At 69.4% G+C, this 57411-nt stretch carries 55 protein-coding genes and 1 tRNA gene (2 of these 56 cut by a window edge); 25 read left to right on the top strand and 31 right to left on the bottom strand.

Annotation, left to right across the window (positions count from 1 at the left end):
• The 4 genes from IPK24_04405 to IPK24_04390 form a co-directional block, all read right to left on the bottom strand.
• On the bottom strand, window positions 1-652 hold the 5' portion of the coding sequence (locus tag IPK24_04405) for a hypothetical protein (protein ID MBK8074812.1). The gene continues 344 nt to the left of window position 1, outside the view; the window shows 652 of its 996 coding nt (coding positions 1-652); its start codon is at window positions 650-652; its stop codon lies beyond the left edge, outside the window.
• A gap of 88 nt (window positions 653-740) precedes the next feature.
• On the bottom strand, window positions 741-1316 hold the full coding sequence (locus IPK24_04400; protein ID MBK8074811.1) for a GNAT family N-acetyltransferase: 576 nt from the start codon (window positions 1314-1316) through the stop codon (window positions 741-743).
• Window positions 1317-1336: 20 nt separating this feature from the next.
• Window positions 1337-1645 (bottom strand): hypothetical protein, encoded by a 309-nt coding sequence (locus tag IPK24_04395; GenBank protein MBK8074810.1) that lies wholly within the window; start codon window positions 1643-1645, stop codon window positions 1337-1339.
• A gap of 31 nt (window positions 1646-1676) precedes the next feature.
• Complete coding sequence (locus IPK24_04390) at window positions 1677-2726, bottom strand: glycoside hydrolase family 3 protein (GenBank protein MBK8074809.1); 1050 nt, start codon at window positions 2724-2726, stop codon at window positions 1677-1679.
• A 578-nt stretch (window positions 2727-3304) separates the two neighbouring features.
• Here IPK24_04390 and IPK24_04385 point away from each other — a divergent pair.
• Both IPK24_04385 and IPK24_04380 read left to right on the top strand, forming a co-directional pair.
• On the top strand, window positions 3305-6073 hold the full coding sequence (locus tag IPK24_04385) for a hypothetical protein (protein MBK8074808.1): 2769 nt from the start codon (window positions 3305-3307) through the stop codon (window positions 6071-6073).
• A 90-nt stretch (window positions 6074-6163) separates the two neighbouring features.
• A tRNA-Lys gene (locus IPK24_04380) sits at window positions 6164-6235 on the top strand.
• A 96-nt stretch (window positions 6236-6331) separates the two neighbouring features.
• On the opposite strand, the gene IPK24_04375 is transcribed toward IPK24_04380, so the two are convergent.
• Together IPK24_04375 and IPK24_04370 are read right to left on the bottom strand one after the other, a co-directional pair.
• Window positions 6332-6916: a fasciclin domain-containing protein gene (locus IPK24_04375; protein ID MBK8074807.1), complete on the bottom strand. Its 585-nt coding sequence runs from the start codon at window positions 6914-6916 to the stop codon at window positions 6332-6334.
• A gap of 110 nt (window positions 6917-7026) precedes the next feature.
• The gene (locus IPK24_04370) at window positions 7027-7695 is read right to left on the bottom strand and encodes a hemolysin III family protein (protein MBK8074806.1); all 669 of its coding nucleotides are present in this window, start codon (window positions 7693-7695) and stop codon (window positions 7027-7029) included.
• 125 nt (window positions 7696-7820) lie between these two features.
• On the opposite strand from IPK24_04370, the gene IPK24_04365 reads away from it, so the two are divergent.
• Both IPK24_04365 and IPK24_04360 read left to right on the top strand, forming a co-directional pair.
• Window positions 7821-10382, top strand: coding sequence for an AAA family ATPase (locus tag IPK24_04365; protein MBK8074805.1), 2562 nt, complete (start codon window positions 7821-7823; stop codon window positions 10380-10382).
• A gap of 57 nt (window positions 10383-10439) precedes the next feature.
• Window positions 10440-10901, top strand: a complete 462-nt coding sequence (locus IPK24_04360) for a hypothetical protein (GenBank protein MBK8074804.1) — start codon at window positions 10440-10442, stop codon at window positions 10899-10901.
• 6 nt (window positions 10902-10907) lie between these two features.
• Here IPK24_04360 and IPK24_04355 read toward each other — a convergent pair whose 3' ends face one another.
• Window positions 10908-13358 carry an FAD-dependent oxidoreductase gene (locus IPK24_04355; protein MBK8074803.1) on the bottom strand — a complete coding sequence of 817 codons (2451 nt, stop codon included), beginning with the start codon at window positions 13356-13358 and terminating at the stop codon, window positions 10908-10910.
• Window positions 13359-13593: 235 nt separating this feature from the next.
• Here IPK24_04355 and IPK24_04350 point away from each other — a divergent pair, with 235 nt between their 5' ends.
• The 3 genes from IPK24_04350 to IPK24_04340 all read left to right on the top strand — a co-directional run bounded on the left by IPK24_04350 (window position 13594) and on the right by IPK24_04340 (window position 17268).
• The gene (locus IPK24_04350) at window positions 13594-14367 is read left to right on the top strand and encodes a hypothetical protein (GenBank protein MBK8074802.1); all 774 of its coding nucleotides are present in this window, start codon (window positions 13594-13596) and stop codon (window positions 14365-14367) included.
• Window positions 14368-14403: 36 nt separating this feature from the next.
• Complete coding sequence (locus tag IPK24_04345; GenBank protein ID MBK8074801.1) at window positions 14404-14877, top strand: nitroreductase family deazaflavin-dependent oxidoreductase; 474 nt, start codon at window positions 14404-14406, stop codon at window positions 14875-14877.
• Window positions 14878-15426: 549 nt separating this feature from the next.
• Window positions 15427-17268 carry a DUF222 domain-containing protein gene (locus IPK24_04340; protein MBK8074800.1) on the top strand — a complete coding sequence of 614 codons (1842 nt, stop codon included), beginning with the start codon at window positions 15427-15429 and terminating at the stop codon, window positions 17266-17268.
• 22 nt (window positions 17269-17290) lie between these two features.
• On the opposite strand, the gene IPK24_04335 is transcribed toward IPK24_04340, so the two are convergent.
• Genes IPK24_04335 through IPK24_04325 form a run of 3 tightly spaced genes read right to left on the bottom strand, consistent with a single transcriptional unit; the run spans window position 17291 to window position 19535 of the window.
• Complete coding sequence (locus IPK24_04335; GenBank protein MBK8074799.1) at window positions 17291-18112, bottom strand: ABC transporter permease; 822 nt, start codon at window positions 18110-18112, stop codon at window positions 17291-17293.
• Complete coding sequence (locus IPK24_04330) at window positions 18109-19122, bottom strand: ATP-binding cassette domain-containing protein (GenBank protein MBK8074798.1); 1014 nt, start codon at window positions 19120-19122, stop codon at window positions 18109-18111. The genes IPK24_04335 and IPK24_04330 overlap by 4 nt, the downstream gene beginning before the upstream one ends.
• A 47-nt stretch (window positions 19123-19169) precedes the next feature.
• Window positions 19170-19535, bottom strand: coding sequence for an HNH endonuclease (locus IPK24_04325; protein ID MBK8074797.1), 366 nt, complete (start codon window positions 19533-19535; stop codon window positions 19170-19172).
• 88 nt (window positions 19536-19623) lie between these two features.
• Here IPK24_04325 and IPK24_04320 point away from each other — a divergent pair, with 88 nt between their 5' ends.
• A complete protein-coding gene (locus tag IPK24_04320) occupies window positions 19624-19977 on the top strand; it encodes a VOC family protein (protein ID MBK8074796.1) in 354 nt (117 codons plus the stop codon).
• Between the two features lie 204 nt (window positions 19978-20181).
• The gene (locus IPK24_04315) at window positions 20182-21006 is read left to right on the top strand and encodes a hypothetical protein (protein ID MBK8074795.1); all 825 of its coding nucleotides are present in this window, start codon (window positions 20182-20184) and stop codon (window positions 21004-21006) included.
• Window positions 21007-21058: 52 nt separating this feature from the next.
• On the opposite strand, the gene IPK24_04310 is transcribed toward IPK24_04315, so the two are convergent.
• Both IPK24_04310 and IPK24_04305 read right to left on the bottom strand, forming a co-directional pair.
• The gene (locus IPK24_04310; GenBank protein ID MBK8074794.1) at window positions 21059-22192 is read right to left on the bottom strand and encodes a hypothetical protein; all 1134 of its coding nucleotides are present in this window, start codon (window positions 22190-22192) and stop codon (window positions 21059-21061) included.
• A gap of 11 nt (window positions 22193-22203) precedes the next feature.
• Window positions 22204-23115 (bottom strand): site-specific DNA-methyltransferase, encoded by a 912-nt coding sequence (locus IPK24_04305; GenBank protein ID MBK8074793.1) that lies wholly within the window; start codon window positions 23113-23115, stop codon window positions 22204-22206.
• A 223-nt stretch (window positions 23116-23338) separates the two neighbouring features.
• Here IPK24_04305 and IPK24_04300 point away from each other — a divergent pair, with 223 nt between their 5' ends.
• Complete coding sequence (locus tag IPK24_04300) at window positions 23339-23749, top strand: FMN-binding protein (protein ID MBK8074792.1); 411 nt, start codon at window positions 23339-23341, stop codon at window positions 23747-23749.
• On the opposite strand, the gene IPK24_04295 is transcribed toward IPK24_04300, so the two are convergent.
• The 6 genes from IPK24_04295 to IPK24_04270 form a co-directional block, all read right to left on the bottom strand.
• The gene (locus IPK24_04295) at window positions 23691-25850 is read right to left on the bottom strand and encodes a copper-translocating P-type ATPase (protein MBK8074791.1); all 2160 of its coding nucleotides are present in this window, start codon (window positions 25848-25850) and stop codon (window positions 23691-23693) included. The two genes, IPK24_04300 and IPK24_04295, sit on opposite strands and share 59 nt — an antisense overlap.
• A gap of 408 nt (window positions 25851-26258) precedes the next feature.
• Window positions 26259-27062: a matrixin family metalloprotease gene (locus IPK24_04290; GenBank protein MBK8074790.1), complete on the bottom strand. Its 804-nt coding sequence runs from the start codon at window positions 27060-27062 to the stop codon at window positions 26259-26261.
• A 78-nt stretch (window positions 27063-27140) separates the two neighbouring features.
• Window positions 27141-27815 carry an LUD domain-containing protein gene (locus IPK24_04285; protein MBK8074789.1) on the bottom strand — a complete coding sequence of 225 codons (675 nt, stop codon included), beginning with the start codon at window positions 27813-27815 and terminating at the stop codon, window positions 27141-27143.
• Entirely contained in the window at window positions 27812-29254 is a 1443-nt protein-coding gene (locus IPK24_04280) for a lactate utilization protein (protein MBK8074788.1), read from the bottom strand. The genes IPK24_04285 and IPK24_04280 overlap by 4 nt, the downstream gene beginning before the upstream one ends.
• The gene (locus tag IPK24_04275; protein MBK8074787.1) at window positions 29251-29991 is read right to left on the bottom strand and encodes a (Fe-S)-binding protein; all 741 of its coding nucleotides are present in this window, start codon (window positions 29989-29991) and stop codon (window positions 29251-29253) included. The genes IPK24_04280 and IPK24_04275 overlap by 4 nt, the downstream gene beginning before the upstream one ends.
• A gap of 31 nt (window positions 29992-30022) precedes the next feature.
• Entirely contained in the window at window positions 30023-31735 is a 1713-nt protein-coding gene (locus IPK24_04270) for an L-lactate permease (GenBank protein ID MBK8074786.1), read from the bottom strand.
• Between the two features lie 149 nt (window positions 31736-31884).
• On the opposite strand from IPK24_04270, the gene IPK24_04265 reads away from it, so the two are divergent.
• Window positions 31885-32661, top strand: coding sequence for a FadR family transcriptional regulator (locus IPK24_04265; GenBank protein ID MBK8074785.1), 777 nt, complete (start codon window positions 31885-31887; stop codon window positions 32659-32661).
• Between the two features lie 36 nt (window positions 32662-32697).
• Here IPK24_04265 and IPK24_04260 read toward each other — a convergent pair whose 3' ends face one another.
• Window positions 32698-35388 carry a hypothetical protein gene (locus tag IPK24_04260; protein MBK8074784.1) on the bottom strand — a complete coding sequence of 897 codons (2691 nt, stop codon included), beginning with the start codon at window positions 35386-35388 and terminating at the stop codon, window positions 32698-32700.
• 337 nt (window positions 35389-35725) lie between these two features.
• Between IPK24_04260 and IPK24_04255 the strand changes: the two genes are divergently transcribed.
• Window positions 35726-36049, top strand: coding sequence for a 2Fe-2S iron-sulfur cluster binding domain-containing protein (locus IPK24_04255; protein ID MBK8074783.1), 324 nt, complete (start codon window positions 35726-35728; stop codon window positions 36047-36049).
• 49 nt (window positions 36050-36098) lie between these two features.
• Window positions 36099-37019 carry a catechol 2,3-dioxygenase gene (locus tag IPK24_04250; protein MBK8074782.1) on the top strand — a complete coding sequence of 307 codons (921 nt, stop codon included), beginning with the start codon at window positions 36099-36101 and terminating at the stop codon, window positions 37017-37019.
• A 107-nt stretch (window positions 37020-37126) separates the two neighbouring features.
• Here the strand turns inward: IPK24_04250 and IPK24_04245 are convergent, their stop codons facing one another.
• The 10 genes from IPK24_04245 to IPK24_04200 form a co-directional block, all read right to left on the bottom strand.
• Entirely contained in the window at window positions 37127-38020 is an 894-nt protein-coding gene (locus IPK24_04245; protein MBK8074781.1) for a glycoside hydrolase family 16 protein, read from the bottom strand.
• A gap of 112 nt (window positions 38021-38132) precedes the next feature.
• Window positions 38133-38573, bottom strand: a complete 441-nt coding sequence (locus IPK24_04240; protein MBK8074780.1) for a heme-binding protein — start codon at window positions 38571-38573, stop codon at window positions 38133-38135.
• A 28-nt stretch (window positions 38574-38601) separates the two neighbouring features.
• Window positions 38602-39714 (bottom strand): 2Fe-2S iron-sulfur cluster binding domain-containing protein, encoded by a 1113-nt coding sequence (locus IPK24_04235; GenBank protein MBK8074779.1) that lies wholly within the window; start codon window positions 39712-39714, stop codon window positions 38602-38604.
• Between the two features lie 135 nt (window positions 39715-39849).
• A complete protein-coding gene (locus IPK24_04230; protein ID MBK8074778.1) occupies window positions 39850-40773 on the bottom strand; it encodes a catechol 2,3-dioxygenase in 924 nt (307 codons plus the stop codon).
• Window positions 40774-40891: 118 nt separating this feature from the next.
• Complete coding sequence (locus IPK24_04225) at window positions 40892-41218, bottom strand: phenol hydroxylase (GenBank protein MBK8074777.1); 327 nt, start codon at window positions 41216-41218, stop codon at window positions 40892-40894.
• 18 nt (window positions 41219-41236) lie between these two features.
• Window positions 41237-42778 (bottom strand): YHS domain-containing protein, encoded by a 1542-nt coding sequence (locus IPK24_04220; GenBank protein ID MBK8074776.1) that lies wholly within the window; start codon window positions 42776-42778, stop codon window positions 41237-41239.
• 16 nt (window positions 42779-42794) lie between these two features.
• Window positions 42795-43094, bottom strand: coding sequence for an MmoB/DmpM family protein (locus IPK24_04215; protein MBK8074775.1), 300 nt, complete (start codon window positions 43092-43094; stop codon window positions 42795-42797).
• A 6-nt stretch (window positions 43095-43100) separates the two neighbouring features.
• On the bottom strand, window positions 43101-44102 hold the full coding sequence (locus IPK24_04210) for a phenol 2-monooxygenase (GenBank protein ID MBK8074774.1): 1002 nt from the start codon (window positions 44100-44102) through the stop codon (window positions 43101-43103).
• Window positions 44103-44211: 109 nt separating this feature from the next.
• Window positions 44212-44643 carry a hypothetical protein gene (locus tag IPK24_04205; GenBank protein ID MBK8074773.1) on the bottom strand — a complete coding sequence of 144 codons (432 nt, stop codon included), beginning with the start codon at window positions 44641-44643 and terminating at the stop codon, window positions 44212-44214.
• Between the two features lie 219 nt (window positions 44644-44862).
• On the bottom strand, window positions 44863-45654 hold the full coding sequence (locus tag IPK24_04200; GenBank protein MBK8074772.1) for an IclR family transcriptional regulator: 792 nt from the start codon (window positions 45652-45654) through the stop codon (window positions 44863-44865).
• Between the two features lie 106 nt (window positions 45655-45760).
• Here IPK24_04200 and IPK24_04195 point away from each other — a divergent pair, with 106 nt between their 5' ends.
• The 8 genes from IPK24_04195 (at window position 45761) to IPK24_04160 (ending at window position 53468) form a co-directional block, all read left to right on the top strand.
• Window positions 45761-46615, top strand: a complete 855-nt coding sequence (locus IPK24_04195) for an IclR family transcriptional regulator (GenBank protein ID MBK8074771.1) — start codon at window positions 45761-45763, stop codon at window positions 46613-46615.
• 132 nt (window positions 46616-46747) lie between these two features.
• On the top strand, window positions 46748-47551 hold the full coding sequence (locus IPK24_04190; GenBank protein ID MBK8074770.1) for a 2-keto-4-pentenoate hydratase: 804 nt from the start codon (window positions 46748-46750) through the stop codon (window positions 47549-47551).
• A 1-nt stretch (window position 47552) separates the two neighbouring features.
• The gene (locus tag IPK24_04185; protein ID MBK8074769.1) at window positions 47553-48542 is read left to right on the top strand and encodes an acetaldehyde dehydrogenase (acetylating); all 990 of its coding nucleotides are present in this window, start codon (window positions 47553-47555) and stop codon (window positions 48540-48542) included.
• Window positions 48543-48548: 6 nt separating this feature from the next.
• Window positions 48549-49685, top strand: coding sequence for a 4-hydroxy-2-oxovalerate aldolase (gene dmpG / locus IPK24_04180; protein MBK8074768.1), 1137 nt, complete (start codon window positions 48549-48551; stop codon window positions 49683-49685).
• Window positions 49685-50506, top strand: a complete 822-nt coding sequence (locus tag IPK24_04175) for a 4-oxalocrotonate decarboxylase (GenBank protein ID MBK8074767.1) — start codon at window positions 49685-49687, stop codon at window positions 50504-50506. Before dmpG ends, IPK24_04175 begins: the two co-directional genes overlap by 1 nt.
• A complete protein-coding gene (locus IPK24_04170; GenBank protein ID MBK8074766.1) occupies window positions 50506-50745 on the top strand; it encodes a tautomerase family protein in 240 nt (79 codons plus the stop codon). Before IPK24_04175 ends, IPK24_04170 begins: the two co-directional genes overlap by 1 nt.
• A gap of 1 nt (window position 50746) precedes the next feature.
• Window positions 50747-52180 carry an aldehyde dehydrogenase gene (locus tag IPK24_04165; GenBank protein MBK8074765.1) on the top strand — a complete coding sequence of 478 codons (1434 nt, stop codon included), beginning with the start codon at window positions 50747-50749 and terminating at the stop codon, window positions 52178-52180.
• Window positions 52181-52418: 238 nt separating this feature from the next.
• On the top strand, window positions 52419-53468 hold the full coding sequence (locus IPK24_04160) for a hypothetical protein (protein MBK8074764.1): 1050 nt from the start codon (window positions 52419-52421) through the stop codon (window positions 53466-53468).
• 31 nt (window positions 53469-53499) lie between these two features.
• Here the strand turns inward: IPK24_04160 and IPK24_04155 are convergent, their stop codons facing one another.
• Window positions 53500-54147, bottom strand: coding sequence for a VTT domain-containing protein (locus tag IPK24_04155; GenBank protein ID MBK8074763.1), 648 nt, complete (start codon window positions 54145-54147; stop codon window positions 53500-53502).
• Window position 54148: 1 nt separating this feature from the next.
• Between IPK24_04155 and IPK24_04150 the strand changes: the two genes are divergently transcribed.
• Window positions 54149-54781, top strand: coding sequence for an rRNA methyltransferase (locus IPK24_04150; GenBank protein MBK8074762.1), 633 nt, complete (start codon window positions 54149-54151; stop codon window positions 54779-54781).
• Here IPK24_04150 and IPK24_04145 read toward each other — a convergent pair.
• Window positions 54774-55778: a DMT family transporter gene (locus tag IPK24_04145; GenBank protein MBK8074761.1), complete on the bottom strand. Its 1005-nt coding sequence runs from the start codon at window positions 55776-55778 to the stop codon at window positions 54774-54776. The two genes, IPK24_04150 and IPK24_04145, sit on opposite strands and share 8 nt — an antisense overlap.
• Before the next feature lie 39 nt (window positions 55779-55817).
• Between IPK24_04145 and IPK24_04140 the strand changes: the two genes are divergently transcribed.
• From IPK24_04140 to IPK24_04130, 3 genes are all read left to right on the top strand, one after another.
• A complete protein-coding gene (locus IPK24_04140) occupies window positions 55818-56276 on the top strand; it encodes an Lrp/AsnC family transcriptional regulator (GenBank protein MBK8074760.1) in 459 nt (152 codons plus the stop codon).
• Between the two features lie 81 nt (window positions 56277-56357).
• A complete protein-coding gene (locus IPK24_04135) occupies window positions 56358-56852 on the top strand; it encodes a hypothetical protein (protein MBK8074759.1) in 495 nt (164 codons plus the stop codon).
• Between the two features lie 79 nt (window positions 56853-56931).
• Window positions 56932-57411: the 5' portion of a SigE family RNA polymerase sigma factor gene (locus IPK24_04130; protein MBK8074758.1), read on the top strand. Its footprint extends 63 nt past the window's final position; the window shows 480 of its 543 coding nt (coding positions 1-480); the start codon lies at window positions 56932-56934; its stop codon lies beyond the right edge, outside the window.

Here is a 57411-nt window from a genome sequence, read left to right as displayed (position 1 = left end):
TCTTCAGGAACAGCGGGCGCTCGGCCAGGGTCACCCCGGCCAGCAGCCGGATGATCTGGTCGTTCACGAACGGCCCGATGTCGGCCGGGGCGAGGTCGACCGGCGCGTTCGGGTTGAACACCTCGAGGAAGTGCCGCATACCGACGTCGTGTGCCTCCTCGCGGAACTCGGCATAAGCCTCGAGCGTGGCGAGGTCACGATCGAGGTCGTTGTTGAAGGTCACCGAGTAGAGCACCAGGCTGCAGTACTCGCGCACCCGTTCGAGGCTCACCGTGCGGAACGGTCGCGAGGGATGGGTCGGATAGGTGCCGCCGCGCGGGTTCCAGATGTCGGAGGAGTCGTTGCCCCGCACGGCGAGGGTGACGTCACTGCCCTTGAACAGATTGTCGTTGGCCAGCCGCTCGCCGTTGGAGGCCGAGGTCAACATGATGTCGACGGCGCCGGCGTGTACCTCCTCGGCCATGTGCTCGAGGTACTGGGCACGGGTGCGATAGCGCGGCCGGGTACCTTCGGCCGAGACGTCACCGGGGGCGGGCGCAGGGGCCTGGACGCCGAACGCCATGTCGGCATCCTTGGCGTCGGCGATGATGAAGTCGTCCGGCGTGTAGGTGCCGTGCGTGATGGAGTGGAGTTTGCGCTCGAGGGCCTTCATGGCCACACCCTAGAGCGCGGTCGAGCAGATGACCGTGAAGGCTGCGCCGGGGAGCTCGTGCCTGCCCGCTCTGTGCTGGATCGTCGCGCTAGGCCTCGGTCGGGACGTCGTGGGTCGACCAGACGAACTGCCGCGTGGTGAGGCCGAACCACCGGTCGGTCAGGCCCTCGTCGACCATGCCCAACCGCCGGGTGACGGCCTGTGAGGCCACATTGTCGGGGTCGGTCACCGCGATCACACGGGTGATCCCGGCGACCGCCGCTCGCCGGAGCAGTTCACGAGCCGCCTCGGTGACCAGTCCTCGCCCTTGGTGCGCGGGGTGCAGGTGCCACCCGATCTCGAGGTGTGTCGTCGGTCCTTCGGCATCGTCCAGCGGCAGCAACAGCACGGTGCCCACCGGTGCCACGGTCTGGCTGCCGTCGACCACGAGCGCCCACAGGCCGAGGGGCGCGGCCAGGCCGATCTCGCGATCGTGCCATCGCTGCAAGCGATCGCGGGCCTCGGCGAGGTCGACGACGACCCGGCGAGGTGGGGCGCCGAGCCAGCGCATGACGTCCCAGCGGGAGTAGATCTCGAGGAACGCGACCGCATCCTGAGGCGTCCACCGGCGCAGGAGCAGGCGCGGGGTGCGCAGCAGTTCGGCATCGGAAAGCTCCCTCGGCATGTCGATGCCGCGGTCGGGCGTCACGGCGCCCGCGGTGCGTCGAAACCGTCCCTGGCATCGCCCGCGGGTCGGCGGGCGGGGGTTCGGTGATGTAGCGCCCGCACCAAGGCCACCGCTCCGATCACGCCCCAGATGGCGTTGAGGGCCACCGACGACCAGACGCCCCCGGCCACGGCGGCCAGGCCCAGCCCGATCGAGCCGGCGATGTTGAGCAGCTGGTACACGGGGCTGTGGCCGGTGACCCGCTCCGTCGAGACCAGCCAATAGGCCAGCAAGAGCATGCCGGTGCCGATCCAGCCCACCACGGCGGCGAAGGCGTCAAAGGTCATCGCGGGCGGCCTCTCGGCTCGAGCCGGCGGGTCAGTCCGTGGCGCCGGCGAGTTGTGCGGGGGTACAGCTGACCAGACCGGCGGCGACCTTGCTCGCGACCACGCGGCCGGCAGCCTGATCGAGTCGACGCGTGAAGGAGGCCGAGCGGGCTGCCTGCGCCAGCAGGGCCTTGCGCATGGCCGGGGCCTGGTCGGCGCGCACGGTGAGCACCAGGTCACCACCGGCCCCGATGAAGGCGGCAGCGCGGGTGCCGACCGGGACGGCGGCGAGCGCCTTGGCCGCGCCCAGGTCATCCGAGATGGCCACGCCCGGGAACTTCATCGTGCCGCGCAACAGCGTCGTGACGATCGCCGGGCTGAAGGCCGCGATGCGCTGGGAGTCGAGTCGGGGGTACCTGGCGGACGCGATCATCACCATCGGCGTCCCCGCGGTGACCGCAGCGGCGAAGGGTGCCAGGTTGGGGTCCTTCGCCGTGGTGACGGCATCGACCGCCGAGGACGAGTAGTCGGTGTTGGCCCGCACCCGTCCCAGACCGGGGAAGTGCTTGGCCGCCGTCCCCAGACCGGCAGCGCGGCTGGCGGCGACCACGGTGGTCACGTCGGCAGCGACGGCGGACGGCGTGTGGCCGTATTCGCGGGCGACCTTGCCGATGGGCGGATTGCGCGGGATGTCGGCCACCGCCACCGTGTCGGCCACCGGCGCCAGATTGACCGTGATCCCTGCAGCCCGAAGCGCTTTGGCCGAGGCAGTGATGCGGGCGCGCAACGCCGAGGTGGTCCAGCTGCCCTGGGTGCGGGCGGTGGGCAGGGCCACGAACCCCTTGCCCGACAGGGTCTGGACCTTGCCGCCTTCCTGGTCGACCGCGACATGCAGCGCCACCCCCGTGGTCCGGCGCGAGGCGGCTTGGACGGCGGCGAGCTGCTGCCGCAGCGATGACGCGCTGATCGTGCTGCGCCCCCGCAGGAAGATGCCCCCCACGGCGTACCCGGTGACGGTCTTGGTGACGCTGGTGGCCGATCCCGCCGGAACGCCGACCATGAGCACCTGACCGGCGCGCTCGGTCGGGCTGAGCGAGGCCATGACGACCGCGGTGCATCGCGCTTGGGCAGGCGTCAGGGGGGCCGGTGTGCTCGGGGTCGTCGGTATGGGCGTGGTCGGAGTGCTCGCGCCCGGGCCGACGGTGAAGGTTCCCGGAGTGGCCGAACCCAGCGCCAGCGAGGTGCTGCCGGGCGTCGCGACCGTGGTGAGCGAGGCCGTCGTCGTGGTCGTGGGCGGGGTCTCGTTGTCCCGAGGGCCGGACGACGAGCAGCCGGCCACGGCGATCGTCACCGTCAGCACGACCGCGGTGACCGCCAACTGGGCCGAGCGCGGCCCGCGACGCGTCGTCCGTCGTCCGGTGGGCACCCGCCCAGCCTGCCATGCGCGAGCCCGGGCGAAGGTCCCCGGAGCATCGCGAACGTTGCGGTTCCCCATGATCACGGTGATGTCTTCCTTAAGTCGACCCGCACTGTCGGACCCTGTCGACACAATCGGCTCCGGATCGCGGGCAACGGTGTCCGGGCCGAAAACGGGGGAGTGACCACATGTCGAGTCGACAGCGCGCTGAGCGTTCCGGACGGCGAACAGGGCGGGCAGCGCCGCCTTCGCGGTGGTGGTCCGTGCTCCTTACCCCGGTCCTGCTGCTCCTGCCGTTCCTGCTGCCGACATCGGCCCAGGCCGTGAGCGTCGACGGCGGTGCCCTCACGCCCGGCACCGCGGCCACGGCGACCTTCGCCGCAGCAGGCGACCAGGTCACCTACACGATCGCCGTGCCGGCGAACCAGACCGTCACGCTGACCGCCGCGACCAGCACCGACCCGGTGCAGGTCTCGGTGTCGGCGACCGCCCCTGCCGGTGCAGCCTTCCCGCACAACCGCGCCGCCAGCCCGACCTCCTTCGGCAATGTGACCGGCGTCCCCCGGGTGCTGCAGCTGCTGCCCTACCCGATGGACGAGACGGTGACGATCACGCTGACCGCGACCGCCGCCGGATCGCTGCCCCTGACCCCGGCGCTGTTCGCCGACGCACCCGTCACCGCGATCACCGCGAACGCGACCACCCGAGCGACGCTGGCCGTCGCCGGGCAGTTCGTTCCCTTCACGCTTCCGCTCTCGGCGCCGCTGATGGCCGTGCGGATCAACGCGACGGCCCTCGCCCCGAGCTACGGCACCACCCGGCCCTGGGCACTGTCGGCGGCCGTCGGACCCAACGCCGTCTCGGTGCAGCCCACGGCCGACCCGAACACGTTCCAGCTCAGGCCGTCGAGCTACTCCCCCGGCAACCCACAGACCCTGACGCTGAAGTTCGTCGGGGTCAACGGCGCGGTGGGCACGATCGACTTCACCGCCTTCGCGGTCGCCGACACCACGACGCAACTCACCGTGGGCACTCCGCTCACGGTCACCTTGGGCACGCCGCTGGCCACCGCGACCTTGAACTACACGCCCGATCCGATGCGGCGCGCCCGCTGGCAGATCAGCAATGTCAACCTGCACCACGCCGACGGCAGCGTCGGCTCCGCCGCGGTGCGGCAGAAGGTGGGCTTCGGGTCCTTCCCGGTGACCACCCTGTCCGACCAGCCCTATGACCACACCGACGACGACCCCGCCCAGACCTCGGGTCCGATGGCGCTGACGATCACCGCGGACGGCGCCACGACCGGCACCATGACCGTTCTGCTGACCTGGGCGACCGAGCCGGAGCCGGTCACGCTGACCCTCGGCACGCCGGCCACGGTCACGGTGGGCAGCGCGGGCCAGAACCAGGTGTTCAGCCTGCCAGTGACCGCTGGTACGACGTACAAGCTCGCACTGGACGCGGGCTCGATCGCTTCGCCTTCGGGGACCTCCGGACTGAACACCCTCGTGTACCTGCGGGCGCCAGGTGCGGACACCTGGGTGAGCTTCGGCTACACCCAGTGGTCTGCCTTGCTCAATGCGTCGGCCACGGCCACGTCGGTCTCGTATGCGGCCACCACCACCGGCACCCTCACGATCTTCGTCAACCCCGCCGGCGATCTGACCGGTCGCCTCGGCGTCACCGCCAGCGTGCTGGCCGACGTCGTGCGTCCGATCAGCAGTGGCGTGCCGGTGACGGCGAGCGCCGTCGGAGGCCGGCAGCGGCTCGTGTTCACCCACGCCGGGACGGCGGGCAGCGCCGTCCCCGGGTTCCACCTGAGCGACATCGCGCTCACGAAGCTCCCGGGATTGCCCGACCCGACCGGCCTGACTGCCGTGACCGTGGCGATCGAACAGGATGGCCAGGTGGTGGCCAACCTGGGCACGATCTCGGAGGGCACCGCGAGCGCGGACTACCCCTCGACCCTGACGTTGCCCGGATTCGACGGCACCAAGGCGTGGCAACTCGTGATCACCACCTGGTACAACACGACGGCCACGCTCACCGTCCGCCTCGACCTACCGACGGTCACCGTCGTACCGGTCACGTCGGGCAGGCCTGTCACGGTGAGGTTCGCCCACGGCTACGACTACTCCCGGCTCACGTTCACCACCGTGGCCGGTCAGCGCCCGATGGTGCGGCTGCGCGCGAACACGGCGCAGGCGACTTACCAGCTGATCGATGCGGCGGGCAACGTCGTGCCCACCGTCCCGACGCAGGATGAGTGGCAGGGCTTCGAGAGCTCCTCACCCGAAGGCCCACTGACCCAACCGCTCACTCTCGTGGTCCAGTCCGGTGGCGGCACCGGCTCGGTCGAGGTGACCGTCCTGCTGGTCACCGACCCGACGTATGCCTTCACGAACGGCCAGCAGCGCACGGTGTCCTGGACGACGGAGCAGAACCCGAAGCTCACGTTCAGCGTCCCCGACCCGGGGTTCGCGCCCGGGGCGAAGGTGGCGCTCGAGGTCACCAGGACCACCGGAACCCGTTGGACGACGATCCAGCCCGCGCTCGCCGGACCCTACGGGCCCCTCGAGACGATGCCCGCGATCACGGCCGGGACGACGTCGGTCTCGACGAGCACGCCGTCGCTTGCTCCCGGGACGTACACGATCGCGCTCGACCCACCGACGTCCGGCTCCGGATCGCTGCTGGTGCGCCTGCGCGTCGTCCGCGATTACGCGGGCAGCGTGCAGTCCGGTCAGACCGTGACCGTGCCCGTCACCGCGCCCGAGCAGGTCTCGACGGTGTCGCTGACGACGACCTCGGTGCCACGCCGGGTGACCTGGTCCGTCAGGCAGGCCACGTTGCCCCTGAGGCTGGAGTACACCAACCCGGCCACCGGGGTGACGACGACGAGCACGATCACCAGGGCCAACGCCCAGGGCGTGCTGCCGGTGAACCCCGATCCGTACGCCACCTACAGCGTGGTGGTGACCCCGATCGGCCTCACCACAGGGTCCTTCAAGCTCGAGCTCACGACCCGGTAGCGCAGCAGTGGCGGAACGGAGTCGGCCTGCCGACTCCGTTCCGCCATACTGGTGCCGCTGCCGGCAGGACGGCCAGGGCCGGCAGCATCTGGGCCTCTAGCTCAATGGCAGAGCATCGGACTTTTAATCCGCTGGTTCCGGGTTCGAGCCCCGGGAGGCCCACCGCTCTACAGGTCAGCGGTGTCGACTCGTCACCCGACTCAAGATGAGGGTCGGACCACCTCGTATGACGCCGTACCCGGTCGTTACGTCGGAGGATCAGAGCTTGCTGACGTCCACGTCGGCCGGCACCAGCACCTTGTCGATCACATGGATGACCCCGTTGGAGGCGTCGACATCGGTTGCCGTCACGCCGGCCTCGTTGACCTTCACCCCGCCGTCGGTCGTGATGGTGATCTCGCCACCCTCGACGGTCTTGACCATGCCGGCCTTCACGTCAGCGGCCATGACCTCGGCCGGGAGGACGTGGTACGTGAGGATCTTGGTCAGCGTTGCCTTGTTGGCGGGCAGCAGCAGCTTGTCGACCAAACCCGCCGGCAGCGCCGCGAACGCTTCGTTGGTCGGCGCGAAGACGGTGAACGGTCCGGCCCCGTTGAGGGTGTCGACCAGCCCGGCAGCCTTTACCGCGGCCACCAGGGTGGAGAAGTCGGCGTTGGCGGCCGCGACCTCGACGATCGTGCCCGCAGCAGCAGGCGTCGAGGCAGCAGGCGAAGAGGCAACCGCCGACGACGCGGCCGGGGCGGGAGTGGTCGACGTCTCGGTGCTCGACGATGAACTGCAGGCTGCCAGGGACAGGGCAGCCAGAGCGGCAGCGGCCGCGGCAGGGATGCGGTGGTAGCGCATGTGGATCTCCTTTCGCGTCGCCCGATTTGGGCGTGCACGGAGGAGTTCTCATCGCATCCCCTCGGTGGATGCGGCCCACGGGTCACAATCGCGTCACGGGCCGGGGCGGCTCACGCCGGCAGCACGTAGAAGTACATCAGCGCGTAGTGCAGCAGCGCCGCCACCGCCACCAACACGTGCCAGGCCTCGTGAAATCCGAACCTGCCCGGCCAGGGGTTCGGCTTCTCGATCACGTAGATCACGAAGCCGGCGCTGTAGACCAGCCCGCCCGCCGCCATCAGCACCAGGGCACCGACGGGCAGCGGGCGGCCCGCCCCGATGAGCAGCACCGTCAGCCAGCCCAGAGCGATGTAGAGGGTGTTCGTGACGTACTTCGGCAGCCGCCGATGCACCGACCGCACCACGATGCCGAGCACGGCGATCGCCCATACCGCGCCGAAGACGGTCCACCCGTAGGTGGTGCGAAAGAGCACCAACACGAGTGGCGTGATCGATCCGGCGATCAGCAGGAACACCGAGTCATAGTCGAGAGTGCGCAGCGCCTCGTTGAACCGCGGGCCGCGATCGAGACCGTGATGCAGCGTGCTCGAGACGAACAGCACCACCAGGGACAGGCCGTACACGCTCAGTCCGACGATCTTCCACGGATCACCTTGGGCGCTCGCCTGCGAGATCAGCAGCCCTGCCCCGCCCAGGGCGAAGCAGGCGGCGAAGAGGTGAGACACGGTATTGAACAGTTCATCGGTGACGTGGATGCTGCCGTCTCGGCTGCGTGCCATGGTGTCCACGAGACCACCTTCCCCTGCGAGGTCACCCGGCGCTACCGGCAGAGTGCTGGGAACGCCGGCCTTCGACCTCCGCCTCCACGGCTCCTCGCTGATCTCTCGGCGTTACCCTGGCTCCCGTGTCGACACCTTCGGGGAGGCGGCGGCTTCCAGGGAACGTGCTGTACCTGGTCATCGCGCTCGGGCTGATCGTCGCCTACGCGGCGACCACCACCCTGTTGTGGCGTTCGCGCGACTTCGTGGACGACGGACCGCTGTCGGTCGATCGCCCTGCGGCCACGGCGGCTCTGGACCCGGGGCTGACCCTCGACCAGATCCGCAGCTCGTGCATCGGGATCGGCCGGTGGTCACTCGATCCCGGTGACTCGATCAAGATCGTCGCGACCCGCGAGCAGGGGCGGGCCTACTACGCCTGCTACCAGCTGCGGCGTGGCAGTGTCTGGTACGCCCTGGTCGTCGACGGCACCGGTCTGAAGGCCCCGGAGCGAGTCGCCAAGGATCTCGGCGCCTGGCGATCGATCGGCTTGGTCAAGTCGACGGGTGAGATCATCTTCGGCGGCGCGGCCGTCGCCGGGCTTCTCGTCATGTCCTGGCTCTACTCCCGACGGCCTCGGCCCGGACCACCGGTACCTACGCGCTGGTGGCAGCGCCGTGTCACCGACGGCCTGCTCGGCACGATCGGCGTCCTGCCGCTGACCCTCCCCTTCCGTCGTTCGGAGAGCCGCTCGCGACGAGTCGGCCTGTTCTTTCGTTTCGTCCTCGGCTGGTCGACCGTCGTCGTCCTCTCACTGTTCACGCTGACCGGTGGTGACCGGCTGAGCCAGGTGACGGTCGGCTTCCTCGCGGCAGCCCTGATCGTCGGGTGGCTCGCAACCAGGGCACTGGTCCGCGCCCCGGGGTTCGGTGCGCCGGACGGCTCATCCCTCGCCGCGCGCTCGACGCCGTTCCCGGTTGCCCCCGTCCCGGTTGCGCCGGCACCGCCCTGGCCGGCATCGCAGAGCTGGGCTCCCGCCGTCCCGGGCTCGGGCGCCGCCCCGAGCGCCGTGGTGACGGCCACCGAGTCCGCCGATCCGGCGAGGTCGCGACCTCGCTGGGTGCGGCCCGCCACAGGGCTGCCGACCTTCGCGGACGTCGGCGGCATGGAGCAGCTGAAGACCGAGTTGTCGGACACCATCGGGCTCCTGCTGGCCTTCAGCGGAGAGGCCGACCGCTACCGGATCACCTTCAACGGCGTCCTGCTGTACGGCCCGCCGGGCGTCGGCAAGACCTACATCGCCAAGGCGACCGCCGGCGAATTCGGTATGAGCTTCGCGCACATCTCCACCGGAGACCTGATCTCGAAGTTCGTCGGCGAATCAGCGGCGAACATCCGCCAACTGTTCGCCGAGGCGGCCCGCAACGTGCCTTGCCTGCTGTTCCTCGACGAGTTCGACGCCATCGCCTCGCGCCGTGACGCCGGCCAGGACGACGAGAGCCGGCGCGTGCTGACCCAGCTGCTGCAGTCGATCGAGGAGTGGCGTCCGGTCACCGAACTCGTCGTCATGGCGGCGACCAACCAGGTGGAGGCGCTCGACCCCGCGATCGTCCGACCGGGCCGCTTCGACCGTCGGATCCGAGTCGACCTGCCCGACACCCCGGCCCGACAGGCGATCTTCAGCGCGCAACTGCGCGACCGGCCGTGCGCGGGCGACGTCGATGTGGCCGACCTCGCGCAGCGGACGGCGGGCCGCACCCCGGCGGTGATCGGCCGGATCGTGGAGGCAGCCTCACTCGCGGCGTTTCGGCGCGCGGCCGCCGCCGGGGGCAGCCACCCGATCACGCAGGCCGACCTGCTCTCGGCCCTGACAGGGCTGGGCGGCACGGACAAACCCATGATCGAGTCCTGGACCTGGGACCGGTTGGTGCTGGCCGAGAGCACGATCGCGGAGCTGAAGCAGATTCATGCCCTCGTCGCCGACGCCGACCGAGCCCGTGCCTACGGCGTGGACATGCCGAGTGGGCTGCTGCTGGCCGGCCCGCCCGGCACCGGCAAGACCACGATCGCCCGCGTCTTCGCGGCGCAGAGCGGATGTTCGTTCTACCCGATCACCGCGTCGGATCTGACCAGCATGTGGGTCGGTGAGTCCGAGGCCAACGTCGTCCGGCTCTTCGAGCGCGCGCGGGAGAACGCGCCGTCCATCGTGTTCATCGACGAGATCGACGCCATCGGCGGCCGCCGAACCGACACCGGCGGTGGGGTGATGGACCGGGTGCTGACTCAGGTGCTCACCGAGATGGACGGGCTGGTCGAGCGGTCAGGGGTGTTCGTGATCGGAGCCACCAACCGGCCCGACATGCTCGACCCCGCCCTGGTGCGCGGCGGGCGGCTGTCCCGCACGCTCACGATTCCCTTGCCCGACGAGGCCGGACGGCGACGCCTGCTGGAGCTCTTCACCGCCCGGATGCCGTTGCAGGGAGTCGATCTCGGGGTTCTGGCCCGGCGGGCCGAGGGCATGTCCGGCGCCGATCTCGAGGCGCTGTGCCAGCAAGCGGCCCTGCAGGCGATGGTCGCCACCGAGAACGGCGGCCCGGCGGTGGTCACCCCGGCGGCATTCGCCAAGGCGCTGGTGGACCTGCGCCCCGAGCTGGCCGACGGTGGCGCGGCGGCGCCGTCCGATCCCGGCCACGGAACCTACCTGTGACCCCCGACCGCTACCGCCGGCACCGCTATCGCGACCACCGCTGACAGGAGCCCTTCCATGCCCTGCATCTTCTGCCTCGCCGTGTTCGCCGTGTTCGCGGGGGCCATCAGCACGGCGGTCCTGGACCAGATGGAGGCGCGGATCGCCTCGGTGGCCACCGAGCCGGTACGTCGGGTGGTCGACTCGGAATCCGCGACGAGCTTCGAAACCGCTGTGGCGCTTCCGAATGCTCCCGGCAAGGCCATACCGGTGACGGTCACCGTCTACAAGAAGCATCGGCGGGTCCGGATCCAGGTACGCACGCACGCCGTCTCGCGTGAAGAGGCCGAGGCGGTGGAGAACCTGCTCGCGCACGTCCTGGAGCTGACCATCGTCGACCGCTCGGACGCGCACGACGAGGCCAAGGTCCGGGAGGCATTCGAAGAGGGTCTGACCGAGGAGCTGACCGAGGCCGAGGCATCCCGGGCGCAACCCGGGCGGGCCGGTAGGCCGGCACGACAGCAGCGCCCCCAGGGCTAACCGTCCTCAGCCGCGAACCCGTTGCCCCTCAGGATCGTAGGGGCAACGAGGCTCGCGCACTGCCGCGAATCGGCGATTCATGATCTCGACCTCGAACTCGTCATCCGCAGCAGCCTCGGCCACCTCGGCTGGCAGGTAGGCCGAGAACAGCCCGCGTTCCACCGTGTGCCCGTATCCGGCGCTGGCGACACCGACCTGGGTGCCACTCGACGGGTGGACGAGCATCTCCCCGCCGTGCAGCAACAGCTCGGCCTGCGTACTGAACCAGCACAACCGACGCCGCGGCCCGGCCGACCGGATCGCCCGCAGCGCCTCCCCCGCGAGCAGCCCGGGCTTGTCCGGTCGCACCGCGAAGCCGAGCCTCGCCTCGTAGGGGTTGGTGTCCGAGCGGACGTCGACCCCCCACGCGACGTACTGCTTCTCCAATCGCAACGACTCGATGGCGCGGTACCCGACGTCCCGGACGCCGTGCGCCTGACCCGCCGCGAGGATCTGCTCGTAGGCGTCCTGCACATACTCGCTGGGCACGTGCAGTTCCCAGCCGAGCTCCCCCACGTATCCGGCCCGCAACGCGAGCACCGGCGCCTGGGCGACGTCCGTCTCCCGGGCTGTCATGTACCGGAAGGACTCCGTCCCGAAGTCGTCGGAGCTCAACTGCTGCAACACCTCCCGTGAACTCGGTCCGCAGACGTTGAGAATGGCGTAGGCACTGCTGACGTCATCGATGAGCACGCTGCCGTCGTCCGGGGCGTGTCGGCGCAGGAAGGTCACGTCGTGGCGGCCGAACCGGCTGCCGGTGACCAGGTAGAACCGGTCCTCGGCCAGCCGAGTGATCGTCACGTCCGCCTCGACGCCCCCGGCAACGTTGAGCAACTGGGTGTAGACGACCGTGCCGACCGGCATGTCCAGCTGCGCGCCGGCCAGTCGCTGCAACGTGGCCAGCGCCCCCGGGCCGCGAATCACGAACTTGGCCATGGAGCTCTGGTCGATGAGGCCGACCGCCTCCCGCACGGCGCGATGCTCGGCCGCCACCTGATCCCACGCGTCGCCCCGCCCGAAGGTCGGCGTCTCGACGACGCCGACCTGCCCGGGGCAGAACCAGTTCGCTCGCTCGTAGCCGAACGAGGCCCCGAACACGGCACCCCGTCCGCGCAACGTGTCGAACAGCGGACTGCGCCGCTGCCCCCGCGGCGGCAGACTCGCCCGGTTCGGGAACGCGATGTCGTAGTAGTGCCCGTAGGACGCCACCGCCGATCGTTCGAGTACCGCCGGCACGGTCTGCGGCACCCCGAACCGCCGGACGTCGAAGGGCCACAGATCCAGGCCGGGGTCGCCGTCCACGATCCAGTTCGCCATCGCACTCCCTGCGCCGCCCGCGGCCGCGATCCCGGCAGAGAACCCGCAGCAGTGGAACAGGTTGTCCAGGTCCTCGGTCAGGCCCATCAACGGTTCGGCGTCCGGCGAGAACGGGATCGGGCCGTTGACCCAGGCCCGGATCCCCAGGTCGCCGAACGCGGGCACCCGATGACTCGCCGCCTCGGCCAGCGGCTCGAACCGTTCGTGGTTGGGCTCGAACAGTTCCGGACCCAGCTCCCGAGGCACGGTGCGCCAACATGCCCTCGTGCCCTGCTCCCAGCCGCCGACGACGAGCGCCCCGAGTTCGGGCTTGAGATAGATCCGGGCGTCCGGGTCACGAAAGGTCGGCAGATCCGTCGGGATGTCCGCGCCGGGCTCGGTGACCACGTACTGGTGCTCGACGGCATTCACCGCCACACTCACCCCGGCCAGTCGGGCGGTCTCGGCGCCCCACATCCCGGTGGCGTTGACCACGACGTCACACTCGATCCGGCCCTGCTCGGTGACCACCGCGCGCACGCGGCGTCCCCGCTTCTCGATCGCCTCGACACGGCAGTCCTGGACGACGCGCACGCCCCTCGCGCGGGCGCCGGCGATGAACGCCTGAGTCAGCAGGGTCGGATCGACGTACCCATCGGACGGCGTCCACGTCGCGCCGTGGACGCCGTCCGGGTTCACCAACGGGAAGAGGCGTTCCGCCTCGGCCGGGCCGACCAGGTGCAGGTCGAATCCGTAGCTCGTGCCCTGGGTGACGACGCGTTGCAGCTCCTCCCACCGCTGCGGACTGGACGCCACCCGCAGCCCGCCGACCTCGTGCCAGCCGATGGCCTGGCCGGTCTGGACCTCGAGGGTGCGGTAGATCTCGACGCTGGTGCGCATCAGCTGGGTCAGTGCGCTGCTGCTGCGCAGTTGACCGACCAGCCCCGCGGCGTGCCAGGTACTGCCGTGGGTCAGCTTGCGACGTTCCACCACGAGCACGTCGGTCCGGCCACGCAGGGCGAGGTGGTAGGCAATGCTGGCGCCAACCACCCCGCCACCGATGATGACGATCTCGCAGCGCTCGGGCACTGTCGGCACTGTCGGCACGGTCGGCACGGTCATGGGCCGCACTCTGGACACCACCCATCCGTGTGTCAATGCCGGCACGATCGCTGCGCTCCGTTTCGCCATGAGCGCTTTCGCGACGTTGCCGCCCACCACCCGAGGACATGCGTCCCAGGATCCGTGCTCATCACGCGACGTAGGCTCTGTCGTGTCCGGTCCGTCGGCGGGGGCCTGCGGACAGATTCGTCGGCCACGGCTGGACGGGCGTCAGCAACGCCAAGGGGGGCGTGCCATGGTGCCGCTCGCAGCTCTCGACGAGTCTCCGGTCACCGTCAGCACGTCCTGGCGTCACCTTCAGCAGACCGTCACCGGACTCAGCTTCATCGCCTTCTCCGTGGTGTGGGTCTTCGCGTTCGCCGTCCACCCCGATCTACTCCATCCACGGCTGGCGCTCGGGCCCGAGGCGCTCATCCGCCGAGCTCACGGCAACGACCTACTTCAACTCGCCCACGCGCTGGTGACGATCAATACCGCCTTGTTGGTGGTGCTCACGGTGCACTTCGCTTCAGCGTTGAGAGGCACCCGGGCCGCTCGGCTCGGGGGCATCGGCGCCGGCCTGGCGGTCGTGGGCGCGGTGCTCCTCGCCGCCGACAAGGGCGCGCTGTGCCTGACGATGAGTGCACTCGACACCTTGCCCCAGAGCCAGTTCGAGCAGATGATGCCCGGCCTGGTGGCGATCTTCTCGCTGCGCGGACTGATGGTACTGGTGTGGGGAATGGCACTCATGCCGCTCGGGGTGATGATCCAAGCAGCCGGCCTGTGGCGCGCGAAGCTCCTCACGGCCAGACAGGCGGTCCTGCTGATGATCAGTCTGCTGTTCATCGCCTTCCCCGATGGTGCGGAGATCATCAACCTGACTGCCGCCCTGGGCATGTCGGCCGTTCTGGTTCCTTACGGCGCCCGCCTCATCCGACGAGCCGAGCCTGTCGCGTGGTCTGCGCAGTCAGGGACAGACCAGGGGCCACCTCTGATGCCCCCTGGACGATCGACGACCAGGCTGGGCTGAGTCGATCACGCCGATCCCGGCGAGAGGAGGACAGCCATGTCGACCCCGCCCCAGCGCTCTGGACGTCTACCACCCCGGTGGATCATTCGATCCTTCTGGACGCTGCACCGCCTCTGGTATCGCGTGACCGGAGGTCGTCGTGGCCTCTGGCGTGCCCGGCCGACGAAGTGGGGTGCCATGCGCCTCACCGCGATCGGACGACGCTCTGGCCAGGAACGATCCGTGATCCTCGGCTACTTCGAGGATGGCCCGAACCTGGTCACGATGGCCATGAACGGCTGGGGCGCAGCCGAACCCGCCTGGTGGCTCAACCTGCAGGCCCACCCACAGGCGCGGGTAGACCTGGCCGACGGTCACCTCGAGGTGGTGGCGCACGCCGCCGTGGGTGCCGAGCGCGACCGGCTGTGGGCTCGGTGGCGAGCTCTGGACACGGACCTCGACAGTTACGCTGCCCGCCGCCCGACCGAGACGGCGGTCGTCGTCCTCGAACCGGTGCGGACGGCGGCCTGAGGCAGCGTTGCGCGCGACCCTGAGGCGCGGCGTTGTCTCGCGGCACGATCGCTGGTGGGTGTCGAACAGTCGTCCTTGCGGCCGCCTACTCGCGAGCGCGGTCCGGATGGCCGCGTGCAGTGAGCCACCGGTCACCTCCGGGCACTCCTCGGTGAGCGGTCCCGAGCCGCTCCAGGTCGCCGGTTCCCTTCGTTCCGCTCGTCGCGTCGCCGGATCCCGAAGAAGCGCTGGTCCGCACCATCGCTCTCGCCGAGCTTCTGCGACGCCACCACCACCGGCCGGCCCATCCCGTTCGCCCAGCTGTGGAACGACAGTGCTCCCGAGAAGGGCATCGACCCCGACCCGGGGACGACGCACCACGACCCTGCCGTGAAGCTCTGGGACCTGCGGGTGCTCGGGATGCCGAGGCAGAGCTCTCCCGCTGATTAAGGTGCCTCGGCGGGGCATTCTGTGACAGTGACATCTCGCACAATAGTTGTTCTGCTGCAATGGCTTTCATTGCCGCCTGGGGCGGCTTGATTGTCGGTGGTCGCCCGTAGCGTCTGATTCATGGAACCGGAGCAGACACCCACCCCGGACGGCGAGGAGACCGTCGGGAACAGTGGCCTGCCCGGTATCCCGGACGGCGACGCTGACGCGGCCGCGATGAGCACCCCACCGGTCGTGGCGGTGCTGGAGGACGTCTCGGCCCAGCTCCGGTCGCTGCAGACCGCACCGACGTTGACCCTGTCGGACGGCGAGCTGCGCGACGCGCTCATCGCCGCCCACCGGGTGGCCAACCAGGTCGAGGCCGCCACCTTGCACCTGGTCCGGGCGCTGGATGACCGGCCCGAGGCAATGCCGACCTGCGCGCCCGGCAAGGTCGCCGCGACGTTCCTGGTGCACGCGCTCCGGGTCGATCCGGGTACCGCGGCCCGCGACGTCGCTGCCGCGCGTGCCCTGGATCCGGACGGCGCCGGGGTCGGCGTCGACACCGGCACCGTGGATAGCACTGGCCCGGATGCTGCGGCGTCGGGGCTACCCGAGGTCGGTGCGGCGTTGGCGGCCGGGGACATCTCCCGTCGCCACGTCGACCATGCGGTCGGGTGTCTGGGCCGCATCGATCGGGACGTGTTGACGCACGTGGACCCGGACGGGATCTCCGGGATCCAACGCGTCGATGAGTTCCTGGCCGAGATGGCCCGCAAGCACGCCCCGCACGTGTTCCGGCGACTGTGCACCCAGTTGGAAGAGGCCCTCAACCCGGACAAGGGCTTCGACCCGAAGGCTCACGAGAAGCGGTTCCTGCACCTGGGCACCGACAGCAACGGGATGCTCATCGGACGGTTCGCGTTGTCCCCGGCGGATGGGCTGATCGTCCGGAACGTGATCCATGCGTTGAGCAAGCCCACCACGGCCGCCACAACCAGCGACACCGAGGCTGAGGCTGGTGGGGACGGGCAGGTGCAGGGTGAGCTGCCACTGCGTGACCCGAGGACCGCGGCGCAACGCCGCGCGGACGCCTTGACCCACCTGGCTCGCCTGGCCCTGCACCGCGGCACCGACCCCGACGCAGACACCAACCCGCACGCAAGCAGCGGCAGTGACGCAGATGGCAGTGGCAGCGACAGCGACGCAGATGGCAGCGACAGCGACAGCGACGCAGATGGCAGTGGCAGTGGCAGTGATGACGACGACAGCGGCTCAGCATCGGCTGCCGAGCCGACGACACCCCAGGCCACCGCGCCCACCACCCGGACCGCGCCCACCCCTCGCCGCGGGCCCACTCCGCCACCCTCCACCGGCGTGCACATCTCGCTGATCGCCACCCTCGACCAACTCACCGCCGCCCTCCGACCCACACCCACCCCCGGGGCCGGACTCGGCAGCGACCTCGGCCCCGGCGGCGGACCCCTACCCCGACACGTCCTGGCCCAGATGCTCTGCCAGAGCCTGATCTCCCCCACCCTGCTCGACAGCGGCGGAGCCGTCCTGGCCCAAGGACGAGCCCAACGCCTGGCCACCCCCGCCCAACGCCGGGCGGTGTTCGCCCGAGATCGGGGCTGCGTGATCCCCGGCTGCACCGCACCACCGGACTGGTGCGACGTCCACCACGTCACCCCCTGGGCCGAGGGCGGGTTGACCGACGTCGACGCAATGGCCATGGTCTGCAACCGGGACCACACCGGCGTCCACGCCGGCATCTGGACCATCACCATGATCAACGGAGTGCCCTGGGTCATCCCCCCACCCTGGATCGACCCACTCCAACGACCCGTCCGCAACACCCTCCACGACGACGAACGGACAGCCCACCGGCTCGCCCGACACCTCGGCGACCAACTCACCCTCGACCTCGACAGCGCGCCGAAGGAGACCTCCGGCAGCGAGGCTGACCATGACCCGCCGTGACCAACCTCGCGGTGGGCCCTCCTCAGCGCGAGGCGGCCCGGTGGTACATCCGGATCGACAGCGGCACGAAGATCGCCAACATGACGGCGGTCCACAGGATCGTGTAGGTCACCGGGTGCTGCAAGGCCCACACGTCGGGTACCCCCGCGCCCGGCACGACGTTGCCGAACCGCTCGCGCGCGGCCTGGGTCACCGCCGAGACCGGATTCCATTCGGCGAACGCCCGCAACGGCGCGGGGAAGGACTCCAAGGGCACGAAGGTGTTGGCGCAGAACGTCAGCGGGAAGATCACGATGAACGAGGCGTTGTTCACCACCTCGGGCGTGCGCACCAAGAGCCCGACCACCGCCATCACCCACGACATCGCGTAGGCGAACAAGAGCAGCACCCCGAGGCCGATCAGGGCATCCAGCACCGAGGTCCGGATCCGCCAGCCCACGACCAGCCCGGTCAACCCCATCACCACGATCGCGATCAGGTTGTTGGCGACGTCTGCGACGGTTCGCCCGACCAGCACCGCGGATCCGCTCATCGGCAACGACCGGAACCGGTCGATGACGCCCTTCTGCAGGTCCTCGGCCAGGCTGGCACCGGTGATCGTCGCGCCGAACACGACCGTCTGGGCGAAGATCCCGGCGATCAGGAACTCGCGATAGAGCCGGGGGTCGACCCCACCGGTTCCGCCGAGATCGACGGCGCCGCCGAAGATGTAGGCGAAGAGCAACACGAACATGATCGGCGACAGGGTGGCGAACACCAGCAGATCCGGTACCCGCTTGATCTTGATCAGGTTGCGCTTGGCGATGACGGCGCCGTCCCCGAGTGCTTGCACCAGCGTGCTCATCGCACCGGCTCCTTCTCTCGCTCGATCAGGGGATCGTCCTCCGCCGCGTGGCCGGTGAGCGTCAGGAAGACGTCGTCCAGCGTGGGCCGGCGCACCCCGACGTCCAGGACGGTGATCCCCTCCTCGTCCAGGTCGCGCAGCGCCTCGACCAGCAGCCCTGCAGCGGGCCGTTCGCCGGCCACCCGAACACTGACCCGCCGGATGTGTTCGGCGATGAAGGGCTCCGCCGCGCCCACTGCCTTCAGGACCCGCGAGGCATCGGCCAGGCGGCCGGCATCGGCCACCACCACCTCGATCACCTCACCGCCGACCTGGGCCTTGAGCTCGTCGGACGTACCTCGGGCGATGATGCGACCGTGATCGATCACGATGATCGAGTCGGCGAGCCGGTCGGCCTCTTCGAGGTATTGCGTGGTCAGCACCAGCGTTGCCCCACCGCTGACCAGGTCGGCCAGCACCGACCACATCTCGTTGCGCGAGCGCGGGTCCAGCCCGGTCGTGGGCTCGTCGAGGAACAGCACCTGGGGTCGGGCCACCAGCGCAGCGGCCAGGTCGAGTCGGCGCCGCATTCCGCCGGAGTAGGTCTTGACCGCCCGGTCGGCGGCGTCCTCGAGCCGGAAGTCGGCGAGCAGCTCACGTGCCCTCTCACGGGCAGGGCCACGACCCAGGTGATACAGCCGGCCCACCATGTCGAGGTTCTCGAAGCCTGTCAGGTACTCGTCGACGGCGGCGTACTGGCCCGACAGCCCGATCACCTCGCGCACCCGCTTCGGGGCCGCGAGGACGTCGATCCCGGCCACCTCGGCTCGGCCGGCGTCGGGCCGAAGCAGGGTGGTCAGGACGCGGACGAGCGTGGTCTTACCGGCACCGTTCGGCCCGAGCACGCCGAGCACGGTGCCGGCCGGCACCTGTAGGTCCAGCCCGTCGAGGGCACGGATGCTGCCGTAGGTCTTGACGAGCCCTTCGGCTCGGACGGCGATGGAGGATGGCGTGGGCAGTGCAGTGGACATGAAACGACCCTAGAACGCGCCACCGACAGGTGCCTGCGCAGCGCGGTTCAGGACGACGAGGCGGCGGCGGACGACGACCCGAACGCCGCCTTCACCTCGAGGTAGCGCTGCAGGAATCGGCGCTCGTCGTGGCCCTTGCGTCGCATCCATCCCGTCACTTCGTGGTTGCACTTGCTGGTGTTGCAGGACCGGCAGGCCGGAACGATGTTGTCGAGGGTGTACCGGCCACCGCGCGACAACGGCGTCACGCAATCACGTTGCAGGGCCTCGTCCGTTGCCCCGCAGTAGGCGCAACCGCCCCAGGCCCCCTGCAGTGCGCCCCACTGCTCCGCGGTGAGGTCGTGCTCGACCCGCTCCATCCGGCGCTGTCGTCGCCGGGCGGCGCGGGCGCGACGGCCGCCCTTGACTGCCATCGCGTCAGGATAGGCGCGGGCCGGGTCCCGAGGGCTGCTCCACGTCGGCGGGTCGACAGTCCTCGACACCTACGGGCACCCTGAACCCATGACGACCTTCGCCGTTCCGGTGCTCCGCGTCGATGACGCCGCAGCCGCCGCGCAGTGGTACCAACGCCTCGGGTTCGTCGAGGAGTGGCGCCACCAGTTCGAGCCCGGCATGCCGCTGTACATCGGCCTGGCCCACGGCGAGACGGCGCGGCTGCACCTGTCCGAGCACCGGGGCGACGCCCGACCCGACACCCTGGTCTACCTCTACGTCCCGGACGTCGATGCCGTGGCCGAGGCCTGTGGTGGCGTCACCGTCGAGGATCTGCCCTGGTGCCGTGAGTTCGCGCTGGCCGACCCCTGGGGCAATCGTCTCCGGGTCGGCACGCCCGTCGGCCAGGGATCCGCCGGGTAGATCACGCTCTCGTCACCGCTGGGGCGCGTCCGTCACCGCGGACCGCCGCAGCACCCGAGGCACCCCAGGCCTGCAACCACCGGACGACGACGGCCGACCCGACAAGCTGTTCTCCCGTGGGACAACGGCTGACCGAGCCATTCCACTAACCTGGTCGTGAGTGCCGCATCAAGAGTCATCCGCACAGACACGGAGTTCGACAGGATGCCACGCAAGCTCGTGATGGTCTCCGGACTCTTCCTCATCGGCATCGGCGCCGCCGTACTCCTCGCCGAGGGACCAGGCGCCGACATCGTGGGTTCATTGTTCACGGTGGTGGGAACGGTTGTCGCTTATCTCCAGCTCTTCATACCCCTTCCCCTCGCCTCGCAGCGGAACATCCCCTCGTCGCATTCCACGCCGGCGGAACCGTACTCCCCCTCGGCAGCCCCGGGTCCGCCCACGATGTCGCCCCCTCCCTCCGAGCCGGTCTACCCGAGCATGCGACATGGTGTCCTGCTCTGTGCCGGTGGGGCCGCGGGCATCCTGGGCCACCTCGGGTCGCTGCAAGCCATCACGGACGCCGCGACATTCCAATCGGTCATGACCTGCTTCATGGTGGCCGGGGCGTGCAAGGTCTTCGGCCTGCGCGGCGTGTACGCCATGACGTACGAGCGAGGCCGCATGATGGCCGCCGCAGCGACGGCATCCCTCGCGGCGGCTTCGGCGCTCAGTTTCTTCAGCGCATTCGCATCGTTCGTGGCCGTTGACCACCGCGTCGCCGTACCTCGAGAGATCGTGTCGCTCAATGTGATCGATCAGGCGGCATTCAGCCTCGGCAGCCTTCTCCTTGCGCTGGTGATTGCACGCACCCCCGACGCCTTTGATCGGTGGACCATCTGGGTTTCCTTGGCCTTTGCCCTCAGCTCGGCGCTCGTGGTGTGGAACGCCGGGTTTCTCGTGCTGGTTCTCCTGCGACTCACCGGTATCGCCCACTCCGCGGCGGTGATCCACATCGGCTGGCGCGTTACCCAAGCGGCGCGCGTGTGACCAGCGAGCTCGGATGGCCGGCGTGGAACGCGAACCCCGCGCGCGCTCTGACTCAGATCGGCAGCACGCCGTCCGCGAAGGGATCGTCCTCGGCCAGGCCGATCAGGCTCGGGAACGGCGCAACGGTCACCATCGACGGCAGGTTCGCCAGCGTGAACACCCGCCCGTCGGTGTCACGAACCACCGGCCCGAGGGTGTCGTTCACCCGCGCCCAGCCGATGCCGCCGAGCACGGCCAGCAACGGGACGCCGCCCAGGCGCAGCGACTCCTCCTTCAACCGTTGGAACCGCAGGGCCTTGTCGCGTGCGGTACCACCATCGTTGGCACCCTTGCACTCGAGCATCGCCCGCAGCGTGCCGCTCGCGTCGTAGACCACGAAGTCGGGCGCCGGGGTCACGCGTACCTCGAACCGCGCCTGGATGTCGCCCTGGTTGTGGCTGCCGGTGCGCAGGTGCGGGATCCCGTGCTCGCGGAACAGCGCCTCGACGGCGTCCTCGATCAGGTTGCCGCGCAAGGTCGAGGTCGCATCGAGCACCTGCCGGAACGCGCCGCCGTAGTGACGTTGGTGCAGGAACACCGGGTACGGGACGCCATCGCGCGCCAAGGTGGCCACGCCGGCCCAGCCGTCGGCGGTGTCGGGCTTGTCCTGCTTGCTGCGCAGGTCCCCCGGCGGGTCACCGAACAAGGACCCCGCCATCACCCGCGCGATCGTCTCGGCCGCCACCTGCGCTTGTTCACCGGTCACCGCCGTGCCGCTGCGCTCCATCGAATCGACCTTGCTGGAGGACAACCCGCGCAGGCCCATGGCCTGGCCGGCCAACGTCGTCGAGTGCGCGAACTCGTCCCGTGTCAGGCCGAGGACGGTGCGAAACACCAACAAGGTGAGGGAGTTCCGCTGGATGGCGCGCCTCAGGTCGGCCACCTCGACCCGGGTGAAGTCCGCCGTCAGGTCGGCCGCCGCCGCATAGGCCGCCTCGAACACCGGCAAGCTGTAGAACGGGCTCGCATGCACATAGGCGAAGTCGGGAGCCAGGTGCGGTACGTAGGCCTCGCGCGCCACCCGGGCGTAGATCTCGGAGTGCTCGCCGATGCCGTGGTGCTGGGGCACCAACCGGATCTGGGCCACGCGCTGATCCCAGGTGCGCGCCGCCGCGATCCGGGCGACGGTCTCGTCGATGGCGACCATTCCCACCCCGCCTACCCGACCAGCGATCCCGGGATGTCCTCGGCCAGGTCTTTCTCGATGCGCCGCCGCGCCTCGGCCACGAAGTCCTCGTGGATCTCGAAGCCCGCCGCGCGCCGTCCGAGCCGGCGCCCCACCACGATCGTCGTGCCACTGCCGGCGAACGGGTCGAGCACCAGACCCCCCGGCGGACACATGCACCGCACGAAGAACTCCGCGAGCCCCTCGGGCATGGCCGCCGTGTGCGCCACGCCGCGGTGCTGGTTGTAGGTCTGCGGCACATTGATCACATTGCCCGGGTCGGCACCGCCCAACAGGTAGGTCTTGGTGCGGTCGCGGCCGAACCCGGCGTCGGTGTTCTTGCGGCCGTTGGTGTCACGCGCCCGCCGGGCGATCTCGGCGGCGTCGGCCTTGTAGGGCACCCGCACCGCGTCCAGGTCGAAGTGCGGTTTCGCCCCCCGCGCGAAGTGATAGACGTACTCGAAACTGTCCTTGGTGCGCGGCCCGAACTTGCCCGGGACGGCGTTCGGTTTGGCCCAGATGTACGTCTCGACCCAGCGCCAGCCCAGGTGCTGCAGAGCCAGCACCAACTCGTACACGTACGGATGTCGCTGCCCCTTGAGCGGCCCTCGATTGGCGACCCGGTTCTTGATGTTGATCACCAGGCTGCCGGACTCGGTGGTTGCCTCGTACATCGCCCGGGCGAACGGCATGAACCACTCGACGTAGCGATCGGGGTGAATCCGGCTGTAGGCCCGCTGGTCGGCGTACGGCGGACTGGTGAAGAACAGGTCGACCGACCCCTTCGGCAACCGCGGCAGCAGGTCGAGCGCGTCGCTGTGCTGCACGCCGTCCCGCAGCAACCGCTCGACCAGGAGGTCACCGGAGGGGCGCTTCGCGTGGCCCGAGGACGCCTGGCTGGTCACACCGCCACCCTAGGACGGGGGTCCGACAACCGGGCGCCAGACCCCGGGAGAACCGCCGATTTCCGTCGCGATCCCCACACGACAGCTCCGCAGGGATGGCCCTGCCCCCCGCCCGGCCCGGATCTTGATCACCCGATCCATACCATCGGCCCAGCGTCCACCCAGCAGATTCCCAGCCTGCCGACCGATGGTGAGGAGGACGACGCCACCCAGGAGAACCTCGATGCGCAAGATCCTCGCCGCCCTCGCCGGAACCCTCGGCGGGCTGGTGCTGCTGTTCAGCTACCCCACGAGCACGAATTCCACCGCCTCGGCGGCCGGCACCGCGAACACCTCCGATTCCGGCGCCTCGGCCGCAGCCCAGACCTACACCGGCGATGCCGTGGACACTCGCTGGGGCGTCGTCCAGGTGGCGATCACGGTCGAGAACGGAAGGATCACCGCATCGGACGCGGTGCAGTACCCGCAGGAGAACCACCGGGACGTCGAGATCAACGACCGTGCCCTGCCGATCTTGAAGCAGGAGGTGATCGATGCTCAGGGCGCCGACATCGATGCCGTCTCGGGCGCCACCGTCACCAGCGACGGCTACGTGCAGTCGCTGCAGTCGGCTCTCGACGCGGCCCACCTGTGATCGGCAGCCGCAACCGCTTCAACAACAACGCATTCACCGCCACGATCAGCGAGGAGCCCGACATCGACAGCGCGGCGATCTCGGGACGCAACGTCAGCCCGAAGGCCGGCTCGAACACCCCGGCCGCGATCGGCAGGGCGATGGCGTTGTAGCCGATCGCCCACCCCAGGTTTTGACGCATCCTTGCCACGGTGCCCCGCCCGACGCGCAGGGCCGTCGCGACATCCGCCGGGTCCGACCGCATCAGCACCACGTCGGCAGTCTCGATGGCCACATCGGTGCCCGCACCGATCGCGATGCCGAGATCGGCTCGCGCCAGGGCCGGGGCATCGTTCACGCCGTCACCCACCATGGCCACGCGCCTGCCCTGCGCCTGCAGCGACATGATCCGGTCGGCCTTTCCGTCGGGCAGCACGCCGGCGATGACGTCGTCGATCCCCAGCTGATCGGCGATCCGTCGCGCGGTGGCCTCGTTGTCACCGGTCAGCATCACCACCTGCGCCCCCAGACCGTGCAACTCACGGACGGCGTCGGCGGCGCTCTCACGGACGGCATCGGCGAACCCGATCACCGCCACCGCCGCGTCGTCGACCCCGACCAGGACGGCGGTCCGCCCGGACGCCGCGAGCTCGCCTCGCGCCGAACGCACCTCGTCCGCGATGGTCATGCCCTCGGCCTCGAGCAACCCGACCGAACCGATCACCACCCGTCGACCGTCCACACGCCCGGCGGCTCCGCGCCCGGGGGCGGACGCAAAAGCACTGGCCCGCAACGATCCGCGAGACGCTCCGTCCCGCTCGCGCTCGACGTGGCGTACCACGGCCGCGGCCAGTGGGTGCTCCGACTCGCGCTCGACCGCCGCTGCCAGGTCGAGCGCCCGCTCGGGCGACAACCCACTCACCCCGCCGAACACCTGCACGTCGGTCACCTCGGGCTCGCCACGAGTCAGGGTTCCGGTCTTGTCCAGCACGACCGTGTCGATGTGGGCCGAGGTCTCGAGGGCGGTGGCGTTCTTGAACAGCACTCCTCGTTGCGCCGCGAGGCCGGTGCCCACCATCACGGCCATGGGAGTGGCCAGCCCGAGCGCGTCGGGGCAGGTGATCACCACCACGGTGATCGCGAACAGCAACGCCTCGGCCGCGGTGCGCCCGACCGCCAGCCACACCGCGAAGGTCGCCGTGCCGGCCGTCAACGCCACCAGCACCAGCCAGAAGGCGGCCCGGTCGGCCAGCCGCTGGCCGGGCGCGGTGGAGTTCTGTGCCTCCTGCACCAGGGCGACGATCCGGGCCAGGGCGGTATCCGCGCCGACCTTCGTGGCCCGCACCCGCAACGATCCGGTGGTGTTCACGGAGGCCCCGATCACCGACGAACCGACCTGCTTGCCGACCGGCAACGACTCGCCGGTGACCATCGACTCGTCGACCTCACTCACGCCATCCTCGACCAGGCCGTCCACCGGCACCGTGGCGCCGGGCCGCACCAGCAGCAGATCGCCCACCGCGATCTGGGCCGTCTCGATCTCGACCTCACCTCCCTCGCGCAACGCCACGGCGCGCGTCGGGGTCAGTTCGAGCAGCGTGCGCACGGCATCGTTCGCCCCACCGCGGGCTCGCATCTCGAACCAGTGACCCAGCAGCACGAACGCGGTCAGCACCGAGGCCGCCTCGTAGAACACCTCACCACCGCCGGTCAGCGTGATCCCCAGGCTGTAGAGCCACCCCGCAGCGATGGCCACGGCGACCAGCACCATCATGTCCAGCGTCCGAGCCCGCAGCGCCCGCCAGGCCCCGGCGAAGAAGATCCACCCCGAGTACCCGACCACGGGCAGGCTCAGCACCAGGGCGAACACGTCATCGCGCAGGCCGAACGGCGCCGCCACCTCGAAGCCGAGCACCTCGCGTCCGATGGGCGACCACAACAGGATCGGCACCGACAGGACGGCAGCGACCAGGAACCGGCGCCGCATGTCGGCGGCCATGTCGGACATCGACATCCCACCGTGCCCGGCTCCATGCCCGGCTCCATGCCCGGCTCCATGCCCGGCTCCATGCCCGGCTCCATGCCCGGCTCCATGCGTGGCTTCGTGCGTGGCTTGAACCATGACGGCCTCCTGATGGACGGTTCCGGGCGGATGCCTGCCATCGCCCAGGTCCGGACATCGAGGAAAATACCCCCCCGGGGTATTCTCGCCAGTCGACCGTGCCCCTTCGGCGTGCGGGGCTCGCCTGGTCACCAACCTCTGAGGCTCAGGACCTCGGAGTCACCCTCGGGGACACCCCGACCTGGACTCGACATGCCTCGGAGCACCGGCTGTGCTCGGCGGAGCCCCAGGTCGCCGCGATCGCCGAGACCGTGACCAGATCCGGATCGGGCTCCAGCAGCGTGGTGGACCCGCCGATGCTGTGCCGCGGCCGCGCTGACCGGTTGATCGCTGAGAAACCGGAGCGGCTGACGAGCGCCGTGGCCGACCCGAACGGCCGGCGGACAGCCTGCGCGGCGCAGGTTCGGCTCACAGCTCGGGCACGCACGGCCCCTGACCCAGCCGGGCCAGCCCGGTGCGGTCCCCCGGACCCAGCTCGGTGATCACGAGGTTGGCCTGCGGGTACATGATCTCGGCGGGGACGTCGACGTGGTCGAGCCCGACCAGGTGCCCGAGTTCGTGCTCGATCACCGCCCGAGCCAGATCGGTGCCCTCCGGCCGGCTCACCAACTGCGCGAACGCCGCGGCGTCCAGTTGAATCTGCCCCGTGACGAAGACCCAGGGTCCATCGGCCGGGGCGACCGGCTGGCTGTTCGTCAGCCCCACGGCGTCCTGCCCGAACTCGGGCGTCTCGGCCGCCGTCCGCCAGGAGATCAACACCGGCGCCCAGCGATCGCCGTAGCGCTCGGGCTGGAACCTCGGCCGGTGCCAGTCCGGCGTCTCGTCGGTGGCGCCGTCGGCCACGAACTGCAGCCCGGTGGCGGCCGAGATCTTCTGGACGGCGCCCGCCAGCAGCGCCTCACCCCCCGCGGGCACCCCGGCCCGGTGCACGACATAGTGCACCGGCCGGCACGGGTCCCAGGTGACCGGCGTGGTGCCGTCGTCCTGGTACTGGATGAACCGGAAGGTGTCCTTCGGGAAGGCGATCACCGGCGCAGCCCCCAGCGGGTGGGACGCCGCCTCGTGACCTGGGGTCGGGATGCCCGCCTCGGCGCGCACCCAGCGGGCGGCGGCCGAGGGCAGCGTGACGACACCGGCGGCGAAGCCGGTCGCCACAGCCAGTGCCCACCACCGCGTTCGCGCTCGGAGGAACCCGCCGCCGGTGCCCTTCACGATCGGTCCCGTCGGCAGCGCAGGCGCTGACGTGAGCCGAACCAGACGCCGAGGCGCCCAGCTCGTCCCCCGTGATCATCACCCTCCTGACGCCGGCATCGGGTCGCGGGACACGATGATGACGTGCAGCAGGCGCGGGCCGTGGACCCCCTCCACTCGACTCAGCTCGATGTCGGAGGTCGCCGACGGGCCGGAGATCCAGGTGAGGGGACCGGACGACACCGCACCGGCGAGCCGGGCGACCGCGGCAGGAACGTCGTCCACGAGCTGAGCGGCCTCCACCACACACACATGCAGGTCCGGTACCAGGTGTAACGCACGGCGGCCGCAGCTGGGCCGGCCGTCCAGCACGACCGTTCCCGTCTCGGCGATCCCCACGGCCACGCCGGTGACGACGGCGTCCAGGCGCTGCACCGCCCCGATCTCGAGCGGCGCCTCGGTGGAATCTCGATGAACCATGAGACCCGCCGGCAACCAGGCGGGATCGAGTCCTGACGGTACCCCGACCTCCACCGCCGAGCGCGCCGCCAGCGCCCGCCCAACGGCCTCCGAGAGCTCCTGCGCGACCACGAGCTCGACCTCGGCCCGGTAGTCGGCAACACGCTCCATGAACCGTGCGGTCAATCCCGCGTCGCCGCCGGGAATCGGTCTCGTGGTCAGATAGTCGCGAGGGATCTGCCCAGACCCCGGCGCCTCGACCATGTCCGCATGAGCTTGCCGGATCCTTTGCAGCACAACGTCTTTCGCGTTCACTGTGCGCTCCCTTCACGCGTGCGCGCCCACCATTGCCTGAAGGACTCTCGCGGTGGCACCGGCACATCGCGGCCGCGTGACCAGGCCATCGGCCAACCGGGAACGGCGATCGGTCCGATGGATCCCTTGCGGCCGACGGCACGCGAGGCGAGCGACAGGCCGCGCTCGGCCAGGGCCAACCGCCAGGGCTTGCCGAACACCCAACCGATGCCTGCCATCGCCGCCCCCTGGACCCGCGAGGACGCACCGGCGGCCACCACCTGACCCCGGAGGTGAACCAGCACGTCGGGTATGTCGATGCGCACCGGACACACCTCGAAGCACCGGCCGCACAGCGAGGACGCGAACGGTAGGGACTTCTCCACCGGCCCGGCGTCCACGCCGTTGAGCAGGGGGTTGAGAATCGCGCCGATCGGTCCCGGATACACCGAGCCGTAGGCCTTCCCGCCGACGCGTTCATAGACCGGGCAGGAGTTCAGGCACGCCGAACACCGAATGCAGCGCAGGGCCTGCCGGCCGTGCGGATCGGCAAGCGCCCGGGTTCGACCGTTGTCGAGCAGCACCACATGGACGTTCTGCGGACCGTCCCCGGCATGGGCGCCGGTCCACATGGTGGTGTAGGGGTTCATCCTCTCGGCCGTCGACGAGCGCGGCAGCAGCTGCATGAACACCTCGAGATCCCGCCAGGTGGGGAGGATCTTCTCGATGCCGACCACGCTGATCAGGGTCTCCGGCAGGGTCAGGCACATCCGACCGTTGCCCTCCGACTCCACCACCACCAAGGTGCCGGTGTCGGCAATCATGAAGTTGGCGCCCGACACAGCCACCTTGGCCGACATGAAACGCTGCCGCAGATAGCTGCGGGCCGCCCCCGCCAGCTCGGCCGGATCATCGCTGAGCTCGGCCTTCACCCCGGGCATGTGGTCCAGGAAGATCTCCCGGATCTCGCCGCGGCTGCGGTGGATCGCCGGCACGAGGATGTGGCTGGGCAGATCGTCGGACAGCTGCACGATCAGTTCGGCCAGATCCGTTTCCAGAGCGGTGATCCCGGCCTCGGCGAGCGCCTCGTTCAACGCGATCTCGACGGTGACCATGGACTTCACCTTCACCACCTCGGTCTCACCCGTGGCTTTGATCAGGTCGGTGACGATCCGGTTCGCCTGCGCCGCGTCCGCGGCCCAGTGCACGTGTCCACCAGCGGCGGTGAACGCCGCCTCGAACTGCTCGAGGTAGCTGTCCAGGTGCCGGGCCACCTCGTCCTTGATTCCCGCTCCGGCAAGCCGGAGTTCCTGCCAGTCCTCGAGTTCGGCCACCACCCGGGCACGCTTGTCCCGGATCGTGGTGGTGGCGTGACTCAGGTTCCGCCGCAACTGGGAATCGACGATTGCCTCCCGTGCCCCCTGCTGGAAGGACGGCATGTTCACGAATGCACGGCTCATGGCCGGCCTCCTTCGGTCGCGGCCAGCACCTCGGCCAGATGCATCACCCTCACGCCGCTCCGTTGCCGGGACAGCATCCCTCCGATGTTCATCAGGCACGACCTGTCAGCGGCCACCAAGACCTCGGCCCCGGTCTCGCGGACGTGCCGGGCCTTGTCCGCTGCCATCGCCAGCGAGACATCGGCGTTCTTCACCGAGAAGGTGCCACCGAAGCCACAGCATTCCTCGGAGTTCGGCAGGTCGAGCAAGGTCAACCCTCGGACGGCGCGCAGCAACCGGTAGGGCCGTTGGCCCACCTCCAGACTGCGCACCGAGTGGCAGGTGGAGTGGTACGTGACCCGATGCGGGAAGTAGGCACCGACGTCCTCGACCTGCGCCACGTCGATCAGGAACTCGCTCAGGTCGAACATCCGTGCGCTCAGGTCGGCCACCCGTTGTGCGAGCGCCGTATCGCCGCTCTCGGCCGCCAGCGCCGGGTAGTAGTGGCGCACCGTCGCCACGCAGGACGACGACGGTGCCACCACGTGGTCGTAGCCATCGAACGCATCGAGGAACGAGCGCATCAGCGCGATCCCCTGCCGGCGGTACCCGGTGTTCACGTGCATCTGGCCGCAGCAGGTCTGCGCTGCCGGAAACACGACCGTGCTGCCGACCCGTTCGAGCACCTCGACCGTGGCCTGACCCGATTGCGGGAACAGAGCATCATTCAGACAGGTCACAAAGAGCGCGACGTTCATGGCTGGCCTCCCTTCGGGAACAGGTGCTCGATCAACCCAACATCCAGGACAGCACCGGCGTGGACTGCAGGTACACCAGCACGCACATGGCCAACAGCAGGCCCAGGCTCCACAGCACGACCTTGCGGAAGATGTCCGATTCGCGCCCGGCCAGCCCGACAGACGTTGCGGCGATCGTCAGGTTCTGCGGGCTGATCATCTTGCCGAGAACCCCGCCCGAGGTATTGGCCGAGACGAGCAGCGTGGGGTCGATTCCCGTCTTGGTCCCGACCGTCTGCTGCAGGGTGGCGAACAGGGCGTTGGCGGAGGTGTCCGAACCGGTGACCGCCGTCCCCAGCCAGCCCAGAATCGGGGAGAAGAAGGCGAAGGCGGCGCCCGCAGCGGCGATCCAGGTGCCGATGGTGATCGTCTGCCCGGAGAAGTTCATGACATAGGCGAGGGCGAGCACGCTGGACACGGTGAGCAGCGCGAACTTCATCCGGTTGAGCACGGCCGCGTACTCACCGATCGCATCCCGAGCGGCGACCCGGTAGATCACCGCGGTGATGACCCCGCAGATCAACAGCAGGGTGCCCGGGGAGGACAGCCACGGGAACGTGTAGATGGTCGCGGTGGACGGCTTGCCCGATGCACTGAGGATGTTGCCATCGAGGCCGGGCCACTTGATCTTGACATCGCGACCGACCAGGAAGGTCTTCACCGGCGTCCAGAGCTTGGCCATCGCGAACACGGCGATCACGATCAGATAGGGCAGGAATGCCATCAGGATCTTGTCCGGCGACGGGTGCGTGTGGGTGTCGGACGTCGCTGGGCGAGCCTTGGTCGTCGTCCCCGCCGCGCCACCGGCGCCACCGGAGCCACCGGAGGCCGACAACTCCGAGTGCTCCCGCTCGCTCTCGATCCGCAACGTCTCGGCCGCCGCCTCGCCCCCGCGCGGCTGCCACACCCGCAGGAACAGGACCGCCGCAGCCAGGCCGGCCAGAGAGGCGATCACGTCGGTGAGCTCGACGGAGATGAAGTTGGCTGCCGCGAACTGGGCGACGGCGAACACGGCGCCGGTGAACAGGGCGATCGGCCACACCTGACGCAGCCCGCGCCGACCGTCGACCAGGCCGACCAGCAGCAGTGGCACGAACAGTGCGAGCACGGGGGTCTGCCGGCCGACGACACCACCGATGTCCTCGACCGGGATCTTGGTGAGGTTGGCGGCCGTGATGATCGGGGTGGCGATGGCCCCGTAGGCCACCGGCGCAGTGTTCGCCAGCAGCACCACGGCGGCAGCACGCATCGGCGAGAAGCCCAGGGCCATCAACATCACGCCGGTGATCGCCACCGGAGCGCCGAAGCCGGCCAGCGCCTCGAGCAGGCCGCCGAAGCAGAAGGCGATGATGATCGCCTGCACCCGCGGGTCGTCGGAGACGAGCCGGAAGGCGCCACGGAGGTCCTCGAACCTCCCGCTGACCACGGTCACCTGGTAGAGCCAGACCGCGTTGAGCACGATCCACATGATCGGGAACAGGCCGAAGACCGCTCCCTGGCTGGCCGAGAGCAGGGCCAGCTGCATCGGCATGTGGAAGGCGAGGACGCTGACCCCCATCGCCACCAGAAGCGAGGCCAGCCCCGCCAGGTGGGCCTTCACGCGGAACACGCCGAGCAGCAGGAAGATCGTGAGCAGGGGCAACAGTGCGACCAGCGCGGACAGCAACAGGCTGTCCCCGACCGGCGCGGGCTCTTGGTGGAACATCACTGGTCCTCCGTTGTTTGGTCCGACCTTTAATTGGCCCACCGTAGAGAGTGTACGGATTCGGCGAAATCAGGCTTTGGTCCTGCCAAAGTGCATGGCAATGCTCAGACCAAGTGGCACGGCCGGCGGGGGGCCGTGAGAATGGCCGGGTGACCGACTCCGTCTGGCGAACCATCCCTCGGGCGCCCACGTACGAACTGGTACTGGACCGCATCGAGGAGCAGATCCTCACCGGTCAGCTTCGGGTGGGCGATCGGCTTCCTGCCGAACGCGAGCTCGCCGCCATGTTGGGGGTCAGCCGCTCCGCTGTCCGTGAGGCCATTCGTGCACTTCAGGCCCAGGGCGTGCTGCGCTCGCTGGTGGGCAACGGGCCAGAGTCGGGAACGACCGTCGCCGACTCCTCGGGGGTGGCGCTGGCCAGGTTGCTCCGCCTGCACGTGGCCTTGAGCAGCTTCCCTGTGCACGAGATGGTCGAGACCCGGGTGATGTTGGAGCGCTGGAGCGTCCGGCTCGCGGCGACCCACGCCTCCCCCGACGACCTGGGGCAGCTGCGAGAGCTCTTGGCCGCCATGGACGACCCTCAGGTAGCCCGTGGCGCCTTCAACGAACTGGACACCGCGTTCCATGTGGCCGTAGCGGAGTCCGGTGGCAACCGGCTGGTGGCAGACCTGACCAGCGCCATCCGGGAGTCCTTGCGGTACTCACTGCTCGCGGCCTTCGAGGAGTCCGTCGATTGGGACGAGACGGCCGCTGGTCTGCGGCGCGAGCATCACGAGCTGTACCGACTGATCGCAGCGCACGAGGGGAACGGCGCCGCTGACATGGTCGAACAGCACATTCGCGGCTTCTTCGGTCGGATGCGGGCACTGCTTCCGCCACGCGCCGCATCCCCGGAACCGGGTGGACCGGGAACCGCCGCGGGCTGACCGTGCGCCGGCCCGCGGCGTCGGCAGCCGCGAACGTCAGCTCGCCGAGAGCCCCAGATCGAAGCTGACATCGCTGGACGACGCCACATCCTGATGCACCTCGACCGCGATCACGTTGACCCCGGTCACCAGGACGCTGGGCGGGACGCTGTAGCTGAACACCTGACTCTCGGCTGTGCCGGAGGCATTGGCCGATGCCTTGGTGGTCGAGGTCAGGGCGCCCGCAGGCAGGTTCGACCGGGCCACCTCGACCCCGTTCACGTAGACGGCGGCGCCGTCATCGCGTACCAGCGACAGCGTCGCCGCGGTGATCGCCTGCGGATCGGTGACCGTGAACGTCGACCGGAAGTAGTAGGTCATCGACCCGCTTGCCAGCACCGTCTTCTCACCACCGTCACCGAAGCCCAGCTCCGCCTCCCCGGAGGCCCACGAGGCGTCGTCGAAACCATGTGCCGCCCAGGCCGTTCCGCCCGCCCCGGTGGTCCCGGCGCGGTACTTCCAGGTGGCGCCACGTGGCACCAAGGTGCCCACCGGCATGGGAAGCGTGACGGTCAGCGGGTCCGAGGCGGTCGAGGCGTTGCCCGCGGCGTCCAGCGCCTGCACCGTATAGACGTGGGTGGCGCCCGCGGTGCGACCGGCGTCGGTCCAGGTGGTTCCGGTGACCGTGGCCGCCGACGCACCATCGCGCAGCACCCGGTAGCCGGTGACCGCGCGGTCGTCGGTCGCCGCGTCCCAGGCCAACGCCACGCTGGTCGAGGTGACGGCCGTGGTGTGCAGGGCCGCAGGCGTGCTGGGGGCCACCAGGTCCGGCGCCGGGGCCACCGCGCCCTCGAGGGCCAGGTCGAAGCTGACGTCGCTGGAGGACGAGGCGTTGTGCACCTCCACCGCGATCACGTTGGCGCCGGCGACCAGTGCCGAGGTGGGCAGGGCCTGGGTGTAGACCTGGCTCTCGGCGGTGCCGCTGACGGCGCCGGCGGGCAGCGTGGTGGCGCTGATCGTGCCGGTGGGCATGTTCGAACGCCAGACCTCGGTGCCGTTGAGGTAGACCACGGCGCCGTCGTCGCGCACCAGCGAGGCGGTCAGTGCGCTGAATTGACCGGGCGAGGTGATCGTGAAGCCGGCGCGGAAGTAGCGGGTGGTGCCCGTCGTCCCGATCACGGTCTGCTCATCGCCGTCGCCGAAGCCCAGTTGAGCCGGCCCTGAGGACCAGGCCGCATCATCGAAACTCGATGCCCGCCAAGCGGTTCCCTGGTTCGAGCCGTTGGACAGGTAGCGCCAGGTCGAGCCCAGGGGCACCAGCACCTGGGTGAGCGGCTTGGTGGTCACGGTCACCGCTGAGCTGGGTGTCGAGACGTTGTTCGCAGCATCCAGGGCGACCACGGTGTACCGGTAGGTCGTCGCCGGGGTGAGCCCGACCTCGCTCCAGCTGGTCGCTGCCGTGGTGGCCACCACGACGCCGTCCCGCAACACCCGGTACCCGGCCAGCACCTCGTCGTCCGTGGCGGCGGACCAGGCGAGATCGATCTGCGTGTCACCGACCAGAGTGGTCTTCAGACCGGTCGGCGCCGTGGGTGGGGTGGTGTCGGGCAGCACCGGGAACTCGGCGTACCGCTGCTCGTTGGTGGCGTCGAGCAGCTCGAAGCCACCGCCGACCCGCAGGACGTCGTCCGAGGGCAGCAGATCGAAGACCCCGAGCCCGTTGAGCAGCTGCGGCGCGAACGGCATCAGCGCCCCAGTGCTGGCCCGCAGGGCCACCACCCCGGCCCGGGGCTGACCCGCGAAGCTGAGATCGAAGTGACCACCGCCGTAGACCACGCCACGGCTCAGCGTGATGCCTTGGACATCGCCGTCGCCGGACTGCTGCCAACGGATCGCCCCCGTGGCGCGCGCGTAGGCGACGACCCGGCCGCCCGGGCCCGCAACGCCGGCGTAGACCGTCGTGTCGTCCTGCGCCAGGTCCCAGACGAAGCACGGCAGCAGCAGATCATTGCAGGCCGCGGGCGGCGTCCAGGAGGTTGCTGCCCCGGTGAGGGTGACCGATCCCAGGAAGGCGCGAGGGCTGCCCGAGAGCGTGGCGAACTCCCCGCCGACGGCGAGTGTCGTGCCGCCCGGCGAGGCGAGGATCGAGCGTACCGCGCCGTCGGCCGAGCCGGTGAAGGTGGTGCTGAGGGCGCCCGTGCCCGCGTCCACGGCCGCCAGGCGTTGGCGCGGCTTGCCGCCCAAGGTGGTGAAGTAGCCGCCGACGTACAGGGTGGGGCCGGAGAGCTCGAGCGCCGTCACGGTCGCGGCCGCATTGGCGGTGAACCCGGTGACGACCGCGCCCGTCGGCACGGTGACCGCGGCCAGGCGGGACTTGGCCACGCCGCCGATGGAGGTGAAGGCGCCGCCGACGTACACCGTGCTGCCGTCGGCCGAGCCCTCGAGCGCCCGGACCTCACCGTTGCTGTTCGGGTTCCACGGCAACAGTTCGCCCGTGGTGGCGTCGACGGCCGCCAGGCGGTTGCGCGCCACCGTGGTCCCGTCGACCGGGCTCCACAGCGCGGTGAAGCTGCCACCCAGGACGACCACGTTGCCCACGCGGGCCATCGCGTAGACGCGCCCCGAGGTCGGATTCCACGCCGGCCGCGGTGCCGGGTTGTACGCCGCCTGGGCGAGCGAGGCGGTCAACGGCACGCCGAGCCCCCCCAGCGTGGTCGCAACGAGCAGCAGCACCACCCACCGGGTCATCCGGTTACGCCACATCGTCACCCTCCGCGCTCATGAAGGCAGCACCGCACCAGCTGCTCCCATCCAGCGCTCACGCTAGGTAGCCGGAGCACCCCTTTGATCGGACGGCGCGGCACCTCACCCGCCTGCCCCAACCGGACCACCCGCACGGCCCAGCGGCTGCCGAGCCCGGGGCGCCGGACGAGGGCGAGACGGGCGAGGCACCAACTCGGCGTTCCGCCATCGGGAATGGTCACGGACAATCCGCCCCCCGAGCCGCACCCTGGCACCAAGCGGTGGACCCGGCTGACCGGTGTCCGCCGTATTCCAGGGATGGCGACACCACCGGGAGTGGCGCATGGGGCGGTTGAGCGTGGTCGGCACGGACGTCGACATTGCGTTGAAACCGGGTGAGACGATCCTCGGAGCGCTGCACCGCGCCGGTTACGCCGCGACGTCAGGGTGCAAGCGCGGCGGGTGCGGCATCTGTAAGTTCGACCTCGTCGAGGGCGAGATCAGCTACCGCGAGACCGTCGCCGAGACCGTCTTGACCCCCGAGGAACGCGGCGCCGGCACCTGCCTGATCTGCCGAGCCATCCCCGAGAACGACGCCACCATCGCCACCCGGCCCGAGAGCACGGTGCGCTGCGTCGCACCGTTCCTCACCGCCCTGGCCCGATAAGCCCCCGCGGACGCGGGAGAACGCCCGTCACGAACAAAGGAGTTCCGCGATGACGATCCTGCGGATGGGGTACGTCCATGCGCGCGTCACCGACTTGGCCCGCGCCAAGGACCACTACGCCAACACGCTCGGCCTGTACCCGACCCTCGAGGACGGCGGCAAGCTGTACTTCAAGGGCTGGGACGAGTGGGACCACCACTCGGTCGTGCTCGAGGAGGGTGGCGTCGGCGCCGTCAAGTTCGGCTTCAAGGTGCAGGACGCCGCCGACCTGGACGGCATCGAGTCGCGCGCCCAGGCCTTCGGCGACTGCACCGTCACCCGGATGAGCGCCGGCGACAACCGCGAGGTCAGCGACGGCGTCCGGGTTCACCTGCCGTGCATCGACCACACGTTCGAGTTCTACCACTCGATGACCGCGGTCGGCCTCGAGGTCGGTACCCACAACCCCGACGCGTTCCCCCGCCACCTGGTGGGCATCGGCGCCCCCATGCTCGACCACGCGCTGCTGATCGGTGAGGACATCGACACCGCCGCCCGGTTCTTCATGGAGGTCACGAACTTCTACACCACCGAGCGCGCCCAGACCACGCTCGGCGACGACGCCCAGACCATCGCGTACTGGCTGTCCTCGATGCAGAAGGTGCACGACATCGCGCTGCTGCGCGGCCCGAACGGCAAGCTGCACCACTTCGCGTTCCAGATGCGCGACTGGAACGACATCCTGCACGCGGCCGACATCTTCACGATGGACGACGTGCCGATCGACGTGGGCCCGACCCGCCACGGCATCACCCGGGGCGAGACGATCTACTTCTTCGACCCGTCCGGCAACCGCAACGAGACCTTCGCCGGTGGCTACACGTCCTACCGTGACCGCCCCACGATCGTCTGGACGGCGGACCAGCTGGCGAAGGGGATCTTCTACCACGCCCGCGAGATCAAGGAGAGCTTCACCACCGTCTTCACCTGATCGGGCCCGATCGGGTAGCGATGGCACCCGATCATCACTGATCACACCGAAGGGGCCTGTCCACCGGGACAGGCCCCTTCGTCGTGTGCTGGTGGTGCTGGTGGGAGTTACTTGGCCCGGCTGTACACGCGGACGTAGTCGACGTAGTACGTCGCGGGGAACCGGGTGCTGCTGTTCGGGTCCTGCGCCCACACCCCGCCGACGGTCTGGTTGAGCATCAGGTGCATCGGGGTGGTGAACGAGGACGCCACCCACGGGGTATTGGCGCTGGTCATGGTGCGCACCACCCGGCCGTCCACGCTCCACCGCAGGTAGGTCGGCTCCCAGTCGAGGGCGTAGATGTGGTACCCGTCGCCCGGGTTGCGTCCGCCCGGAAACACGTACGACCCGCCGTCGGACACGGCGTTGGGATCGGTCGAGGAGTGAGCGAAGGCGTAGGTGCGGTCGGGCTCGCGACCGATGGCCTCCATGATGTCCAGCTCACCGGAGGTGTTGTTGTCCGGCCACATCCAGAACGCCGGCCACAACCCGGTCGAGGCGCCCGCCGCGAACGGCAGCTTGGCCCGCATCTCGAACCGACCGTAGGTGAACGACTTCTTGCCCTTGGTGGTGATGAAGCCCGAGGTGTACGAGCGGCCGTTGGGGAAGTTCGGGTCGTTCAACGAGCAGGTGATCGGAGTGGCCAGCTTCTGCGAGGTGAGCCACAGCGCCCCGCGGGACAGGCGCACGTTCGACGCCTTGCTGAGCAGGCAGTCGACCTGGCCGTTGGACACCCCGTTGGTCGACCGGTTGAGCGCCGTCCAGTACTTGGGGTTGAGACGGCTACCCGTGAACTCGTCATGCCAGAGCAGGGTTCGCTTGGCCGTGGCTGCTGGCGCCGCGGCGGGCGCCGCGACCCGGGCTCCGGCTTGCGCCGGCACGCTGCCAACCGTCACCGCGACGGCGCACAAGGCACCAGCCACTCCCGTCGCCACCAGTCCGCGGCGGATCACCCTGCGCATACCTTCTCCTTGTTCACGCGACAACCCGAGGTCGGCCGCCCCCGCATTCCGGCCCTCATCCCAACTTAGGTCTCTTCGGGGAGATCCGGGGGCGAATCGCCCGAGCTGCGGTTCAGAATGCCGCTGCCCCGGCCTCGGCGATCTCACGGTCCTGTTCGGCGCTGCCCCCCGAGACCCCGATCGATCCGACCATCTGGCCATCCGGGCTGGTGAGCAGCGGAATCCCGCCAGCGAAGATCGTCAGCCGGGGACGGTGCACCAGGCCGTGCAGCAGCGCCGGCTCATCCTTGATCGCGTCGTACCAGGCGTGCGTCGGCATGCCGTTGAAGGCCGAAACCGAGTAGGCCTTGTCGACGGCCACCGACGACGAGAGCAACGCCGCGCCGTCCATCCGGGCGAAGGCGATCACGTGACCCGCCGGGTCGGCGACCGCGATGTTCACCGGAACCCCCAGGCCCTGAGCGTGCGTCACGGCTCGGGCGACCACGCGGGACGCCGCGGCGTAGGTGATCGTGGGCACAGAGCGCAGGTCGGCGTCCTGGGTGGGGTTCATCCGTCAGCTCCTCCAGCGTCGGATCAGGTCAGCGCTTGATCAGGGGCGAACGCAGGCCACCGTCGGCCCGGTTGCTCTCGTCCAGGAACTCCTCGCGGTTGATGTCCCGCGGGAACAGCCGACGCGACATCAGGGTCTTCATCGAGGCCTCGACCATCGCCGGGGGGCCACAGACATAGGCGACGTGGCCGGCCAAGGAGGCGTGGTCGGCCGCGAGCACGTCGGTCACCATGCCGGCTGCGAAGCCTTGTTCGGCAAGGGTGTCGGTGACCTCTTCCTCGGACAGGCAGGGTCGATAGGTGAACCGGTCAGGGTGGGCTGCAGCCAACTCGGTGAACAGCTCGACGTCGTACAACGCAGCGCGGGTCCGCGCCCCGGCGTACAGCGACAGGTGCGATGGGCCGTCACCGTGTTCGTTGGCGCCGTCCAGCAACACGCGCTTGATCATGGCGGCGATCGGGGCCAGCCCGGTGCCGCCGGCGATCAGGACGGCGGGCTCGCGCCGTCCCATGCGCACGGTGAACCGACCGTAGGGTCCGGCCAGCTGCACGGTGTCACCGGCGGCCAGGTCGCCGAAGACCCAGGCGTCACTGCAGGCGCCACCCGGCGTACGCCGGATCTGGAACTCCAGCACCCGGGTCTGCGAGGGCGGGTTGGCCATCGAATACGTGCGGGTGACGCCGTCCTTGCCACCGGCGCGGGCCGCGGGCAACTGCCAGGCCATGTACTGGCCGGCGTCGAAGGCGAGATCGCGGTCGAGCTCGATCAGCACCCGCCGGGTGTCGGTGGCGATGTCCTGCACCGCGGTGACGGTGCCGGTGTAGTCCTGGACGGCGTGCGACGGCGCTTCCTCGTCGGCGTCGAGGTCGGCTTCGAAGACCACGTCGCTGCGCGGCGTCGCGCAGCACAGCAACGTCTTGCCCTCGTCCCGCTCGATGTCCATCAGGGCGAAGGCGGAGGACGCGCCGTGATCGACCTCACCGTCGATCACCTCGACCTTGCAGGTGCCACAGGTGCCGTGGGTGCACGAGTGCGGCACCCAGACCCCGGCCCGCAGGCAGGCATCCAGCAGGGTCTGGTCCTCCCGGCAGGTGATCTCGGCACCGATCGGGTCGACGGTGATCTGGTAGGTCTCGGTCACGGCAGTTCGCCCTCACATGGGTTGTGCAGGTCGTGTCCCGAACCGGACGGCGCGCCGTCGGCGACGGTGCGCCGTCCGGATTCGGGCTGGTTTCTGATGTGGCAGAGGGTGGATCAGGTACAGATCAGGTACAGATCAGGTCAGGACGGTGGTGAACCGCTCGTTCAGCTCACGCTGAATGTAGAAGATGCCCTTGCCGAGCTGCTCGGGCGTCCAGTTCACCGTCGGGCGGTCGGGGTAGGCCACGTAGCCCCCCGAGAACACCTCGTTGCGGTTGCCCGACGGGTCGAAGAAGTAGATCGTCTCGCCCCGGGTGATGCCGTGCTGGGTCGGGCCGACGTCGATCGGCACGTCGTCCATCGCGAAGAGCTGACCGGCCCGCTTGATCTCGGACCAGTCGAGCAGGTTGAACGCGAAGTGGTGCAGCTTGCCCTGTGGTCCCTTGATCACGGCGATGTCGTGCACCGTGTTGCCGGCCGACATCCACGTGCCGATCATCATGGCGTCCGGGTCCAGCGTGGCGACGACGCGTTCGGCGGCATAGAAGCCCATCACGTCATGGAAGAACTTGTCCATCAGGTTGACGTCGTCCGCGGTGATCAGGGCGTGGTCGATGCGGGGTGCACCGACGCCGACCAGGTGCCGCGGGAAGACCTCGGGGTTGTGGGTGCCGACCTCGACGCCCACGGTCTTCATCGAGTGATAGATCTCGATGACGTGTTCGGACGGCGTGATCATGCGGATGCCGTCGCTGGTCTCGAGGTTCTCACTCGCGCTCATCCGTTCGACGGTGACGCCGAAGTTCTGAGCGTTGCGCTCGATCACGTCGATGTCGCCGGCATCCATGGTCTTGTAGCCGAGCTTGACCAGGCCGACGCCGCCCTCCTCGAGCACGACCGAGTGGTGATCCCACTCGTCCCAGCCCTTGTAGTAGGCGCGCCCGGTCTCTTCGTGCACCGGGTAGAGCCCCAGTGTCGTGCCGTAGTGGCTCTTGGCTGCGGCCAGATCGGTGACCCGGGCGTGGACATATCCCAGCCGAGTGACTCCATGGAGGGGCATGCGATGTTCCTTCCAGCGGTGGTGGACCGACGTGCGGTGGGGAACAGGGTGGAGCAGAAGGTGAAACAGCGCGACGAGGGTCCCGGGCCGATCGCTCGGCCCGAGACCCTCGTCGTGGTCAGGCGGCCTGGCAGACGAGCAGGCTCTTGTGGCCTACCCCCAGGCTCTCGAGAGACTGGTCACCGACCGGGGTGACCGCCTGGTCGTCCAGCTCCCAGGTGAACGTGGTCGTGGCCCGGTCGAAGTCGGGGTCCTGCTCCCAGACCGGGTAGAGCACCTCCGCCAGGAAGGTGTCCCAGGGCATCGCCTTGGGCACCCGGAAGCACGCCGGAGCGCACATGAACATGTTGTGCTTCCAGTAGACGTGCACCAACTGGTCGTCGCCGTACAGCTCCTGCCGCGAACGCGAGGGGAACGTGTACTCACCGATTGCTCGGACTGCCATCTCGCTGTCTCCTCTCGATCAGTTGCCGGCGACGGGGGCCGGGGTGGCGGCTGGGGCGTGCGACGTGGTGTGCCAGGCGGCCCAGTCCTGAGCCTCCTGCGAACCTTCGTACTCGCCGTTGTCGCCGGGCTGCAGCCGGTACCAGGCGAGGACGTCGGGCACCGTCGGCCCACCACAGTTGCCCTGGTAGATCTGGTGCACCGGCAGCCAGGCCTGGACGTACTTCTCCGGCTCGCGATCGAAGATCCACTTGCAGCCGTCGGAGCAGAAGTCGTACCGCTCGCCCTCGTACACCGAGTGCCGCTGGCAGATCGTCGTCGGGTCACCGGGTTCGGTGAACAGCATCGGGATCTGACAGGTCTGGCACAGCTGCGGCAGCGCGCGACCGAAGTGCCGGCCACCGCTCTCGACCACCCGAGCCGCCTTGTCCCACAACGGCCGGTAGTACTTGTCGAAGGTGTCCGGGTACTGCTCCGACAGCCAGTCCAGGTGCTCGGCGTCCGGCATCGTGGTGTTGAACGCAGCCGCGAAGCTGAACTGGTACAGGGTCCAGTACACCTGGTGCGAGAGGATGTCCTTCTCGTCGATCGCCTGCTGCACGTGCTGCGGCGGCTTGATGCCGTAGTAGGCCAGGTCGGGGAAGAGGCCGCCGAGCATCTGCTGCTCGAAGTACAGCTCGAAGGACTCCTTCCAGCTCATGACCTTGCGCGGCAGCATGTAGTCGAGCATCTGGCTGACCAGGGCGAGCAGCCGGTAGCCGCGCCAGAACCACTTGTCGATCCAGGCCTGCACGATCGGCACGTTGTCCGGATCCTGCTCGAGCAGGAACTTGATCGCCTCGAGCCCGAACGTCATGTGGCGGGACTCGTCGCTCTGGGCCGAGAAGCCGAACGTCATCGTCGGCAGGTCGCCGTTGAACGAGGCGCCGGACATGAACGGCACGAAGAGCAGGTTGGTCAGCAGGTACTCGAAGCTGAACCCGATCGCGATCATGAACTCGAACGGGCCGGCGGTCACGGCGTCGTCGAAGTACGACTTCGGCACCGACAGGTACCAGACCCGGTCGTGCTGGTGGTGCCACGAGTGCATGCCGCCGTAGAACTTGTTGTAGTTCGACAGCGTGTGGATCTCGGTCTGCGCGTGGCGCAGCTCGTCCTGGCTCTGGCACAGCGCCGCGAACCGGGGGCCGGGGCCCTCGAGGAAGCGTGCCAGGTACGAGAAGTGGCGGTGAGCCTGGTATTCCAGCGGGGTCACGCCCTGCAGGAACAGCTTCATCGCGTTGAGGTACTTGGCGTCCGCGAGCGACAGGTGGCCCTGGCCCTGGGCGAAGGAGTCCAGGACGGCGTACAGCCGCTTGTCCTTCTCCGCCTGGTACTTCATGTAGGCGTCGACGGTCAGCCGGAAGGGGTCTTCCCACTTCGACCAGTCGTGGATCTTGATGCCCTCGAACGAGGTGTACGGGAACGCTTCTTCGCGGGACACATAGGAGAAGTCCCAGTCCAAGTCGTGCGTGAGCGCTGCGTAGCGTTGCTTCATCGACAGCTTGCGCGGTGCGGCCATGGCTGCGTCCTCTCTCTCAGTGATCCCAGGCGATGATGATCTGGTCGTCGTCCCACTCCTTGATGTGGCCGAAGTAGGACACGATGGCGAGCTGGAACTCGTGGGTCTCCCACTCCCGGCCCAGCCGCTCCTCCACGCTCTCGCGGTTGATGGTCAACCGTCCCGGCGACGAGATCCGGACGAGTCCGGGGAAGTGCTTGACGGTGCAGTCCGGGTTGTCGGCCTCGATGGCCTCCATCACCGCACGGTTGTCCTCGGTCTCCTGCAGGTCGACGCCGACATCGCGCACCGCGGCCGTCTGTGTGGTCTCACTCATGGTGGATCAGGACTCCTCGGCGAACAGGCCGGCCAGGGTGGCGGCGCGTGACGTGACGTAATCGGCTGCACCGCAATCGATCTGGGCGTCGATGAGACGGGCGACGCCCTGGGCGGCCTCGACCGCCCCGGGAAGCAGCTTCGCGCGGGCCGCGGCCAGCGTGACCCGGTTGGCCGCACCGTGCTCACCGTCGGCGAGCCATGCCCGGTAGAGCGCATCGACCCACCGGCGCTGGTCGGCGAACCATCCGGCGAAGTGCTGGGCGATGAGCGAGTAGCCACCGGCCCCGCCCATCAGCGCCGCCTCGTCGAGGTGGGTGTAGAGCAGGCCGTAGAGGAGCTGGTCCATGAGGTCCAGGCCGACCAGGGCGACTGCCCAGTCCTTCTCGGGCATCAGCAGTTCGATGTACTTGCGCAGCGGCTGCAGGTCGGCGTTCTCGAGCCACTGGGTCTTGGCCTCGCCGAGTAGGGCGTCGGTGCCACCGTCCAGGGCGATCCCGGCGCGGCTGAGCATCTGTGCGTTACCGATGCGGTCGAACGCCGAGTACGACAGGCACTGTTCGATCGTGGTGCCCCAGGCGAATCGGCAGCCGTAGGCGGCCAGCAGTTGGGCGCCGCTCTCGTAGTGCCGCATCGGGATCACGGCTTGGGCCACCGCGGTCTTCCAGGCGGCCGGCATCTTCTCCAGCAGGGAGCGGCTGTCGAGGTAGGACAGCGTCGACCCGAAGGCCTCGTGCAGGTGCGAACGCGCCGTGACGTACGGGAAGTAGTAGAGCTGACGCGGGTCCGTGAACGAGTACGTGTCGCTCAGCCGCACGGCCGAGTAGGACTCGTCATAGATCTCGTGCTCGGGGTCCCACAGCGGACGGTAATGGAAGTTCGTCACCGCCTGGATGTCGATCGAGCCCTCTTCGTAACGCGACGCCGGCCGGTCACCGAAACGCTCGGTGAGGTTGGCGAACGTCTTGCGCTTGGCCTCGATGACCTGGGTGCGTAGCTCGTACTGCACGTCGGGCCTCCTGTCGGATGGTGGTTCTCTGGCGCCTGTCTGGCGTGGTGCGCGTTGCGGCGTAGCGGGGTGGAGCGAGGGTGGGGCGGGGTGGGCGAGGGTGGGGCGATCAGGCCTCGACGGCGTGATGGGTCAGACCGGCCGAGACCAGGAGCAGCACGAGCAGGTCGGCCACGGCGTCCGGGCCGTCGAGTTCGCGGGGCGGGCCGGGTTCGACGCCGTCACCGACGAGCTGGGCGTAGGCCTTGCCGTCGACGAACCGGGTCGAGAACCGGACGGCGCGCTGGCGGTAGGTGACCGAGAAGGCCAGTTCGGCGTTCGTCGCCTCGTCGAACAGGCCCAGATGGTCGTCGTTGTCGGCGAGCACGGCATTGGCCTCGCAGAGCAGCTGCTCGGCGAGTGCCCTGATGGCGACGTGCTTGTCCGCCCCGACGCTGGCGAGCTCTGGATTGGACAGCTTGGTCTTGTACGCCAAGGGCTCGTCGACCTCGTCGGTCTCGGCCCCGATGAGCTCGGCGATCCGCAGCATGAACGGCGTCACTGAGGACTCTCCCCTCCACTGTCCGGCGCCCCGTCGCGCCTCTGCCTCCCGTCAAGGTGCGCCACCCCGCCACCCCCCGGCCCCGATGTTCCTCAACACGGAACACGCACCTGAAACCCGCTCATGCTCCGCAGCGGACCGCTCATGCTCCGCGGCTGACGCCTGACATCGTTGCCATCAGGCAGGACGACGACACCTGCGGAGCATGAGCGGGTTGGGTCAGCCGGGCGTGGGTGCGCCGAGGGTGCGTGAGAGGGCGAGGGCGGCGGTGCGGACGGCGGGTGCCATGCGTTCGATGTCCAGGCGCTCGGCCCGCCCCGTGACGGACAGGCCGGCGACCACGGTCCCGTCGGCACCGAAGACCGGGCAGGCGGCACAGACGACGCCCATCGCCGATTCCTGCCGGTCGTAGGAGATGCCCGAGGCGTTGATGGCGGCGAGTTCTCGCGCGAAGGCCCCCGGCATGATGATCGTGTAGGCGGTGCGCCGGACCAGCCCGGCCTCGATCCGGGCCCGGACGACGTCCGGTCGGCTGAACGCCAGGATGGCCTTGCCGACCCCGGTCGAGTGGGCGGGCAACCGGCCACCGACGCGCGAGGGCAACGGCTGGACGTCGCGCGCTCGCAGGATCTCGACATAGACGACCTCGATGCCGTCCAGCACGGCCAGATGGACGTGGTTGCCGGTGGCCTCGCGCAGGTCCTCCATGAACGGGCGAGCCGCCTCGTGCAAGGCCCGCTGACGGGGCACCAACTGCCCCAGCTCGAACATCCGCAGGCCCAGGCGCACCCGGCCCCCGCCGGCCTCCTCGAGCAGGCCGAGGCGGACCATCTCGACCACCAGCCGATGCGTGGTCGACTTGGCCAGGCCGGTTCGTCGGGCAATGTCGGATACCCCGATATCGGTGTGATCCGGCCCGAAACACCCCAAGACGAGTGAAGCCCTCTCGAGTAACGAAACCGGTGCCGAGCTGGCACTCGAGTCGCCGCTGTCCCGCTCAGTGGAACGCATGAGTTGCATCGTCGCGACCTCGGCAGCGACTGTCTAGTCAGTGACTTGGCTCACGGACACACCTCACGTGGCATCGCCGCCACGCTTGTCGGGAGGAGCACCGTCGATGACGACACTGGCCCGCTCTGCTGCCACACCGCCGCCGCGTACTCACAGCGGACTCGCCCTCGTGGGAGGCACGAGCCGGCACCGCGGCGGAACAGCGGACGAGTCCGTCGCCCACGGTGGGGTCAAGTCGGTCACCTCGGCGCTCGACGTCCTGGACTGTTTCCTGGACGCCGAGGAGCTCGGGGTCAGCGACATCGCCCGGCGGCTCGGGGTCGCCAAGTCGACCGCCCATCGGCTGCTGACCTCGCTGTCGGCCCGCGGCCTGACCGACAAGAACCCCGAGACCGGGCACTATCGGCTCGGCCTGCACCTGTTCGAACTCGGCCAGCTCGCCGGCGACCGGATGCGGCTGCGCCGCACCGCTGCCCCCCTGCTGGAGGAGTTGCGTCAGCTCACCGGGTGCACCGTGCACCTGGGCGTGGCCGACGGCAGCAACGTGATCTACATCGAGCGGCTCGAGCCGCTGCGCGGCATGCCCGCCATGACCGCCGTCGCTCGGCGGATGCCCTCGCACTGCACCAGCTCGGGCAAGGTGATCACCGCCTTCGACCCAGAGGCCGCCCGAGCCCGCAAGGAGGCCGGCTTCCCGGCCCTGACCAACTCGTCCATCCGCACCGAAGCCGACTTCGACCGTGCCCGCGCCGAGATCCGGCGCAAGGGTGTGGCAACGAACGTCGGCGAGGCCATGGTCGGGTTCTCCTCCGTCGCCGCCCCGGTGCTGGACTCCAGCGGTCGCGCCCGGGCGGCGATATCACTCGTCGGGTCCACCGAACAGATCGCGGGCAATCTGGGCCGCTCCGCGCAGCTGGTCTCGGTGGCCGCACGACGCCTCGCGCGCTCGCTGGGAATCTGAGCAGGCAGATCGCACCTGGCCATGTGACGCCGAACACCTTGTCCGGGTGGGCGTTCCGCTGAGCCGAACACCGAGACCGATGATCTCACCGGGACAGCTAGCTTTGCCGGTGACCGGAAGGAGACCACCCGCGTGGACGCCGATGCGCGCAGCCAGGCTGCCCGAGCACTGTCAGAGGCCTACGAGACCGGCAAACCGATCGATCCCCTGATCGACACCAACCCCGAGATGACGCTCGAGGACAGCTACGCCATTCAGCTGGCCCAGATCGAGCAGCGGCTGGCCGCCGGGGCCACGATCAAGGGCCACAAGGTCGGGCTGACGTCGGCGGTGATGCAGCGCCAGATGAAGGTGAACCAGCCCGACTTCGGTCACCTGCTGGACGACATGTTCTACCTCGAGAACAGCACGATCGCGGCGAGCACCTTCCTGCAGCCGCGGATCGAGCCCGAGGTGGCCTTCGTGTTGAAGCGTCCGCTGCGCGGCCCCGGCGTCACGGTGGCCGAGGCCGCCGCGGCGATCGACTTCGTCCTGCCCGCGCTCGAGCTGATCGACAGCCGGATCCGCGACTGGAAGATCAGCTTCTTCGACACCGTCGCCGACAACGCCTCCAGCGCCGGCGTCGTCCTGGGCAGCACCCCGGTCAGCGTGCACGACGTCGACCTGCGCCGCTCCGGCTGCGTGTTGCGCTGCAACGGCGAGGTCGTGGGGACCGGCGCCGGCGGGGCCGTGCTCGGCTCACCGATCACGTCGCTCGCCTGGCTGGCCAACACCCTCGGCGCGCGCGGTGTCACGCTCGAGGCGGGGCACGTCGTCCTGCCCGGGTCGATCACCGCCTCGGTGGCCGTGACGCCTGGCGACACCTTCAGCGCCACCTTCGCCGGCATCGGCAGTGTGACCGTGCGCTTCGCCCCCGACCCCTCCGAAGGACAGTGAGATGAGCCAACCCCGTAAGGCGACCGCTGCCATCGTCGGGCCGGGCAACATCGGCACCGATCTGATGTTCAAGCTGCTGCGCCGCAGCGAGATCATCCAGCCGCGCTACATGATCGGCGTCGACCCGTCCTCCGACGGGCTGCGCCGCGCCGCGAGTGTCGGCCTGGAGGCGAGCCACGAGGGCGTCGACTGGCTGCTGGCCCAGGACGAGCTGCCGGACATCGTCTTCGAGTGCACCTCGGCCAAGGCACACGCCGCCAACGCCCCCCGCTACGCCGAGGCCGGAATCCTGGCCGTCGACCTGACACCGGCCGCGGTCGGCCCGTACGTGTGCCCGCCGGTCAACGTCGACTTCAACATCGACGCCACGAACGTCAACATGATCACCTGTGGTGGGCAGGCCACCACGCCGATGGTGCGCGCGGTTGCGGACGTAGTGCCGGTGCCCTACGCCGAGATCGTCGCCTCGATCTCGAGCAAGTCGGCCGGCCCGGGCACCCGAGCGAACATCGACGAGTTCACCGAGACCACCTCGGCCGCACTGGAAGTGGTCGGCGGCGCCGACCGCGGCAAGGCGATCATCATCCTGAACCCGGTCGAACCGCCGCTGATGATGCGCAACTCGGTGTTCTGCGCCATCCCCGCCGAGGCCGGCGAGCCCGGTGAGTTGCAGGACAAGATCCTGGAGTCGATCCACGCCATGGTCGAGCGGGTGCGCGAGTACGTACCCGGCTACCACCTGCGTGCCGAGGTGCAGTTCGACCACGCCCGAGACCTGTGGCAGGGCATGGCCCGAGCGTTCATCCCGGTGGAGGTCAAGGGCCGCGGCGACTACCTGCCCGACTACGCCGGCAACCTCGACATCATCACCGCGGCCGCGGCGCGGGTCGGCGACATCATGGCCGCGCACCGGCTGGGCGTGGCCTCGAGCTGGAAGTCCTCCGCCGAACTCGGCGATCTCGAAACCCTCGACGCGACGGCAGGAGTCTGAGCCGCCATGGGCGACATGACCATCAACCCGGACGACGCCCCCGTCGTCACCCGCGAGGTCACCGAATCCGAGGTGCTCGCCAACACCCCCAAGGCCGGCGGCGAGCGTGATCTGCGGATCACCGACTCCACCCTGCGCGACGGCTCGCACGCCATGTCGCACCAGTTCACCGAGGAACAGGTGCGCGGCGTCGTCCACGCCCTGGACAAGGCCGGCGTCCAGGTCATCGAGGTCAGCCACGGTGACGGCCTGGGCGGGTCGAGCTTCAACTACGGCTTCAGCCGCGTCGACGAGATGCAGTTGATCAAAGCCGCTGTGGAGGAAGCGAAGCAGGCCAAGATCGCGATCCTGATGCTGCCCGGGCTGGGTACGGTGCACCACCTGCACCAAGCCCACGCCGCCGGTGCCTCGGTGGCCCGGATCGCCACGCACTGCACCGAGGCCGATGTCTCGATCCAGCACTTCGGCGAGGCACGCAAGCTCGGCATGGAGACCGTCGGCTTCCTGATGCTCTCGCACCGCGCCGAACCCGCCGAGCTCGCCCGACAGGCTCGCATCATGGTGGACGCCGGCGCCCAGTGCGTCTACGTCGTCGACTCGGCCGGCGCCCTGGTCCTCGAGACCGCACAAGAGCGGATCCGCGCGGTCATCAACGAGATCGGCCACGAGGCTCAGGTCGGCTTCCACGGCCACCAGAACCTGTCGATGGGCATCGCCAACTCGGTGCTGGCCTACCAGGCCGGGGCCAAGCAGATCGACGGTGCGCTCTGCGCTCTGGGCGCCGGGGCGGGCAACTCCCCCACCGAGGTGCTCGCCGCCACGTTCGAGCGCATGGGGATTCGCACCGGGGTCGACCTCGGTGAGGTGCTCTCGGCCGCCGAGGACGTCGTCCGGCCGTTCATCCCGCGACTGCCGTGGATGGACCGCTCCTCGATCACCCAGGGCTACGCCGGGGTGTACTCGAGCTTCCTGCTGCACGCCGAGCGGGCCGCGGAGCGCTACGGCGTTGCGGCCCATCAGATCCTGCAACGCGTCGGTGAGGCCGGCTACGTCGGCGGCCAGGAAGACATGATCATCGACATTGCGCTGCAGCTGCAGCAGGAACAGGAACTGGGCGATCTCGCCGGAATGGGAGTGCGTTGATGGCCGGCAGTGGATGGGACATCGACCGGGCCGCAACGGCTCTGCTCGAGTGTGAGGACAACCGGCACGATCGGGGTCCGATCACCGACGAATGGCCCGAACTCGACTACGACACCGCCTACGCCGTACAGGACGAGACGCTGCGCCGCCGATTGGCACGCGGCGAGAAGCTGATCGGGGTCAAGCTCGGCTTGACGAGTCGCGCCAAGCAGAAGCGCATGGGCATCGATGTTCCGCTCGTGGCCTGGCTGACCGACGCGATGCTGCTGCCCGCCGGCGAGCCGGTGCCGCAGGGCAAGCTGATCCACCCGCGGGTCGAGCCCGAGATCGTCTTCGTCATGGCCCGCGAGCTCGAGGGGCCGGGAGTCAGTGCGGCGCAGGCGCTCGCGGCCGTCGATGTGGTGCTCGGCGGTGCCGAGGTGATCGACAGCCGGTACCGCGACTTCAAGTTCACCCTGCCGGACGTCGTGGCCGACAATGCCTCATCGGGTGCGTTCGTCACCGGCCCGGTGGCGCTGCCGGCCGACGGCCTGGACCTGGCCATGGAGGCGGTGATGGTCGAGGTGGACGGCGCGATCGTCGACTCGGCCACCGGCGCGGCGGTCCAGGGTCACCCGGCCGAGGCGCTCGCCCTGGCGGTCAACGATCTCGGGCGCCGCGGCAAGAAGCTCGAGGCCGGTTGGATCGTGCTGACCGGCGGCATGACGGACGCCGTGTTCGCGCCACCCGGATCGAGCGTGGCCTGCCACTTCACCTCGCTGGGATCGGTCTACCTCAACGGTGGCCCCGCAGCCGAGGCCGGCACCGGAGCGAGCGCCTGATGCCCCTGGTCGAGGTGACCCTGGCGACCGGACGCACCCCGGAGCAGATCCGCGCGTTGATGCGCGAGGTGCACGAAGCGGTGGTTCGCGCGGTGGACGCACCGGATGCCAGCGTGCGGGTCGTCGTCCGTGAGGTGCCGCCGACGCACTGGTCGGCCGGCGGGGTGACGCTCGCGGAGAAGCGGGCTGCAGCGCAACAGGTTTCGCAGGACCAGCCGTCGTCGGAGGGGAAGAGCTGACGTGGAATTCTTCGGGCACATCATCGACGGCGTCGAGGTCGAGTCGCTCGACGGTGGCCGCTTCGATGTCTACAACCCGTGGACCCGCGAGGTCTGGGCCCAGGCAGCCGAGGGCGGTGAGAAGGATGCCCGCCGGGCGGTGGCCAGCTCTCGTGCGGCCTTCGACTCCGGCCCGTGGCCGCGGATGGGCCGAGCCGAGCGCGCCGGGTGGATTCACAAGCTCGCCGATCGGATGGAGGAGAAGGTCGACGAACTCGCCGGCTACGACTCCACCAACATGGCCAAGCCGTTCGAACAGGCCAAACACGATGTGGCGCGGTCGGTGTGGAACTTCCGGTTCTTCGCCGACCACCAGCGCGACCACTGCGGTGAGGTGTTCCCGATGGACTCGGGCCACCACTGCTACAGCGAATTCGGCCCGGCCGGTGTGGTCGCAGCGATCTCGCCGTGGAACTTCCCGCTGATGATGGCGTCCTGGAAGATCGCCCCGGCGATCGCCTGGGGCAACACCTGCATCATCAAGCCGTCCGAGGACACCCCGGCGTCCGTCACGCACCTCGGCCGATTGGCCGCCGAGGTGGGCTTCCCACCCGGGGTGCTGAACGTGCTCAACGGGCACGGTGCCCCAGCTGGATCGTCGCTGACGGCCGACTGGGACGTCGACCGGGTCACCTTCACCGGCTCGTCCACCACGGGCAAGATGGTGATGGCCTCTGCTGCAACGCATCTGGCGCCCGTCTCGTTGGAGTTGGGCGGCAAGGGTGCGAACATCGTGTTCGAGGATGCCGACCTCGACAACGCCGTGTACTGGGCTGTCGAGGCGATCTTCCGCAACGCGGGTCAGATCTGTCTGGCCGGTTCACGGCTCTTCGTGCAAGACGGCATCTACGACGAGTTCATGAGGCGGTTCGTCGCCAAGGCCGAGGAGCTGCAGATCGGCGACCCGCTGGCACCCGGCACGAAGTTCTCGGCGCTGTCGTCCAAGAAGCACTTCGACAAGGTCACCGGCTACGTGGCCCAGATCGAGGAGCTGGGCGGGCACGTCTACACGGGGGGTGTGGCGACCGACGGCTCCTGGGTGGTGCGTCCGACCATCGCCGACGGCCTGGCCCTGGACGCCGCGCCGTACTGCGAAGAGATCTTCGGGCCGGTCTGCATCGTCAACCGCTTCACCGACGAGGCCGAGGCGGTTCGGCTGGCCAACGACACCCGTTACGGGTTGAACGCGATGGTCTTCACCGAGAACCTCTCGCGCGCACACCGGGTCAGCTCGCAGCTGAGGGCGGGAACGGTCTGGGTGAACTGCTTCTTCATCCGCGACCTGCGCACCCCCTTCGGCGGCGTCGGCGACTCCGGCGTCGGCCGCGAGGGTGGCAACTTCAGCCGTGAGTTCTTCACCGAGCCCAAGGCCGTCGTCATGCAGATCAAGCGCTGACAAACCCGCTCATGCTCCGCAGGTGACCGCTCATGCTCCGCTGGTGACGCGTAATCGGGCAGATTTCGGCCCGTGAGGCGTCACCCGCGGAGCATGAGCGGGTTGGGGGGTGGTTCACGACGCACGGGCTCGCGACGACGGCGTCGTTGCGTCCCCAGATCGACGGTGACGTCCCACCGTCCACAGACCACCTTGGACGACGTGCGCCGGCTCGGCCGGCGCGGCCACCGTGCCAGACATGACCGCTCGCACCCGCAACCTCGCTCCCCTACCCAACCCCGGCACGCCGCTACCGATCCACACCCGCGCCGAGCTGCGTGACACCGGGGCCAGCAACCACGAGATCACTCGCCAGATCCGCGACGGACGGCTGGTCACGCTCCGCCGCGGCGTCCTGGCACCACCCGGCCTGCATCCCCTGGACGCCGAGACGGTGGCCGTCGTCCGCGCCCTGCATCGTGATGTCGTGGTCAGCCACGCCCACGCGGCTCGGCTCTGGCGCCTGCCCGAGCCGTGGGGTGGCTGGCCGCCGGTGGCCGTGACCGCAACCGACGGGCCGACACGACGACGTGACGGACTGCACGTGCTCGTGGCACCCTGCCCGGACGACGAGATCACCGCCGACTCACAGGGCATCCCGGTGACCACCCTGTCCCGCACCGTGGCCGACTGTCTGCGCACGCTCTCTCCCCACGACGGCTTGGCGGTGGCCGATGCGGCACAACGGATCCACGGTCTGTCGACCAATGACGTGTTCATCGCGCTGTACCGCCAGCGCGGCTGGCCGGGCGTCGTCCGCGCACGCACGATCGCCGCACTCGCGAGCCCCCGTCGCGAGACACCGCTGGAGTCGTGGTCGGCGTGGGCCCTACACGATTGCGCCGTGGATCAGCCACTCTGGCAGGTCGAGATTCTCACTCCCGCAGGGACTTTCGTGGGGCGCGTCGACTGCTGGTGGCCAGCCGGTGTGGTCGGCGAGTCCGACGGCCGGATCAAGTCGTTGCTCGCGCTGGCCGAGCAGGCCGGGGCCGACACCAACGCCTTGGCCGACCTGATCGCCGCCGAGCGCCACCGCGAACAGGGGTTTCGGCGGCTCGGGGCCGAGGTGGTCCGGTGGGAGGCCGGCGACGTCCGCAGCTCCTCCCGCGCACTCGAGCTCGCCGGACACCTCAACCGAACCCTGCGCGGCCGACGCACCTTCACCGGCCGCGCCCACCCTGCCCATGCTCCGCAGGTGTCACCGATTCAGGGCCGAAACCACCCCGACAGCGTCATCCGCGGAGCATGAGCAGTCACCTGCGGAGCATGAGCGGGTTTGGTCAGGCGGCGCGGCGGGACTTGGCGCGTTCGCGGAGGACCTCGACGGCCACCGGGATCACGGAGACGCCGACGATCGCCAACAGAATGACCTCGATGTTGGTACGGACGAACTCCACCTGTCCCAGGGCCGCGCCCAGCAGGGTCACCCCGCAGGCCCAGAGCACCGCACCGATGCCGCTGTAGAGGAAGTAGCGTTTCCGGTCCATCTTGCCGACGCCGGCCATCACCGTGATGAAGGTGCGCACGATCGGCACGAAGCGCGCCAGCACGATGGCCCGGTTGCCATAGCGGTCGAAGAACTCGACGGTCTTGTCGACGTACTCCTTCCGGAACAGCCGCGAGTCCTGTTTCTTGAAGACCGCCGGCCCGGAGACGACGCCGATCTGATAGCCCACCACGTTGCCCACGAACGCCGCCACGGTGAGCACCAGGCAGGCCAGCCACAACGAGTGGTGGATGACCCCCGTGCTGATCAGCATGCCCACGGTGAACAACAGCGAGTCGCCCGGCAGGAAGAAGCCGATGAGCAGGCCACACTCGGCGAAGATGATCGCCGTGGCACCCCACAACGCCCAGGCACCCAAGGCGTCGAGCAAGGTGTCGGGGTTCAGCCACGACGGGCCGAGGGCGAGGGACTGACCGAGCATGATGGCATCCATGAGCACCGGGACAGCCTACGTGGACACTGTGGGTGTCGGGCCCTGGCCCGGCGATTGGCCGGACGACCCACGCTACGACCCCGATCTGCTGCGCGATGGCGACCGCCGGAATGTCGCCGATCACTACCGCTACTGGCGCGTCGAGGCGATCCGTGCCGACCTGGCTGCCCGTGCTCACCCGTTCCACGTCGCGATCGAGAACTGGAACCACGACCTGAACATCGGCTCCGTCGTCCGCACTGCCAACGCCTTCAACACCGCCGGGGTCCACATCGTGGGACGGCGCCGCTGGAATCGTCGCGGGGCCATGGTCACCGATGCCTACCTGGACGTCGTCCACCACCCGGACGCCGCCGACCTCGTCGCCTGGGCAACCGGCCAGAACCTGCCGGTCATCGGCATCGACAACCTGCCCGGCGCCGTCCCGCTCGAGACCTACGAGCTGCCGCGACGCTGCGTGCTCGTGTTCGGCCAGGAGGGTCCTGGCCTGTCCGTGGACACCCGGACGGCGTGCCGCGACGTCCTCTCGATCGCCCAGTTCGGCTCGACGCGATCGATCAACGCCGCGGCCGCCGCCGCGATCGCCATGCACACCTGGATCCGCCGGCACGCCGTCAGCTGACCGGGTGCGCCAGCTCTGACGTCGCGGTGGCCGGCGCTTCGGGCGCGGACGGCGCCCGCTCACACAGGTACATCGCGGCCAGCACCGCGCCCGCCCCGACGGCGAACCGCCAGCCCAGCGTCTCGCCCCCGAGCAGGACGGCGAACACCGCGGCCCACACCGGCTCGAAGGTCATCACGATCGCGGCCCGGGCCGGGTGCAGGTGAGCCTGCGCCCAGGTCTGCAGCAGCATGGTCACCGCACCCACGACCACGGCCATGTAGATCATCGCGGTCCACTCCGCACCCCCGGTGGGCAGGGTGAGCCCACCCGGCAGCGCGAACACACCACAGATGAGCGCGGTCACCGCCGACTGGATCACCGCCAACTCGACGACGAAGCGCGAGTCCGACCAGGCACCGAGCGCCACGATCTGCCCGGCGCAGATCAGTGCGGCCACCAGGGTGATCAGCTCGCCCCGGCCCAGCAACGCTCCGCCGTCCAGATGCAGCGTCATCACGGCCAGGCCCGCCATGGCCAGGCCGGTCGCCGCCCACACCCGACCGGCCAGTCGCTGCCGCAACACCAGCGCAGCGAGCAGCGGAGTGAACACCACGTACATACCGGTGACGAACGCACTGACCGAGGCCGTGGTGTAGCTCAGGCCGACGGTGAGCAGCAGATTGCCGCCGCCGAACAGTGCTCCGATCACGACACCCTTGACCGCCAGCCCCCTCGGCATGGCCCCCCACCCCCGCGGACGCAGCGTGGCCAGCACCAGCGCCGCCAGCCCGAACCGCACCGCGAGGTAGTCGGCCGCCGGGATCCGTTGCGTCGCCTGGTCGAGCAGTACGAACGTTGAACCCCACGCCACGGTCACCAGCAGTAACCCGGCGATGGCCGGCCAACTCCGGTCATGGCGCGGCGCAGCGGCGGCACGCGGCGCCGTCCCGATCGGCTCGGTGACGACGGCGCGCGGCCGGGGGAAGCGGTCGAGGACGGCGCTGACGGTGTTCATGCATCCATGACAGCCGCTCTGGCCTGGGAGAATGAACTCGTGACCCAGGCACCGATGAGTAACCGCAGCTACGACGCCACCGACGAGCGAATCCTCCGTCTGTTGAGGACAAACGCCAGGGCGTCCTACCGCGACCTGGGTCAGGCCGTCGGGCTGTCGGCCAACGCGGTCACCCAGCGCATGCGCCGGCTCGAGGCCGATCGGGTGATCCGTGGGTATACCGCGATCCTCGACCCCGCGATCGAGGCGCCTGCGCTGCAGGCCGTGATCCACGTTCACATGGCGGTGGACGCCGACATGGCGCCGATCGAGGATGGTCTGGCAGCCATTCCGACGATCACCGAGGTGCTCGACCTGGCCGGCAGCATCGACTACGAGATCCGGGTGAAGTGCCGCACCCAGGCCGAGCTGGCCGAGGCCGTCCAGGCCATTCGGATGCTGCCCGGGGTGACCAACATGGAGACCCGACCGGTGCTCCGCCACGTGCTGCGCCGCTGAGCATCCCGTGCGACGCTGAAACCGGACGGCGTCGCGTCCCCGTCGGAGTGGGCGCGGGCGCCGCACGACGAGGGGGTCGGCATGGCCAAGTTCGTGGTCACCCTGCACTACACCGTCGCGCCCGCAGTGCCCGCCCGCCGAGACTTCGACGCGCTGGCCGATCGGGTCGGCTCGGGTCACCGATTCAGCATGCTCGGCGCGGACACCCTGGCCGTCAGCGTGCGCATCAAGGCCGGGTCTGCGGCCGAGGCGGTGCAGGTCCTCGACATCCGCGTCCGCGCGGCCTGGCCGATGCTGGACGGCGGCACCCTCACGTTGGCGACCGCCATGGCCAACGGCGATCTGGTCGAGGTGGGTGCGGCGCGAACCACCTCGACGGGCCGAACGTCGCGCGTCTCGCGAACCTTGCGCTTCTTCGGTCCCGGCCGCAGCCGACCCTCACCGTGGGATGACCCCGGGTGGGACAGCGGCGGCAACGACTGGGGCGGGGGCACCGCCGGGGTGCGCGAGCCACGTCGTCCCCGGACGCCGCCCGGTCACCTGGCCGCCGAACTGGATCTGCCGCGCCAGGCCTGAACCCGGCTCGAGCCGGATCACCTCGACAATGATCGAATGGATGACAACCTTCTGACAGCCCGGCGGCGTCCAGTAGCCCATGGGTAGGGCGAACTCCGAGGCCGAACTGCAGCAGTTGGTCACCGAGCGCTGGGGCGCTCTGGTGCGGTTCGGCATGCTGCTGACCGGTGACGCGGGCTCGGCCGAGGACCTGGTGCAGTCGGCGCTGGAGAAGTGCTGGCCTCGCTGGTCGACGATCCGGCTCGATTCCCCGGAGCGCTACGTCAAGGCGACCATGGCGAACCTGTCAGCCTCGCGGTGGCGCCGGCGCCGGGTGCGCGAGGTGGCCTTCGAGACCCTCACGCCGGACGGCGACCCACCCGGGTCGGCGAGCACCCTGGTCGAACCCTCCGACCGCATCGCCCAACGCGACGAACTCTGGCGGCTGCTCTGCGCACTGCCACCACGGATGCGCGCGGTCGTCGTCCTGCGCTTCGTCGAGGACCTGTCCGAGGCCGAGACCGCCCGGATACTCGGCTGCTCGATCGGCACGGTCAAGAGCCAGACCTTTCGTGGGCTG

It is taken from the genome of Kineosporiaceae bacterium (assembly GCA_016713225.1).
Taxonomy (GTDB): Bacteria; Actinomycetota; Actinomycetes; order Actinomycetales; family Kineosporiaceae; genus JADJPO01.
The sequence above is the reverse complement of the archived record's forward strand: the minus strand, read 5'-3'. Positions and strand labels throughout refer to the sequence as shown.

Coding starts and splice junctions, on each gene's coding strand:
- IPK24_04400 (MBK8074811.1), bottom strand. CDS start 1,316: ATGCCGAGGGAGCTTTCCGATGCCGAACTGCTGCGCACCCCGCGCCTG.
- IPK24_04395 (MBK8074810.1), bottom strand. CDS start 1,645: ATGACCTTTGACGCCTTCGCCGCCGTGGTGGGCTGGATCGGCACCGGC.
- IPK24_04390 (MBK8074809.1), bottom strand. CDS start 2,726: ATGGCCTCGCTCAGCCCGACCGAGCGCGCCGGTCAGGTGCTCATGGTC.
- IPK24_04375 (MBK8074807.1), bottom strand. CDS start 6,916: ATGCGCTACCACCGCATCCCTGCCGCGGCCGCTGCCGCTCTGGCTGCC.
- IPK24_04370 (MBK8074806.1), bottom strand. CDS start 7,695: ATGGCACGCAGCCGAGACGGCAGCATCCACGTCACCGATGAACTGTTC.
- IPK24_04360 (MBK8074804.1), top strand. CDS start 10,440: ATGCCCTGCATCTTCTGCCTCGCCGTGTTCGCCGTGTTCGCGGGGGCC.
- IPK24_04355 (MBK8074803.1), bottom strand. CDS start 13,358: ATGACCGTGCCGACCGTGCCGACAGTGCCGACAGTGCCCGAGCGCTGC.
- IPK24_04350 (MBK8074802.1), top strand. CDS start 13,594: ATGGTGCCGCTCGCAGCTCTCGACGAGTCTCCGGTCACCGTCAGCACG.
- IPK24_04345 (MBK8074801.1), top strand. CDS start 14,404: ATGTCGACCCCGCCCCAGCGCTCTGGACGTCTACCACCCCGGTGGATC.
- IPK24_04340 (MBK8074800.1), top strand. CDS start 15,427: ATGGAACCGGAGCAGACACCCACCCCGGACGGCGAGGAGACCGTCGGG.
- IPK24_04335 (MBK8074799.1), bottom strand. CDS start 18,112: ATGAGCACGCTGGTGCAAGCACTCGGGGACGGCGCCGTCATCGCCAAG.
- IPK24_04330 (MBK8074798.1), bottom strand. CDS start 19,122: ATGTCCACTGCACTGCCCACGCCATCCTCCATCGCCGTCCGAGCCGAA.
- IPK24_04325 (MBK8074797.1), bottom strand. CDS start 19,535: ATGGCAGTCAAGGGCGGCCGTCGCGCCCGCGCCGCCCGGCGACGACAG.
- IPK24_04320 (MBK8074796.1), top strand. CDS start 19,624: ATGACGACCTTCGCCGTTCCGGTGCTCCGCGTCGATGACGCCGCAGCC.
- IPK24_04315 (MBK8074795.1), top strand. CDS start 20,182: ATGCCACGCAAGCTCGTGATGGTCTCCGGACTCTTCCTCATCGGCATC.
- IPK24_04310 (MBK8074794.1), bottom strand. CDS start 22,192: ATGGTCGCCATCGACGAGACCGTCGCCCGGATCGCGGCGGCGCGCACC.
- IPK24_04300 (MBK8074792.1), top strand. CDS start 23,339: ATGCGCAAGATCCTCGCCGCCCTCGCCGGAACCCTCGGCGGGCTGGTG.
- IPK24_04295 (MBK8074791.1), bottom strand. CDS start 25,850: ATGGTTCAAGCCACGCACGAAGCCACGCATGGAGCCGGGCATGGAGCC.
- IPK24_04280 (MBK8074788.1), bottom strand. CDS start 29,254: ATGAGCCGTGCATTCGTGAACATGCCGTCCTTCCAGCAGGGGGCACGG.
- IPK24_04275 (MBK8074787.1), bottom strand. CDS start 29,991: ATGAACGTCGCGCTCTTTGTGACCTGTCTGAATGATGCTCTGTTCCCG.
- IPK24_04270 (MBK8074786.1), bottom strand. CDS start 31,735: ATGTTCCACCAAGAGCCCGCGCCGGTCGGGGACAGCCTGTTGCTGTCC.
- IPK24_04260 (MBK8074784.1), bottom strand. CDS start 35,388: ATGACCCGGTGGGTGGTGCTGCTGCTCGTTGCGACCACGCTGGGGGGG.
- IPK24_04255 (MBK8074783.1), top strand. CDS start 35,726: ATGGGGCGGTTGAGCGTGGTCGGCACGGACGTCGACATTGCGTTGAAA.
- IPK24_04250 (MBK8074782.1), top strand. CDS start 36,099: ATGACGATCCTGCGGATGGGGTACGTCCATGCGCGCGTCACCGACTTG.
- IPK24_04245 (MBK8074781.1), bottom strand. CDS start 38,020: ATGCGCAGGGTGATCCGCCGCGGACTGGTGGCGACGGGAGTGGCTGGT.
- IPK24_04240 (MBK8074780.1), bottom strand. CDS start 38,573: ATGAACCCCACCCAGGACGCCGACCTGCGCTCTGTGCCCACGATCACC.
- IPK24_04230 (MBK8074778.1), bottom strand. CDS start 40,773: ATGCCCCTCCATGGAGTCACTCGGCTGGGATATGTCCACGCCCGGGTC.
- IPK24_04225 (MBK8074777.1), bottom strand. CDS start 41,218: ATGGCAGTCCGAGCAATCGGTGAGTACACGTTCCCCTCGCGTTCGCGG.
- IPK24_04220 (MBK8074776.1), bottom strand. CDS start 42,778: ATGGCCGCACCGCGCAAGCTGTCGATGAAGCAACGCTACGCAGCGCTC.
- IPK24_04215 (MBK8074775.1), bottom strand. CDS start 43,094: ATGAGTGAGACCACACAGACGGCCGCGGTGCGCGATGTCGGCGTCGAC.
- IPK24_04200 (MBK8074772.1), bottom strand. CDS start 45,654: ATGCGTTCCACTGAGCGGGACAGCGGCGACTCGAGTGCCAGCTCGGCA.
- IPK24_04195 (MBK8074771.1), top strand. CDS start 45,761: ATGACGACACTGGCCCGCTCTGCTGCCACACCGCCGCCGCGTACTCAC.
- IPK24_04185 (MBK8074769.1), top strand. CDS start 47,553: ATGAGCCAACCCCGTAAGGCGACCGCTGCCATCGTCGGGCCGGGCAAC.
- dmpG (MBK8074768.1), top strand. CDS start 48,549: ATGGGCGACATGACCATCAACCCGGACGACGCCCCCGTCGTCACCCGC.
- IPK24_04175 (MBK8074767.1), top strand. CDS start 49,685: ATGGCCGGCAGTGGATGGGACATCGACCGGGCCGCAACGGCTCTGCTC.
- IPK24_04170 (MBK8074766.1), top strand. CDS start 50,506: ATGCCCCTGGTCGAGGTGACCCTGGCGACCGGACGCACCCCGGAGCAG.
- IPK24_04160 (MBK8074764.1), top strand. CDS start 52,419: ATGACCGCTCGCACCCGCAACCTCGCTCCCCTACCCAACCCCGGCACG.
- IPK24_04155 (MBK8074763.1), bottom strand. CDS start 54,147: ATGCTCGGTCAGTCCCTCGCCCTCGGCCCGTCGTGGCTGAACCCCGAC.
- IPK24_04150 (MBK8074762.1), top strand. CDS start 54,149: ATGGCATCCATGAGCACCGGGACAGCCTACGTGGACACTGTGGGTGTC.
- IPK24_04145 (MBK8074761.1), bottom strand. CDS start 55,778: ATGAACACCGTCAGCGCCGTCCTCGACCGCTTCCCCCGGCCGCGCGCC.
- IPK24_04135 (MBK8074759.1), top strand. CDS start 56,358: ATGGCCAAGTTCGTGGTCACCCTGCACTACACCGTCGCGCCCGCAGTG.